Below are 53,321 nucleotides of genomic sequence, written 5' to 3' on the forward strand. Positions count from 1 at the left end.
GACAACACGTTGCCTGATATGACAGGCACGCACTTTGTCGCCAGTTTAAGAAAAGCCTTTTCGAAAGAGCAGCTGGCAATTATGGGCGTTGCTGGAGGCAAAGGCATGTTAATGTCTGCGCACTTTATTAAAAGTGGTGCAAATGACTTCTTGCGAGTGCCCTACTGTCATGAAGAGTTCTTGTGTCGCGTGATGCAGAACGTGGAATATATTGAAAGCGTTGAAGAAATTCGTCGTGTGGCCAACACCGACTATTTAACAGGTTTGCCTAACAGGCGCCACTTCTTCTACATGGTTACTGTACAACACCAAAACCTGTCTGAGGATCACGCTCTCGCCCTTATTGACCTAGACTTTTTCAAATCGATAAACGATACCCATGGCCATGACGCAGGTGACATTGTGCTAAAAGCCATGGCGGCCCTTATTGAGTTTTATTTTCCGGACGAAATTATCTCCCGCTTTGGTGGCGAAGAGTTTTGTATATACATGCCGTCAACACCACTAAAACAAGCCTGTGAGCGTCTAGACGACTTCAGAAAAGTGGTGGAAGCGGAAATTATTCAGCTGCCTAAAAGCGACATTAAAGTGACCTGCAGTATTGGGGTAAGTGGCGCCCACACTCAGCGCGTAGATAAGCTACTAAGCCTTGCCGACAAGCAGATTTATGCCGCCAAAAATAGTGGGCGTAACCAAGTGAAGTGCGAACCACCAGATGTTCCTCAGCAAGAGCAAGCTTCACTGCTTTAGCTTTTCACTCAATCAACCGCCGCTTAGCTGTCCGACGTTTAATTAAAGACTTGTGCGCAAAAGCCCCTACTCCACCGCTAGCTTTCGCGCTTTACGCTGACTGCGGTAATTAACTAGCGAATCTGCACTAAACAAGATAAGCGCAAACCACACAAAGCCGAAGGTCACCAAGCGCGACTCTTCAAGCGGTTCGCCGTACAGGTAAACCGCCAGAATGAACATAAGCGTTGGGCCAATGTACTGAAAAAAGCCCAGCGTTGAATACATAATGCGCCTTGCTGCAGCGGTAAAACAAAGTAGTGGCGCGGTAGTTACAATGCCAGCCGCTAAAATAAGGGTATTTAGCGTGGCGTCGTTATTAAATAAGTTACTGTACTCAGAGCCAAAGAAGACCCAGTAAATAATAGCGAATGGCGAGAGCATTAAGGTTTCAATGAATAGGCCGGGTAGCGAGTCTACTGCCACTTGCTTGCGCAATAAGCCATACACACTAAAACTTCCCGCAAGCACCAGGGCAATCCACGGCACGTGGCCATAAGAGAAAATAAGAATAGCCACGCCAATAACGGCAAGCCCAACGGCTACACGCTGTAAGTTACGCAACCTTTCACCTAAGAAAAGTCGCCCTAAAAATACGTTGATAAGAGGGTTGATGTAATAGCCAAGGCTTGCATCAAGAATATGGTCGTTATTAATTGCCCAAATAAACAAGAGCCAATTCGCCCCGAGTAACAACCCTGCAACGAATAAAATCTGCATAACGCGCTTATTGCGAAAGGCGGCGCCCACTTTGGGCCACTGCTTTAGCGCGGCTATAAGCCCAACCAAAAGCACCACAGACCAAATTACCCTGTGCATCAGGATTTCAGCTGCCGGCAATACCATCAACTGTTTGAAATAAACAGGTGCGACACCCCACATGCTATATGCGGCAATTGCACAAATAACGCCGACTTGAGCGGCACTGGCTTGCTTAGACAAGACTGACTCCAACGAAATTCGGGGGAAGAAGGCGCGTATTGTTTATCAGGTTAGGTGAATTCACAACCCTTAACGCTTTCCAATGCGGCAAAGGACGTGTAACAAGCGGCATAATTAATGAAACGCAATTAACAAAAAATGAAAAAGCCCCACTAAATGTGCTCATTCAATGGGGCCTTAGATGCGTTCCTCATGAAAAAACAGGACAAGGTTTATCGCGGGAATGGTGCTACAGCAGAAACAGTGTGCCCAAACCTAAGAATGCTACAAAGCCTACAATGTCGGTTACGGTAGTCAAAATGACCGACCCCGACAGTGCTGGGTCTATTTTCAGCTTGTCCAATATTACAGGCACAAATACGCCTGCAAGTGCGGCGGCTACAATGTTGAACAGTATGGCCAAACAGATAACCAACCCTAACATGGCATCGGTAAACCAGAAATAAGCAACAACGCCAATTACCAAGGCCCAAATCACGCCATTTACGCCGCCTACTTTAAGCTCTTTCACCATCAGCGCCCGTAAGTTGGCAGGCGTGACCTGCCCCAACGCCAAGCCGCGTACAATCAGGGTTAGCGTTTGACTACCTGCAATGCCTCCCATACTTGCCACTACCGGCATCAGTACCGCAAGGGCAACCACTTGTTGAAGGGTGCCTTCGAACAATCCAATAAACCACGAAGCTAAAAATGCGGTAAGCAAGTTAATGCCAAGCCAAAGGGCACGATTTTTCGCACTTTTCGCCACAGGCGAGAATAAATCTTCGTCCTCATCCATACCGGCCGAAGCCATCACTTGGCGTTCGTAAAACTCGTTAACCAACTCACTTGCAGAGGTCACATCTAATCGGCCGAGAAGCTTGTTGTTTTCGTCAACTACCGGCAGCGACGCAAGCCCAGAACGTTGAACAAGTAGCGACGCATTCATAGTGTCGTCAGCCCCTTGAATGGTCGTCACACTTTCTTCTGACAAGTCGAATAGCGACACGTGATCTTGCGCATTGAAGAGGTGGCTAATTTTAACCAGCGCGGAAAATTGACCTGAGCGGTTCACCAAAAAAATGCTGTCACAATGCTGAGGTATGTCACGTCTTAATAAGCGTAGCCCTTCGCGCACTTTCGCGTTCGAAGGTAACACTAACTGCTCGTGGTTAACCCAGTGCCCTATTTGGTTATCGGGGAATTGTGTCGCTTCTCTGAAGTACTTACGCTCTTTAGAATCTAGTGATTCATAGGCCATGTCGACTAGGCGTTTTGGCAATGAATCGAGTAGTTCCAGTAAATCTTCTGCGTCAATATCAGCAAAAATAGATGCCCATTCGTCGTGCGGCGTATTGTCGATAAGAATTTCACGGGGGTCGCTACGCATCTCAACCAATACGTCGAGCTTACGGTCGCGAGGAATGCCTTCCCATACCGCCAAACGTTTTTCTACGGGCAACGATTCTAACAGTGATGCAATGTATACCTCGTCCTGCCCCGCAAGGGTGGCTAACAAGGTCGCCGGATCGTCACCCATACTATCGGTAACAATCTCTTCAATTAAATCTGGTAATGGCTCTGCCATGCTACACCTCCCGTTAATACCGCTCACTTCCTTTACACAACGTAACAACAGGCATTGTGGGATGATGCAAACCTATTAAGACACTGCTATCCCAGCATGTATGTACCCGTGCCAAAGGCTATATGATCGCCTTTTTCATTGTGCAATTCCATTCTACAAACCACTAATTTACTGCCCTTGCGTATAATCGTGGCTGTCGCAACAAAGCGCTCGCCTCTTCCCGGCCTTAAGTAGTCAACGCGCATATCGACTGTGCCCATGGTGGGCAATCTAACTTGAAGGTCCGCAAGGTGTTCACGTGCGGTTTGTTTGATGGTTTCTACAATTGAAACTAAACCACCGATGGTGTCTAGCATAGTCGCTGTTACACCGCCGTGTAGGATTTTTTGCATTGGATTGCCGGTCAGCGCTGGTTGCCAATCAAGGTGCAGGGAGATCTGTGTATCCAGCCCCTTTCCTTCGGTAACAAATTCCAAGCCCAGCAACTGGTTAAACGGCATAGTATCACGAAAAAGCGTAATTACATGTTTAATCATTAGTTCATGGTTTAGTGTTTCGCTGCCCTTAGCTTCGTCTTTATTAGTCGTTTTGTTATCCACTCGCTTTCCTTGATGAATTGATATTTGTAATGTGCTTATAAGCAACATTACTACCGAACGTAAGTTTGACGGAAATTCATCCAACCAATGATGTTGAATCAAAATAAATTATAAGAGCTGCTGCCCCTCTGATCAGGACTATCGCTGAATTTTAGTCTAGTTTTTTAAATTGCCCCGTGAAGACGTCGCCAAAAACGCGTAAAATCCAGCGCCATGACAACTGCAATAGCTCCATCAGAATTAGCGCCAGAAACGCAACGTGTAAAAACACCAGAAACCGTCTTAAAAGATGTATTTGGTTACGATGCTTTTCGCGACGGTCAAGGCGAAGTCATTCACCAAGTATGTGAAGGTAAAGACGCACTTGTTTTGCTTCCAACAGGTGGTGGCAAGTCGCTGTGCTATCAAATTCCTGCGTTAGTGCGCCAAGGCACCGCTATTGTTGTGTCACCGCTTATATCGCTTATGCAGGACCAAGTAGAACAGCTTAAAGCGCTGGGCGTAAAAGCTGCCTATCTCAATTCAACGCTAGAAACAGACGAACAAGCACGCATAAATGACGCACTTCAAGCAGGAAAGCTCGACTTGCTCTACGTGTCGCCTGAGCGTTTAATGCAGTACTATTTTCAGCAGTCGCTTGCGCACGCCGACATTGCCTTATTTGCCATTGATGAAGCGCACTGCGTTTCCCATTGGGGGCACGATTTCAGGCAAGATTATCGCGCTCTGGGGCAAATAAAATCCCGCTTCCCCTCTATTCCTGTTATTGGACTCACAGCGACTGCAGATTCGGCCACCCAAGCAGACATACTGACGCAGCTAAACCTTAACGACCCGCTGGTTTATAAAGGCAGCTTCGACAGACCCAATATTCGCTACCGCGTAATGAGCAAGTACAAAGCCTTTGATCAAGTTGTTGCTTACGTAAAACAGCAAGAAGGTAGCGGCATTATTTACTGTAACAGTCGCGCTAAAGTCGACGACCTGCACGCTAAATTATTCAGACAAGGCTTTCGCTGTGCGGCCTATCACGCGGGTATGGATAACGACGAGCGAGAGCTGGTACAGCGCCAGTTTCTTAACGACAAAATTGATATTGTGGTGGCCACCGTTGCCTTTGGCATGGGTATCAACAAATCGAACGTGCGTTATGTGGTTCACCACGATGTTCCGCGCAGTGTTGAAAGCTATTATCAGGAAACCGGCCGAGCGGGGCGAGACGGCTTGGAGTCAGAAGCTTTATTGTTGTTTGATGAAAAAGACGCAGCCCGCGTAAAACAGTGGATAGAGCAAGGGGAAATAGCCGAGCGCAACCAAATAGAGTTACAAAAATTTGCGGCTATGGAAGCTTTTTCAGAAGCGCAAACCTGTCGTAGACAAGTACTCCTGAATTACTTTTCGCAGTTCAGTGACAGCGCCTGTGGCAACTGCGACATTTGCCTAGACCCACCTAAGATGATCGACGGTTTGGTGATTGCACAAAAAGTACTGTCGTGTGTACTTCGGCTCTCACAGCAAGCCTCTAGCCAGTATGTCATTGATGTCTTGCGAGGCAAGCAGCTTAGGCGCCTTCAGGACGCAGGTCACCACCAGCTTTCCACGTACGGCATAGGTAAAGATAAATCGGATAGCTACTGGCACAACATTATCAACCAGCTTGTTCATAAAGGCCTTATACGCGTTGATATTACCGCCCATGCCGCATTGCGCTTAACCGAGGCCGCTCGGCCTGTGCTAAAAGGTGAAGTAGCGGTTCAGCTTGCCGTTCCGCGACTTGAATTTAAGCCCGACAAGAAAAAAGCAAAACAAGCGCCTGCTAACTACGACCGAACGTTGTTCACCCGTCTTAAGCACTTACGCAAAGTGTTGGCCGAAGAAAATGAAGTGCCGCCGTATGTGGTATTTAGTGACGCTACCTTAGTGGATATGGCATGTAAACTCCCCACTACGCGCAACACCTTGCTTGATGTAAGCGGCGTAGGCCAAACCAAACTCGAACGCTATGGTGAGGCTTTTATCCAGCTTATTGATGATTACATAAATCGAGAGCACTGAGGGCTTGCAGGCCAACTAGATTCTGTTTTCCAGCTGGCCGCAGGGTTTGCACAAAGTAAAAGTGCACGCAGTAGAGATAAACACACTAGGCGTAAGCGTATTCCCCCCCTTTCTCAAGCGCAGCTTTGTAGGCTTCTCTGGCATGAACCCGTTTTACGTAACCTTGTATGGCAGTAAAGTCTTTCGCACGCCCGCTGGCTACCAACGACTCTAACGGAAATATCATTTGAACATCAGCGCCGCTGGGTGCGTCACCCGCAAACCAAGTATTTTTCGATAAGTAAGATTCCACATAGCGTAAGCTCTGCGCTAAATTAGGGCCATAATAGGCATTTAAAATACCGTCTATCAGTTTGTCAGCGATAGGTTTAATAAAGAAGGGCTTCGAAGCTTTTTGGCGTGCTTTTTCCAGTACTAAATTCGCCACCAATGGGGGCATTAGCGAGCCTTCAGCAAAATGTAGCCAGAACCAGTACTGCTGTAGCGCCTCTGGATCTTGGGGTACTGAAAATGCATCAGTAGCGTGGTGGCGAACAAGGTATTCCACAATAGCACCAGACTCCGCAATGGCACCGTGTGGCGTAGTCAGTACCGGAGAGCGCCCCAGCGGATGAACAGCACGCAGCGAATCCGGCGCTAGGTTCGTATTGCTGTCTCGTTGATAGAATTCTATTTTGTACTCTACGCCTAGCTCTTCAAGAAGCCACAAAATTCGCTGCGAGCGAGAGTTATTTAAATGGTGAAGTGTTAGCATACCCCGTCCTTAATACGCTTAGATTAACGCTATTGTTTTTGTGTTGTACTATATACACTTTATAAAGCAAGCAGGTTTACAATAACCGGCGAATTGATAAGTTCTATGCAAAATCTCACCAAAGAAGACATTCAACAGCACGCCGTGGTTAACGAACAAAGCGTAGAAATCCGCATTGCATTACCTTTAACTCCTCTTAAAACTCAGCAGTGGGCAGAGCAGTTTTGTGAAATTTTTCACTTTTCACTATCCGACGCAGATTGGGGAGCCGATCGCTTTCAGGCGCTTGTTACCACCCAATCCAGCAATACAAATTTTCAATGCATACTATGCATTGAGTGGCTTTGCGAGGCGATATGGCTGGAACCGGTAGGCACACAACAATCACCGAATGCGATCTACCAGTATCTTCAAAACACGTAAGTATTACCGTGCCTTTTTCTTTCTGTTTGGCTTTTAGGACAGACTAGTATTATTCTATAGAAAACACATAATTAGCGCTTCAAGGATCATGCTAGTGCCAATCTCCCAGCTAACAAAGTACGTTGCAGCTTTGCTCATTAGTTGGGTGGTTCTAAGCATAAACGCCTTTGCCAGCCCGCGGCTTGTTATCGATGAGTCTTTCGAAAGGGAAATCATCAACCATTATGCACGGGTATCAATTGCACCTAATAGCGCAACCTATTTTGATGTATTGACGGGAAGCTCCACAAAAACACCAACAGCAACGGCTTCTTCAACAGAACGTGTGTGGTATTCAACAGAGCTTGTCCACTCTGGCTATAGTGCCATTCCCTTAGTGCTTAATATCGACCGTCTAAACGTTGATGATTTGCAGATTTATCTTCTAGACAGCAGCCAGCGAATTATAAAATCGTACCGTTATCAAGCTGGTAAAGGTGACTATTCGTTAAGACAACCGCTTCCAAATATCAGGCTTGCTTTCACCCTTCAACCATACCAAGACGCTCGGTTACTAATCGCAGTGAAAGACGAGGGGCTAAAGTACTTTCCAATGTCACTATGGGAGAGAGACCTGCTTGCTCAACACGACACTAATATGCTGACTTTGCTTGGTGCTGTGTCGGGTGTGATGGCACTCATTGCTTTCTATTTTCTTTTTTCCTACTTATATCAGCGTATCCCTACCCGCTTCTGGCTAACCATGTCGTCATTGGTGCTTATTGCGTTATTGTTCATTACAGAGGGTGGCCTCGCGTTTTGGCCTAGCCTGACTAACGCCAGCGAGCATTTTTACGCCGTATGCTTCGGCGTATTACTACTGTGTATTGGAAAAGTGACTCATCACCTGTTCTCTCGTGTGCCTTTTGTTTTAAGACTGCTAAATTATGCTCTACCTATTGCTGCTACCATTTACTGTTTTACCGTAAATGCTTATATGGTCACAATCACGCTGCTTATACTCACAGCGGCGATGGGTTTGTATCACGTTACCCTTGCTCTTATCTTTAAAGACAAAGGCAGTAGTGTTGTCAGCACCACTTATATTCTGGCCTGGCTATCTTTCTTTGCGTTTTACGCCTTGGTGACCCAAAACCTTTTCAGCGACCTTATTTATACTGTCGATGTCGCGATGGGAATGCTGTTTTTCTTAACCTTGGGTTTCCTGTGTTTTGGATTTGCGGTCATCACAAAAGAGCAGGTACTCAATCAACATAAGCTCTCCTCTCAAGCTGAAACAATTTCTAGCTTAAATCACTTTTATGACTTGTTCCGAAACTCCGCTGAAGGACACTACACATCAACCTGGGACGGTAAGCTAATTTCAGTTAACCCTGCGATGTGCACGGTGTTTGGGTATGAGAATGAGGAAGAAATGCTTAGCGAGGGAGCAAGCACAAAAGCCTTTTACGCATCACCAGAAGACAGACATGTATTGTTAGGTGAGATATCACAACAAGGCCATGTCACCAGAAAAGAGATACGGGGAAAACGTCGGGACGGCACTGAGTTCTGGTTTTCATTGTCTTGCCAGATCCGCGAGAACGATGAAGGAACTTACCTGTACGGCTCAATTATTGATATCACGGAAAAAAAGCAATCCGATTTAAGCCTTCAGTATTTGGCTACTCACGACTCACTAACCGGCGTATACAACAGACGGCAATTTGAATCTGTCTTCAAGGAAAAAGTACATAACCACAGCGCGTTACCTGTGTGCCTACTCTTTTTAGATTTAGACCGATTTAAAGTCGTTAACGACACCTGCGGTCACAAAGCGGGAGATGTACTCATAAAAGACGTCGCCCGCCTGATTGAAAATACGCTGCTACCCAACGCGCAGCTAGCAAGACTCGGGGGCGATGAGTTTGGCGTTATCTATTCAGATTTAGATGTTGATGCGGTATATCTCAATGCAGTGAAAATTCTCAATGCAGTACAGGCCTATCGGTTCATGTGGGATAACCGAATATTCAACCTAGGCGTAAGTATTGGCATGGTTGTGTGCGACGATAGTAACGTTAGCTCAGGGCAGTATTTAAGTATGGCTGACGCCGCCTGTTATTTTGCCAAAGAGCAAGGCAGAAATCAGGTGCATAAATATAATAAAGATGACGAGAGCATGCAGCGCTATCAGCGTGAGTTGGACTGGGTCTCTTCTATAAACAACGCCTTGGAAGAAGGGCGCTTTGAACTTTATTACCAGTCTTTAAGACCTTTGAGCAAAGCCAGCGATGGTCACTATTATGAAGTGCTATTGCGCCTAAGGGAAAAAGACGGAAAAATTGTTGAGCCCGCTAATTTTTTACCCACGGCCGAGCGCTTTGAAATGAATGTAAATGTCGACAAATGGGTAGTCACAAATACGTTCAAATGGCTGTCTGAAAACCCTGAACATCTCGCTGAGTTAAGGCGATGCAGTATAAACCTCAACTGCCATTCATTAGCAGACAGAGATTTTACGTTATTCATTTTAAACGCTTTCGAAACCTTTAATATTCCTTACAACAAGATCTGTTTCGAGGTGATCGAGTCGGTAGCGATTATAAAAATGGAGGACACCCTTGCCTTTATGCGTACCTTTAATCGCCTTGGGTGTTCGTTTGCCCTAGACGACTTCGGCAGCGGCTTCTCTTCGTACAGTTATCTCAAAAGCTTGCCGGTTAATCAGGTAAAGATTGACGGTATGTTTATCAAGGATATGCTGAACGACAGTGTAGACACGGCTATGGTTGCGTCAATCAATGATGTAGCGAAAGCCATGGGTATGCAAACCGTCGGGGAATTCGTTGAAAATGAAGGCACCATGGCACAACTTGGCAAAATGGGCGTTGATTTTGCCCAAGGCTATAGCGTTGCAAAGCCTGCCCCGCTGCGAGAGTTTACGCCACTTTAATAACTGCACTTAATATACGTCTTACTAAAAAAGTGATAGCACTAGCGTCAACTCGCGTATAATAAAATGGTAGACTTGCAAAAAAGGAAGTCATCCCCACTTATTGCCTACTGTCCAAAGTGTAGAAGTAACATGAGTAGCAAACAGCCTAAATACGAATATGTCAGTACCGCAAAATTACCCACTCGCATGGGTGATTTTAAAATACACGGGTTTGTTGAAGCCAGCGGCCAAGAACACGTTGCCCTTTCTTATGGAGAGTGGAAAGAAGACGACGTAGTGCCAATTCGTATCCATTCAGAATGCTTAACAGGCGATTCTTTATTTAGCACCCGCTGTGACTGTGGCTTTCAATTAGAAAAAGCCATGCAAAATATCGTCGATAATGGTCACGGTGTGCTGTTATACCTTCGCCAAGAAGGTCGAGGTATTGGTCTTTTAAATAAAATTCGCGCCTACAACCTTCAAGATAGCGGCATGGACACAGTAGAAGCTAACGAACATCTTGGATTTGACGCCGATTTAAGAAGTTACGATATCTGCAAGCTGATGCTAGATACGCTGAATGTGAAGCATGTTGAGCTTATGACAAACAACCCGAAAAAGTTGGCAGCACTAAAAGCGCTTGGTATAGACGTGGTTGCACGCAAGCCTATTGACCACGGTATCACCAAAGACAACAAGCATTACTTAAAGACGAAAACAGAAAAGCTTGGGCACGCTTTCGACCCCCACGTTTTCAAATAGACAAGTTATTTAAAAACGCCCACACCAATGTGGGCGTTTTCTATTCAGCTTGGGTTAATCATAGGCTGGTTATAACGTATACAGACTTACCATTTAGCGCGCGAAAAGCCGTTGCTCATGCGCTAAGGAGAATGTATGAAAAACATAACCTTATCTGTGATTGTCGCACTGTCTAGTGTTTCAGCGCTACCTGTCATCGCCCAGTCGAACGCCAACCTTGCACATGTTTCTACGTCAACGCAGCAATATTCTGACGCTGAATTAGACAGTGTACTTGCGCCCATTGCGCTTTATCCTGATACCCTGCTTACTCACATACTAATTGCGGCTACCTACCCGCTTGATGTAGTTGCAGCCGACCGCTGGCGCCAAAGCAACAAGCATTTAACCCCGGGGCAGGTGGAAAATGTGCTGGCGAGTGTTAACTGGGATCCCAGCGTAAAAGCACTCGCTCCTTTTACCGACTTACTCAACACCATGGCGAATGATCTTCAGTGGTTACAGCAACTTGGTGATAACGTATTAATTGATCAAAGCCGTGTGCTAGAGCGCGTGCAGGTGCTTCGACAACACGCCCTCAACACCGGTAATCTGGTGACCAATGACTACATTGAAGTTGAACGGGAACGTGAGCCTACTCGCGAAATAATTTACATTGAGCCCCGTCAGCGGGAAGTGGTGTATGTGCCTTATTACGACCCTCATGTTGTGTACGGTCACTGGTGGCACACAACTTCACCAGTTCGCTGGCGTCATCACGTAAGCTATCATCATCATAGCAATGTCTATTGGTCTCCAAGCATCCATCTTTCTACGTTCTTTTTCTTTGGTAGCGTTCACTGGCATAACCGCCATGTGGTTATTCACCGCGAGCCTGTACGCCGGTATTATCACGGTAGCCCAAGAAAACGCGTGATAAGCCGAGACTATCGTCGCTGGGAACACAACACGGTGCATCGTCGTGCGCGTTACTCTACTCGAGTAGTTCACAATGCGCCTTCGCGATATGAACATGCGGGTGTGTCGCGGGCAAAGCACTTGTCTAATAAACACGTTAGCAAGGTAAATACATCGAAACGCCACAATGACAAAAATACCGTAAGACCCATTGCGCGCACGGAAAATACCAAGACCGTAAAACGCACTATTGAACCAAAACAGGTAACGCCACCTAGAGAAGCTCGTTTTCAGAACAAACAAGGCTCGGTAAGCCGCAAACAATCCATTTAGCACGCGCTAATACGCAATCAAGTGGCTAGCAGAAGCGAGAAGCCGACTAGGGACCGGACGCTAAGCCAGTTAAAGCGGGACAAACCCGCTCGGATATCAACGCCGTCAGAGTCGAAGCGATATGCTAATAGAGAAAACACGCTAAAGCGCCCAGCTAAACAAAACATAAATCGAGAGCGATTTGAAAGAACGAGTCCGCAAAACAAGCCGGTGGCTCGAGAGAGCAGTAAGCCAAGACGAATTGAGCGGGCGAGTACTTCTTCAGTAAGCCGTGCTCAAGTTAAGAATTATGAATCAAGCAGAAACAGGACGATAAAGCAGGGACGAACTGAGAAGACGCTGCGTTAGCACTAAATTAAAAAGTTAGTTTCCTATCAGTAAGCCAGCAAACCTATAATTTGCTGGCTTCACTTTTCATTTATTCAACGCTTAGGCCCTATTCAAATGAAAGCTTATCAATGCGTCGACAAAGCGCAGGGGAGACTGTTCATCTAAATTGAAGTAAAGAGAGGGCTCAATAAGTTCAAGTTCCATTATCGCCCAGCCACTGCCCTGCCTGACTAAATCAACCCGTGCATAAAGTGCTTCGCAAGGCATTGCTGACAATGCTTTCTGGGCAATATCTAGTTGTTCTTCATCTACGGCAACGGGATGTAAGCTCCCCCCGTGTTCTTCTTGTACGCGAAAATCGCCTTTCTGCGGCACCTTTTTAATGGCATGGCTGTACTTCCCGCCAAAATAGAAAAGCGAGTACTCCCCTTCTTCAACCACGCTATTTAAGAAAGGTTGAATCATGAAATCACGTTGATTAAACGTATCAGAAAGCGCCTGTTGCTGTTCATGCCAATTTGAGACCGAGAGCTTAAACGTATCATCAGCATTAGCGCTAAGCGTAGGTTTAACCACCACAGTGTCGCAATTGAAATGGGAAAAGGCCTCATCAATAACACTGTTATTAAATGTATTACTCCACCGTGTACTTACAATAGGCACGCCCTTGCCCTGTAGGTCTTTTAAGTAGTGCTTTTCAATATTCCACTGCATAAGAGGCAATGGATTGAGCAAGGTTGCACTCGACGCATCAATTTGAGTCAAACAAGCCAGAAAGGCCTCTGGATGCTGCTGATAATCCCATGTACTGCGCACAATCACGTAGTCAAACCTATCCCAGTTTTCTGACTGACTATGCCAAGATATGGTTTCTACAGACCAACCGTTATCATTGAAAAACGGGATCAAAAGCTCGTCGTACACAAAGAAGTCTTCAAGGTGGTCAGTAGAAAGAAAGGCGATGGCAGGCATGATTGTGTCCTTTAGCTTATTTAGGCATTCGAAGATTAAACTTTTTTAATAACAGTAACTTCTATACAAAAGTTAAATGGCGTAAAAACCGTGACTTACGTAAACTGTGGCGAAGTTAGCACACCCCTTATTTTTAACCTACACTTAATCCCAAATACTTGTCGGAGATTGGCATGCAGTATCCTTGGCTCCTAGAAGGTCACAAGATTTTTCGCGTTGTAATTGTTATCCAACTGCTAATTGCGATTGGCATCGGTTTTTATACTGGCGAGATTCTTCCTGCATTTGTTCTTGGTATTCCAATTGCTGCCGTACCACTTATCCTTAGTTTGCAAAATCCCTATTCAGCGATAAGTCGCCATGCGATGGCTATCGGTGTTCAACTGCTAACAGCCCTCCATATCCACCAGTCATTCGGGTTAATTGAAGTCCACTTTGAAATCTTTGTTCTTCTGGCATTCCTTTCCTACTTTAGAGACTGGAAAGTGGTTGCAACCGGCACTGCAGTCGTTGCTGTCCATCATATTTCGTTCTTCTTTTTGCAAGCGGGCGGCGCGCCGTTATTTATTTTTGAAGAAGGTCACGTAACCTTTCCTATCTTGCTGATGCACGCCGTGTTCGCGCTTTCTGAGGGCGGTGTTTTAATGTACATGGCTAAACAAAGTCATCAAGAAGGTGCAGGTGCGGCTGAACTGCGCTTAGCTATTGAGACCATGCAAAAGGGTGACGGTAGACTCGATTTATCTATTGAGCTTAACCGAGACCACAAGATCGTGAGACCTTTCGCAGAGCTCATCGACCAAGTAAAAGCATTAATTGAGCTTGCTTCAAATTTAACAGACGAAGTTGTTAGAGGCTGTGACAAGATGGAGCTGGCGGCAAACAACATGTTTGAAATCAGCAGAAACACTGACCAAGAGATTGCCATGGTATCGGCATCGTCAGAAGAAATCGCACAAACGATGCAGCTGTCTACCGAACAAACAACCCTTGCCAGCGACAAAGCCTCTGCGGCACAAAGTTCTTCGCAGACTACGCGCGACTCTATTTCCAACACAAGCCGCACCATAGATTCGCTGCGCAACACATTAAATGCGGCAGCGCAGACAAACTCGGCGCTTAACGAGCAGTGCGCGCATATTTCTGACGCAATGCGCTCCATCACCGCCGTTGCCGAGCAAACTAACTTGCTTGCGTTGAACGCAGCAATCGAGTCAGCCCGCGCAGGGGAACACGGCAGAGGTTTTGCCGTTGTTGCCGATGAAGTACGCACTTTGGCTATTCGCTCAAAAGAAAGTGCAGACCAAATCACAAGTATTACTGAGCAGCTAGTTGCCCAAACCGCCAGTTCAGTCGAACAAATGCAAACCTGCATTCAGCTGGTTGATGAAGCCGTTGTATCGAGCGATAACGCCACTTCAGCCATGACCCAGATCATGCAGCAAATTCGCGAAGCGAGCGAAAGCATGACCGAAATAGCGACATCAGCGGTGGAGCAAGAAACCGCATCGTCTTCTATAGCGCAAAGTACGGCGCGATTAAGCGAATTCACTTCTGAGGAACTGGCTACCGCTGAATCGCTAGCAGGCGAAGTTGAGGTGTTGTCACAAATCTCTCAACGCATGCGCAGTGCTATCGAGCGATTTAAGCTTTAACCAAAGCGCTAGAAGCACGCTGTTGGCATTTGGGTTATGCATAAAAAAACAAGCTGGATACTTTTGTTGTTATGGGCGGTGAGTTTACTCACCGCCTTGTTGGTTTACGGTCAGCGCCAGCTTTCTTCCTTCGACCCAAATGGTGATTTACTTCACCGCACAACAGCGCCTAATTTTGACGCTTCACTTGTCGAACTACTAAACGAACAAAACATTGCCCCTGGTTCTGTTATTCATGTGGGAACGCAGTCTCGTTGCTACTGTGAAACGTTAACTACACCTCACCAAACTCAGCTATTAACAAAGCTAGGAAATGACTTTCATCAAGTCAGAGTGAATATAGAAGACGTACCAGAACTCGCCGCTATGCTTGATGCAGTGCCCGCGCTGATAGTTTTAGACATGCAAAATCAGCTTCGCTATTTAGGTCCATACGCAACGGGCTACGGATGCTTTACCGGAAAGAACCTTGTCGAACAGGTTGTAAGCTATACCACACAACTCCCCTACAACGGTGCGGTAATTAACACTGATGCAACTGGATGCTTCTGTTAAACCCTTGGCATAGATTATGTAACTTATCTTTGTATATCGTGATATCACTATAAACATGGCAGAAGGCGCGCATATTTTGCGCACTAGGTGCCGTTTCGTGAAAGGTTTACAAGGAGTCCACAATGTCAAAGCGCGCCGTTCTTTATCGCATGGTTACCCCTGAACACATTTGTCCCTTCGGACTTAAGTCGAAAGATTTGCTAGAAAGAAAGGGCTACGATGTTGAAGACCATCACTTGTCCAACCGAAGTGAAACTGACGCTTTTAAAGAGAAGCATAATGTGAAAACCACGCCGCAAACGTTTATCGATGATAAGCGAATTGGTGGCTATGATGACTTACGAGATTATTTCAATTTGAAGCAAGAAAGTGAGTTCGGTTCGCGCTACACACCTATCATTGTGATTTTTTCTTTAGCCGCCCTTGTGGTATTTGCGCTCATGCTAAAAGGTGGACTCCCGACAGGTATTGAACCTTTCATAATGAATTTCATTGGCATCACCATGGTGATCCTCGCATTACAAAAACTACAGGACATTGTAGCGTTCTCAAATCAATTCATTACTTATGACTTACTGGCAATGAAGCACGTAAGGTACGCGTATGTGTACCCTTTCGCAGAAGCGTTTGCTGGGCTTGGTATGCTAGCGGGGCTTCCCGCACTATTAGTTTCACCTGTTTCTATTTTTATCGGTGCAATAGGTGCAGTTTCAGTTATTAAAGCGGTATATATCGATAAACGTGAACTTAAGTGCGCCTGTGTGGGCGGTAATTCAGACCTTCCTCTTGGGTTTATCTCGCTTACCGAAAACCTTGCCATGTTAGGTGCTGGCCTTTACATGCTTACACGATGGATAGCTTAATTAAATGAAGGCTGATGAACCGGTGTTGAGCTGGTATCTATTGCCGTGTTTACCCGTTGAATTAACAACACGATAATTCACTTGCTATGAGACCCTATTGAGTTTCTTCAATAGGGCGGCTCATACCTTTAAGGTGCGACACCACACTGCGGCCTAGTGCACTTAAATCGTAGCCACCTTCTAACATGCTGACTATGCGACCATGGCAACACTCGTCAGCCACTGCGCGAAGTTGTTGGCTTATCCAGAAATAATCGTCTTCCACCAGTCGCAAATGCGCCATAGGATCTTCTGCGTGGGCATCAAAACCCGCTGAGATAAAAATCAGCTCAGGTTGAAAGTTGCGCAATGCGTTAAACCAGTGCTGCACTTTTTCTCTAAATACTTCACCTGTAGAGCCTGCTTCTAGCGGTACAGAAAGAATATTACTCGCCGACACCGGTGAGCCACTATGTGGATAAAAAGGATGCTGGAAACTGCTGCAAAGCATGATGCGTTGATCGCCAGCGACAATTTGCTCAGTACCATTTCCGTGGTGAACATCAAAATCGATTATGGCAACGCGCTTTAGTTCATAGTTTTGAAGGGCATAGCGCGCAGCTATAACAATGTTATTAAAAATACAGAAGCCCATGGCGCTGTCGTATGTAGCGTGGTGACCTGGCGGCCTTGTCGCGCAGAACGCCTGCCTGTCACTGCCTTCCATAACCCAATCCACCGCATTACATCCCGCACCAGCCGACTCAAGTGCTGCATTTAAGCTGTGTCGCATCAAGCCGGTATCTTCGTCTAACCATGCCACGTTATCCTTGCGTTCGGAATAGAGCGTTTTTTCGTGGTCGCTAAATATGGACTGAGCCGCATGCTCAAACACACTTTTCACATAGTAAGGGTCGTGGGCTAGCTTAAGATAAGCTTCAGCAATAGGCGTAGCATCAGCGTGCTCACACACCATATCGAGTCCAGAAGACAGTAATTGGTCGTCTATGGCGAACAGGCGATCCGGTGACTCGGGATGATCTTTCCCTAAGTCGTGTTTAGTGCCGTGTTTGCCGCGAAAAATTTTAATTGTCATGCGAGTGATGCCACATCTAGTACTAACTCTATGTCACTGGGGTCGCCAGTGAACTTCCGTTTAAATTGCGCTTGCTCGAAAATGGCAATCATCGGGCTGTTGTCGCCACGCACGTAGGCCATCATCTTTGCAATGCCTCGTTTTTTCGCAACGTTGATCAATTCGTTTAGCAGCCTGCTTGCCATCCCCTTCCCTTGCTGGGTTTCACGGGTAACAAACGCTGCTTCACAGGTATTGTCATTTGGATTGAAGTAAAAACGCCCTACTGCGTGAATGGTAATACGGGAGCCTTCTTGCCTTACAATACATAACGCCGCATCTGAGCTTTGATCCACCGACACTAAATTACACGACTTTTCGCGCGACATTTGCTTCGGGTCGTAGTTGTAACGCAGCCTTAGTGTTTCTTTCGTATGGGAGTAAAAGAATTCCTGCAAACGCCTTTCATCGGCGGGGTTCAGCGGGCGCATGTAATAGGTTTCCCCCTGAATATTCAGTTTTTTAAGCTGAATAGCACCCAGTTCTGGAATATCGGTTGGGTACTTTTCCTGATAATGAGGTACCCAATAATGCTGTCTTACTTCTTCTAAGAGCGCTGCACGGAATTTGGGGTGTGCCACACGAATAAGTTCCAATGCACGCTCTCGAATGCTTTTGCCTTTAAGCGATGCTATGCCGTATTCGGTCACCACGTACTGAACATTCCCTCGCGAAGTAACAACACCCGCCCCTTCACTTATACGGGGTGTGATACGGGAAATGGTTTCATTCTTGGCAGTAGAAGGCAGCGCTATAATCGCTTTCCCACCTTTACTGATAGACGCGCCCGTTACGAAATCAACTTGCCCGCCTATGCCACTGTAAAAGTCGTAGCCCAATGAATCGGCGACGACCTGACCGGTTAAATCCACTTCAAGCGCACTGTTAATGGCAACCATATTATCGTTCTTGGCAATATTGGTGGGTTTGTTTACGTAGCTACTTGGATAAAACTCGATGTGAGGGTTGCTGTCGATTAAATCGTAAAGCTGGCGAGTACCAATAGCAAAGCTAGTAACAATTTTACCGGGGTGGAAAGTCTTCTTCTTGTTGGTGATAGCGCCCGACTCCAACAGTTCAATAATACTGTCGGTGAGCATTTCGCTGTGAATGCCTAGGTCTTTATGGTTACACAGATATTTAAGGGTTGCACTCGGTATTTTCCCAATACCAAATTGCAACGTAGCACCGTCGTCCACCAGCATAGATACATACTGACCAATTCGCTCTGCCACCGAATCGATAGGCGGCGGCGTTACTTCAACAAGCGGCTCTTCGGCTTCAATGCAGGCCGTTATTTCGCTGATATGAATATAAGAGTGCCCGGCGGTTCTTGGCACCTGAGGATTAATTTGAGCAATGACCTTTTTGCTTTGTCTGATTGCTGACATAGCAATATCCACTGCAGGACCTAGTGAGCAATAGCCGAATTCATCGGGTGGGCTTACGTTAACCAGCGCAGCATCCAGTGCCAGCGTACCGTCGCTGAATAAGCTTGATATTTCAGACAGGAAAACGGGGGTATAGTCAGCACGGCCCTCATCGACCGCCTTACGCATGGCTTCGCCACCAATGAAGAATGTATTCGCTTTAAAGAGGTTTTTATACTCTTCTTTCACCCATCGGGTGTCGCCTAAAGCCAGCATATGAACCAGCTCGATGTCGCTAAACCCTTCGCTGTTATCAATGAGATGCTGCACTAGTGCATGCGGCACCGAGGCATTTCCGCCAACAAAGACACGGCAACCAGACTTTATCAGCGACGACCATTGTGGCGCTTGAGGTAAACTAAATGTCATTTCCATCTGCCCTGTTTTAAGCAATAACTCATCATGCCATAAAAACAGGCGCTTTCCCGCATTTGCGTAAGCGTGAACTATAAGCGATTGGTCGTAGGCTTACCGATTCATCATTAGTATCGAAATTTTTCCAACCAATTTCTGAAAAACGGAGAAATAACAGATTTGCTATTCGCTAGGCGATGGCCGTCATTAAGTAACAAGAGCTGAGCTTTTTGATGGCGCGCGTACTTTAAGCTATTTTCGATAGGCACGATATCGTCATTCCAGCCGTGCACTAGGCTCACGTAGCCGTCGTAGGGGAACCGTTGAATTTCGTAGTTTGGCAAATACAGTGCAGGAGCCATAAGGAATACGCCTCGTGCCGAGATTTGGCTTGCTGCGGCAAGTGATACATAGCCGCCCATGCTTGAGCCAACCAGAACAACATCATTGCACTTTTCAGCAATAAACTCTTTAAGTCGCGCTAGGCGAGCTTCCGGGCAGTCGAGATCTTGATAATCAATACTCTCGACGCCAAAACCCATATCGCTCGCTACATTTGAAAGCGTTGTTATTTTACTGCCCCATGGACCGCTTTCTTTGCCGTGAGAAAAAACAACGGTGGTCATTACCGATATCCCTATTCAAAAATGAAAAGTTTTTCCCACTCTAGCGCACTTGCTTGTTACTTGTCTTCCCTGTGAAAGAGTTTTTCTACCAGCACATAGAACATGGGCACGAAGAAAATCGCCAAGAAGGTAGCGGCGAACATACCACCCATAACCGCAATACCTATTGCATTTTGGCTGGCTGCGCCTGCTCCGCTAGCTAGTGCTAACGGCGTTACTCCCAAAATAAACGCCATTGACGTCATTAGAATTGGGCGGAAACGCTGAGAGGCTGCATTTGAAACCGCAGTCATTAAATCTTCGCCGTTTTCGTACTGCTCTTTTGCAAATTCGACAATAAGAATAGCGTTTTTCGCCGCCAAACCTACGGTAGTCAAAAACGCTACTTGCAGGTACACATCGTTCGGCAAGTTGAAAATAAACGCAGCGGTTACAGAGCCGAGAATCCCCAAAGGTACCACTAACATAACGGCGAATGGCACAGACCAGCTTTCGTACAGGGCTGCTAAGCACAAGAAAACAATCAAGATTGATAGTGCGTAAAGCATAGGCGCTTGCGAGCCTGCTTCCTGCTCTTCATAAGATAGGCCTGACCATTCAATTGCGAAGCCTGGCGGTAACTGCTCAACCAATTTCTGCATTTCAGCCATTGCTTCACCCGAAGAGATACCTTCAGCAGCACTACCTTGAATATTGACAGACGACACGCCGTTAAAACGCTCTAACTTAGGTGAGCCATAAACCCATTCAGTGGTCGAGAACGTGTTAAACGCCACCATCTCGCCGTCGCTGTTGCGAACAAACCACTTATCCAAGTCTTCAGGGGTCATGCGATGAGGCAAATCTGCCTGCATGTAAACACGCTTAATTCGACCTTTATCAATGAAGTCATTTACGTAGCTGGACCCCCACGCTATTTGAAGCGCGTTATTGATCTCACTTAAATTCAATCCAAGTGCCGACGCTTTCTCGCTATCAATATTGATTTTAAATTGAGGTACATCGCTTAAACCATTGGGGCGAACACCCGCCAGCTTTGGATTCTGCGCTGCCATGCCCAACAGCTGATTACGCGCATTCATCAGCGCTTCGTGACCATTTCCACCACGGTCGACAAGCTGCATATCAAAGCCCGTTGCATTACCTAGTTCCATGATAGGCGGAGGCACTATAGGAAAGGCTGAGGCATCTTGAATTTGGCTAAACGCGCCAAAAGCTCGATTCATCACTGCAAACGCAGAATTGTTTTCGTCTCTTACGCTCCAGTCGTTGAAGTTTAAGAAAGCCATACCCGCGTTTTGCGCCTGACCCGCAAAGCTAAAGCCCACAACCGCGAACATGCCGTTAACCGCGTCTTGTTCTTGCTCAAGAATATAGTCTTCCACTTGCTTGATAGACTCGAGCGTACGGCCAGCTGTTGCACCAGGCGGTGTGCTTACCAACACCATCATACGCCCTTGGTCTTCATCTGGAAGAAACGCGCCAGGAAGCTGGCTGAAAATAAATGCCATACCACCTACAAGCAAACCATAAACAACGAAATAGCGCTTAAAGCGTTGCGCCATGTGAGTTGTTGTCTTTTGATAGCGATCGCGGCCTTTGTTAAACGTGCGGTTAAACCAGCCAAAGAAGCCTTTGTTCTTGTCATGGTTTTCCGGATGCTTTTTCAATAACGTGGCGCACAAAGACGGTGAAAGGACGATAGCGACCAATACCGAAAATGCCATAGCTGACACGATAGTAACCGAGAACTGACGATAAATAGCGCCTGCTGAGCCGCTGAAGAACGCCATTGGGATAAATACCGTTGAAAGCACGGCCGCAATACCAACAAGTGCACCTGTGATTTGAGTCATCGACTTTTTGGTGGCTTCGGCAGGTGAAAGGCCTTCCTCTTCCATAATACGTTCAACGTTTTCCACCACCACGATGGCATCATCTACGAGCAGGCCGATAGCAAGTACCATAGCAAACATGGTTAGCACGTTAATACTAAAGCCAAATGCCAGTAGCACAGCAAAGGTGCCGAGCAATACCACAGGTACCGCAATGGTAGGAATCAACGTTGCACGCCAATTTTGAAGGAACAGTAGCATCACCAAGAATACCAGTACTACCGCTTCAATAAGCGTATGTACTACCGACTCGATAGAAAGCTCGATAAAAGGAGAACTATCAACCGGGTAAACCACTTTAACTGTATCTGGCAAATTCGAGCGCAGTTCTTCAACTCGGGCTTTTACTGCCTTAATGGTATCTAGTGCGTTCGCGCCAGAGGCAAGGCTTATCGCCATACCTGATGCAGGCTTGCGATCGTACCGAACAATAACGTCGTAGCTTTGCGCACCCAGTTCAACACGCGCAACGTCACGCACGCGAACCTGTGAACCATCGGTATTTACGCGAAGTACGATGTTTTCAAAATCTTCAACGGTTTGAAGGCGACTCTGCGCTTGAATTGTCGCGTTAATTTGCTGATTTTCTATTGCAGGCATACCACCTAGTTGACCAGCAGACACATCTGTATTTTGTACCTGAACGGCGCCTTGAACGTCAGTAGGTGTAAGATTGTAGCTGTACAGTTTATCTGGATCTAACCATATACGCATTGAACGCTGCGCACCGAATACCCGTACATTTCCCACTCCATTAACACGGGAAATCGGGTCGCGAAATTGAGAAACTAACAGGTCGCTCAGGTCATATTGCGTCATTGAGTCGTCTTCAGAATAGAAGCCAACTGCCAATGCAAATGCGCTATTTGCTTTAGTTACGGTTACCCCTTGTTGCTGTACCTGAGTAGGCAACAGCGGCAGTGCACCCTGTACCTTATTCTGAGTTTGTACTTGCGCAATATCAGGGTCAGCACCTGGCTCAAAAGTGAGCGTAATAGACATGCTGCTGTTCGAACTGCTTGCCGAGAAATAACGTAGGTTATCAATTCCCGTCAGGCTTTGTTCTATTACCTGAGTAACCGAGTTCTCTACGGTTTCTGCAGATGCTCCAGGATACGTTGCGGAGATAGTCACCGAGGGCGGTGCCACCTTGGGATATTGTTCAATGGGGAGTGAGGTAATTGCCAACACACCCGCCATCATTGTGATAATTGCCAGCACCCATGCAAACACGGGCCTGTCTATAAAGAAACGAGCCATATTACTTAAATCCCTTGTTTGCTATCGTGAGCCACGTGATGATGGTTGCCACTCTGACGGATTAACTTTCGCGCCAGGCTTCACCTTCTGATATCCAGTTACAATTACCTTTTCGCCTTCGCTCACACCGCTTAGGGCAACATATTGGTCTCGATAGATTTTGCCTATTTCCAAAGTACGGCCTTCAACTTCGTTGTTTTGGTTAACAACATAAACTGAAAGCGAACCGTCTGGTTGGCGTGTCGTTGCGCGTTGAGGAACAAGCAGCGCATTTTCGCGTCCAGTAATGACGTGGCCTTTCACAAACAAGCCAGGCAGCAATACACCATCTGGATTTGGCATTTCAGCACGAAGTGTTACCGACCCAGTGGTCTCATCAACCGTTACCTCAGAAAATTTAACGCTGCCTGTTTGGTCGTAACGCTTGCCTGTTACTTCATCTACCGTTAATTCAACATCCATTGAACCTTGGTTTCTCATTGACTGACGAAGCGTAATAATTGACGCACCTGACTCCTGCATATCAATGAAAACTGGGTCAAGCTGTGTAATGGTTGCAAGTTGCTGAGATTGGTTCGTAGTAACAAGGGTACCTTCAGTAACAAAAGAGCGGCTAATACGCCCGCTGATTGGGGCGTACACTTTGGTGTAACCCATGTTAACCTTTGCTACGTCAACAGCAGCCTCAGCTACGCTGATTGCCGCTTGCGCTTGATCTTTCTGAGCAATTACGTCGTCATATTCTTGTTTGCTTACCGCGTTTTGCGCAACAAGGTCGTCATAGCGTCGCGCCTTTGCTTCCAACGTTTTAAGGTTCGCTTGAACACTTTTCAAATCGGCTTTTGCGCTATTTAACTGTGCTAGATAACGGGCTTCGTCAATTTGATAAAGCTGCTGTCCTTTTTCTACATGTGCGCCTTCTTCAAACAAGCGCTCCGTAATAACACCATCTACCTGAGGACGCACCTGAGATTGACGAGACGGGCTTACTCGGCCCGGTAACACCATTTCATGTACTACAGGTTCTTGTTTCAGTGTAACTACCGATACTGAGGGTGCAGGCATACCTTGCTGAGCACCTTGCTGTGCTTGCTCGCCTTCATTCGAACACCCAATAACGCCGACAAGGGTTATTAATGCTGCAGTAACATAAAAAATGCGACTCATAAATTTTCTATTTCCCAATAACTTTTTGTACAGAACACGGCCTTTGCTCTGCATATCCAATTTTAAAATTAAAGCTTATTGCTTCCGGTGCACCGAATTATCTAGCGCATTTCAAAGCCTGAAACTGCGATAATTGGTTTTGAAGTGGCATAGTTAAGCGATCATTGATACGGATCTACGCTCTTATAGGTCATATTGTGCGCATTTATAGATGATAATAAAAGTCAATGAAGTTGAAATTACTGAAGTTGTCGGTCAAATACCTGAGCGTGTATACGTTATACGAATAAAGCGAAATCACAGCGCACTTAACGTTCTATTTTAACGAATAATAACCCAGCAATAACTGGTAGGCGTGAATGACGTCTTGGGCTTCCTGTTGCGTTCCTCCCTTATCAGGGTGAACCAACTGCAGGGCTTTTTTATATACTCGTTTTAGTACCGACAAAGAAACATGTTCATCTTGGGGCAGGCCCAGAAGCGCGTGGGCATCAGCAATATCTTCCTGCTCAAAGGTGTGCGCGTTTCCTGAGGCCATGCGATGCCAAAACGCATTGAGCAGTGCATCTACACTTTTTCTGTCGGCCTTCTCAAAATTGCCCCAGTCCAAGTAGTATTCAGCTAAGGCATCAGCTTCGGTTATTGCTCCAACCTTACCCTGACTTTCTTTATCTTTATAATTGTCGCCGTGGGTACTATTTTTGTCGCTGTGGGCACTATTATGGTCGCTGTGGGCACTTTCTTGGTTTAGCTTAATATTAAGAGTATGAATGTCTAGCACGCCTTCGCCCTGCTCTATCCAACGACGTTTAAGTTGATAAAGGGCGTGAAACACAATGAAATGGGTTTTAAAGAGCATTAAAGGCTCTCGTAACGAAGCGTCATCAAAAAAGTGATATGGCGCTTTTTTCAAAATCTCAATGAGCTCATACTCGCTCACACCACGTTGAAAAAGCGGCTTTTGTGTCGATAACGTATCAACAAGTAGTTCGGCTTGAAGCACGTAAGCTTCGCTGGCATCAGGCTGATTTTGCAAAACTAATTACCTTGCTTTAAATAGGGTTCATCCAGGGCCTGCTGGTCTTTGATGTACGTTAAAGACCAACAGCCCTAGTGTACAAACATGTTAAATATTGGCCTAGTACCGATTTTATTGCTAGAAAGTAATCCAAAACGCAACGTTCACTGTTAAAGTAGCTTAGTAAAAATAAAATAATAACTTTGGAGTTCACTTGAAAGCACTCATTGCCCTTACCAGTATTGTCGGTTTTCTTATGGTGGTATTACCCGGCCCCCTTTATCAGTATGCCGGTGTGAGTTTAGGCACCGCATTTACTTCACTGCGATTTGGCGTGTATGTGGGCGGCGCAGCGTTGATACTCATTATTTTGCAGGTTTTGATTAACCGTAAAAACGTTAGCTGGGGAAGCACCTTCATCTGTGCCATTCTTGCCCTGGTTGCTGTAGGAATGCCGGTGAGCATGATGAGCAAAGCCAGCGCAGTTCCTCCGATCCATGACATTACTACCGATGTCACTAATCCGCCGGAGTTCGTTGCAATTGCTCCGCTACGCGAAGGTGCGCCTAACTCCATCGCTTACGAAGGCGGTGAAGTCACTAAGCAGCAACTAGAAGCTTACCCTGAAATTAAAACTCAATTGCTGCCGCAACCTGCAAATGAGGTCTTCATCGCTGCAGAAAAAGCCATAGAGGCGCTTGGATGGGAACGCGTTAATGAAGGCGCATTGCCGAACACCTTAGAAGCCACCGACACCACAGCGTGGTTTGGTTTTAAAGACGACGTAGTTATTCGTCTAACCGCTAAAAGCGATGACACACTGGTTGATATCCGCAGCAAATCACGAGTAGGGAAAAGTGATTTAGGCAAGAATGCTGAACGTATCGAAACCTTTATGGCAGAGCTTAGAAACCAACTTGGATATCACTAAAATCTGACCACCCGCTTAAAAAACAAAGCCCGTTCGCACTAAGCTAACGGGCTTTTTTGTAATTGGACCTAACTTTAGTGGGCCAACTTTAAGACAACGACTCCTGCAACAATAAGCGCTACGCCGAAATATCGTGCCAATGACGAGGGGTCGCCATAAAACATAACACCCACTAAAAATGTGCCCGCGGCGCCAATTCCTGTCCACACAGCGTACGCCGTTCCAATTGGAATTTGTTTTTGCGCCATCCATAAACAAAAACCACTGGCAGCCATAAACCCAACCGCAAGTAAAATACCCATTACGCGGGTTTCCGCCTCTTGTGACATTTTTAGTCCAACAGGCCAACCAATTTCCAGAAGGCCCGCCACAATCAAATAAATCCAGCTCACCAGTCTATCCCTCTCTTCGCGCTCATCGTCAACTATCACAGATGCGTAGCGTACCGTCTTAAATCATAAAGCGTACTCGACGCGTCGTAATATTTTGCTATTTAGCGCTTTTGCCTTACAAACTCGCCAACTGAATACTTACCATACCTAATACCGCAGCATTAAGACGGTTAAACCAACGCCAGAAATTAGGGCGCTGCATATGGTGTGCAAAACGTGCGGTTAAGGTACTCAAACCTACGAACCAAACCACCGATGCACCAATAGCTCCCCCCACAAACCACCATTTATTTTCTTGCCACTGACTCGCTAAGTTTCCCATCAATAATAAAGTGTCTAGGTAAAAGTGGGGGTTTAACCAAGTTACTGCCAACGCAATGAGCAATGCTTTTTTGAACGACAGTTGCTTTTTCGCCATTTCTAAAACAAGCGCGTCGTTGGCCAAAGATGATTTTATTTTGTTAAAAGCAATCCACAGTAAGAACGCAACACCAGCCCACTTGGTGATAGACACCAGCATTGGGTATTCTTGCAATAGCAAGCCAAAGCCCATCGCTCCTAAGCTTATTGAGATAGCATCGCTTAGGATAAACAGCAGGACAAATAAGGTTGTCCACTGTCGCTTCATCGATTGCTCAATCAAAAAACTGTTTTGTGCGCCTACTGCAATAATTAGGGTACCGCCCATCACGAAACCACTTGTTGCTGCCGCCAACATGATAAATGCCTCTTAGTGTAAATAAGTTCAAACGCCGTAGCTGTAACGCGGTTTAAGGTTACATGCTGAATAATTGGCTTGATTTTATACACCTTGAAAGACTAAATTAAATTAATGATATTTGTTTTGAATAAGCAAAATTAATACTTATAACCTTCTTTTCACAGGTAGTCATTAATGTTGGATTACGACGCGCTTCGATGCTTTCATGAAGTGTTACGCTACGGCGGATTTGAAAAAGGTGCACAGGCCCTAAACCTCACCCAGTCGGCGGTATCGCAAAAAATAAAACGGCTAGAGCAGAGTGTCGGCGGCCCAGTGATGGTTCGCACCAAGCCGCTTCGCGCTACGCCACTGGGAAAAGAGCTACTGGCGCATATTCAAAAAGTAAGCGTATTAGAAGAAGCGCTGAATATACAAAGTGGATTAGAAGCGTCGGCTGCACCTATAAGCGTTGCCGTGAATAACGATGTGCTGGCTACCTGGTTCTCGCAAGTAATGGCCGCGTTTAGTGATAAGCGTGCCAACCCGATTCATATTGTTAATGCGGATCAAACTCAAACCCGAGACATATTACAGCAAGGCCGTGTAATGGCTTGCATTAGCCAAACAGGTACACCCGTTACCGGTGGGCAATCTATAAGACTGGGAACCATGCGCTATCAACTTTATGCATCGCCTCGCTTCATTGAGCGATACCTGCATAAAGAAATATCCCCCCAGAGCGTGATGAGTACACCGGGTTTGCTGTACGACGAATACGATGTGACTTTGCTGACTGATTATCAACGAGAGTGTTTAAACATAGCCCCCTCTTTTACAACTTGTCATTGGTATCCATCGTCTCATGGCTTTGTCAAAATGGCGCTAGATGGCGTAGTGTGGGCTTTGCTACCCACGCTTCAAGTTGAACAAGAGGTTAACGAAGGCGATCTCGTTCCGTTATTTCCTCAAAAAGAGCTTGGTGTACCGTTATTTTGGCATTGGACAACCCTTGAATCGGCAGCGCTTGCCGACTTGACCAAAGCCGTAAAGAATATAGCGAAAGCGCAGCTTAAATGACCCTAATACGCTGCGTGTGTGATACGTTGCTGGAAGGTTAATTAAGAAGACGCCAATTGAGCCGTCTTATGCTTCTCCTTAACGCTGTACATCAGTTTATCTGCTTTATTTAACAGAGTGGTGAGATCTTTGCAGCGTTCATTTGTGATGTATGTGCCTACGCTTGCCGTAACAGAAATAACAACGTTATCGGTTCTAATATCCCTTTCCAGCAGACTGGCTTCTATACGCGCAGCCAAGCGCTCAGATTGTCCTTCACTGTAACAGTGGCTTAGCACCACAAATTCATCGCCACCAAGGCGCCCTACTGCATCTTGGTCTCGGCATCGGCTCAGCAGAATTTTAGCAATAACCTGCAGCACTTTATCGCCGCAATGGTGCCCGTAATGATCATTAATCTCCTTGAAGTTATCAACGTCGATAAATAGCAAGGTCAAATATCCTCCTTCCTTGTTGAAGTTAGTAAGCAGGCTTTGTGCTATTCCTTCCCATCCACTGCGGTTTAGCACTTTACACAAGGAATCTGTAGACGCACGTTTGAATGCACTTAGCCTATCGTCATCGAGCTTTTTTACTTTTCTCGACGTGGCAATAGCAAAAATAAACGCTTCAATAGTTATTCCCACAATAAGTCCGTAGCGGTACATAAACGCTGACACGTCTGAAAAAACCAATCGAAACATCATGGAAAACACCATGACAGCAATACCCATTAATACTAAGTTTGAGCAATGTACTTTGCGGTAGGCGGCGTAAACACAGCTTGATAGCGTACAGGTCATTGTTATCAGCGTGATAAGACTTAGCGTACTATTTACTCTCATCGCATCAGAAGTGGACAGAATGATCTGCACAAATGAAAGTGCCAGTGCCGAACACGCCATTCCCAGAATAAACTGGCGCTGCCATACTTTTAGCAGTGCTTTGAAATCGAGTAGTTGATCAAGAAACTTTACCGCAGCAAATACCGTGATCCCTGCGAATAACAGATGCAGTTTAAAGTTCGAGAAAAAGGCGACATGGGGAAACGCAATGTTCAGTAACCCTTCTTGAAGCAAAAAGAAAATTGCCGCACTGAGCACATAGAAACTGTAGGAGTAAAAGCCGTAGTTGCGCATACTCGTTCCCAGCATTCCTACGTACAAGGTTAACGCTAAGCAAAAGCCGATGAACAAGCTTAATGTGAAGGTATGTATTGACGCCAACGTCTGAAAATCATTTAACGTAGCGATATTTAGCCTGACAGGTCGCTGTACCTGAGAGTTAATATCTAAAAATAGACGCTTATGGGTATTATCTATTGCATAGGACTCAAATGCGCCGGTTAACTTGGGGACTTTTTGCATCTCGCTGTCATACAGCTGATTATAAGAAAGGTAGTTTCTTGGGAAATAGAGAACGTGAGTCGCGTTGACATCGCAGCTTAACGAAAGTCGCTGTGCACCTTCTTTAAGTACGATAGACAAAGCACTATCGGTATCAGTATCAGAAGTACCATTTTCAGCATTAATGACGCACGCTGCATTGGCAAACGTGCCGAACGTCAGCAAAATCAACCCAAACAACAAGCGAACAAAATTACGCGACACTCCACATGCCATAGATTTGCTTCCTACTGGTACCGCAGCTAAATCCGTGTAGCAAAAATATCCCTGTACGGCTATTACACAAAGATGAGTTATGAGTATTTATATTCTGGTATAAAAACTCACACCCATTAAGCTTAGTTTAAAAATGTGAGAACGCTGAAAAATATCCTGCGAAATGACAAGAAATATATATTTTTCCTATGCGGAGTTAGCTGCTAGCGCCGTCGAAGGAAAAATCAATACCACTAACACCATTTAATTTGGGCTTTGCGAACAAGAACCCCTGAAATCTTTGTACACCCGCATGTTGCAACCACAGCCACTCATCAATCGTTTCGACGCCTTCTACCACCAAGGGAATTCCCATAGAGTTGGCAAACTCGAGTACAGCCTCGGTTATTGCTTGTCGATGCCCGCTTTCGTGAATGCCTGTCGTTATTTTTCTATCTAATTTAATTTTGTCTGGTGTGAAGTCTGCGAGTAACGATAACCCTGCGTACCCTGCGCCGAAGTCATCTATAGCGACTCTCATGCCTCGTGAACGGATCTGCTCTATTGCTTGGTAAAATGTGTCACTTTCGCTGATTATTTCTGTTTCGGTAACTTCGATAACAAGCTGCTGTGGTTTCAATTTATTGCGTTTAACCAATTCGTGAAGGTAGTCTGCGACGTTGACGGTCGAGGTAATCGCTCCGGGGCATAAATTGATGGATAAAGACTGGTCTGAAGATAGCAACGCAGCGCCTTGCTTAATTGCTATAGCTTTGCTTTTCAGGTCAAAATCGTACTTTTCCGGCCCAACCAGCTCCTCCAAAATAGTCTCAGGGTATCTCCCATCGTTACTTCTGATTAGGGCTTCAATTGAAGAGACACGAGCTCTGTAGGTATCCACAATAGGCTGAAAGGCAAACTGAATGTCAGAGTTTTCGAAGGGTTTAACTGCTTTCTCTGACGTCGTAACGTTAGCTCTTACGTCTTTGCGCGCGTTATCACTTAAACAAGTTCGCCATTTCCCAGAAGCAAAGCTGTTGAGAAGCGCAAATATCCGGCTTTCCCGGCTAATATTAATGTCCGAAGGTAACCAATAGCAGCGGCTTCCTTCTGCGACAGAAAGCGTTCTTAAATGCCAATCTCCAAAATCGCGTTTGTGAATGACCATTTCGGTCACTTTCATAATGTTGCTGTGACGACTGTCTGTTTTTATATGTTCGAAAAGCGCGTTTACCTTCTCACAATCTCCTTCAAGCACTTGAAAGAAGTATTCCCCATCAAACAAAAGAATACCTGTAATGTGGTTTTTCGCATTAAATGGCAGTGAATCGTTTGTTATTTTAAGAAGTTCATTTTCATCAATTTTTACCGTCGACTGACTTCTGTAAACTAACTGCTTGAGCACGGGTTGCCTCTTGTTAAACTTTGTTTTCATCCCTGCTTCGAACTAGCTGCAACCTCTTTTTACAGCTTTCTTTTCATAGTGTGGGGCAAAGTATAGTCTTAGAAACGAGAATCTCGCAAAGTCGGTTTAGGTAACTTTGCTTAACTTGAATTAACGTCTTTCAATTGCGGGAATCTCAATATATGCATCGGGATCAGATTCTTTTAGGGCATTAAGTTTACGTTTTCTTGTCGCTCGCTCATCAATAGTTTCACCAAAAACCTGTACATGTAAGTCGGCAATCAGCGCCTTGCCCTGTTCATTGGTAATTATCCCTAGAAGCTCGCCAGCGTGCATAAACCCTTGTACCCGATATTTCTCAGCATCGACCTTTTTACCGTTTTTGCTGGCTGTATAAAGCGCGATAAGCTGTTCGGTACAAGCATCTAAAAAACGTACCTTCTGTTTCTCATCAATCATTATTTTATTCTTTCCTTCGGTGGCTTGTATTCAAACACCTTAGCGAGATTTTGATGTTATGGGTAGATGTAAGCTTAACTATGCGCCTAACGCCGACTAAGTTAGGCCTATCGATTACTTCAACTAAAGTTCATTGGTGAAATAGCCATTTGATGCCTACGCTCTCATTAGTGCTAGAAAGAAACTTTCTAGGTAGTCACCGTTAAATTTATGTGAGCATCACTATGCGAGTTCAAATAGCGTTAGGCTTGGTTGCGGCCTTAGTATTTGCCCCCGTTGTTGTTGCAAAGGGAAATGCTCATCATTGGGAAACGTCACCCCATCATTTATCTGCATTGGTAGGTACCACTTACACAAAAGAGTGCGGAAACGCTTTTACACTAGGTATCGATTACGAATACCGTGTGAGCGACTTTTTAGGCGTAGGCTTTGTGGCTGAATACGCGTTTGAAGACTTAGACGCTTACACCTACCTGCTTGTTGCTGACCTGCACATTACCAATAATTTTATTGCACAAATAGGCCCCGGCGTTGAGTTCCACGGCAGCCATAAAATGGAGGTGGCCCGGTTAGGCTTTTTGTATGAGTTTGAAGTATCGGGGGTTACCATATCGCCGCAGCTTCATTACGACTATCATCGAAATCATAAAAGTGCAGTGGTTGCTGGTCTGGCAATTGGTATGTCGTTTTGATTACAGCGCAATTCTGCGCCGTTTTTAGCTTTTTATATGACGAAGGCTTTTAATCTAACGTTAATCTTCTAGAAAGTTCTTTTTAAGTAAGTCTGTTTAGTCTTATCTGTGTTCAATTATCAGACTGAGAGACTACGATGAAAAACTTAGCTTTAGCACTAACCGCCCTTCCCTTTATTGCTTCAGCATCCAATGCAGTTGCATTTGAAAAAGGCGACATTCTCGTCCGAGGTGGCTTTGCCACGGTTGCACCTGATGAATCGTCTTCAAACATTAACGTGGGTGACGACTTGGGCTTTGGCCTGACCATTGATAACAACACGCAATTGGGCCTCACCGCGGCCTATTTCATCACGGATAGAGTTAACGTAGAAGTATTAGCCGCAACACCGTTCACACATGACGTTAATTTCGCTATCGATAACCCATTAGGAACAGGTAACCAGCTAGGCGAAGTAACCCACCTTCCGCCCACAGTGACGGTTAACTATTACTTTAACGATCCATCAAGTGTTTTTCAGCCCTATGTGGGTGCGGGTCTAAACTATACGTTTATTTATGACGAGCAATTTACGGGAGCTAATGAAGAGGCAGGGCTTAGTGACTTATCTCTTGATAACTCGTTTGGCTTAGCCGCACAAGCGGGAATAGACTATCAGTTAAGCGAAAGATGGTTTTTGAATGCCGCCGTTCGTTGGATAGAAATAGACACAGAAGCAAGCTTCAACCTAGGTGATACCCGGGGCTCAGTGAGCGCTATTGAAATAGACCCCTTTGTCTATGCTATTTCGCTAGGTTACCGGTTTTAGGTAACCGTTTAGTTCTTTGATTTCCGCAAAGTGTACGACAATATGGAGCGTGGTGAGGTTCTAAACCACCTGCCCTGCTGCCCAACCACTGCTCCACGCCCACTGGAAGTTAAAGCCACCGAGCCAACCAGTTACGTCAACCACTTCGCCAATGAAGTACAGGCCTTCGACATTTTTCGCCATCATTGTTTTTGATGATAGGTCATTGGTATCTACACCGCCTATAGTAACCTCGGCGGTGCGATATCCTTCTGTGCCGTTTGGCTTTATTTGCCAATTCTCTAGGGTGTCAGCAATGGCGTCGCACTCGCCGTGAGTCAGCTGTTTCACCGGCACGTTGCGCCAACTATGATACTCAATAAGGCTCTGTACCATACGCTTTGGAAATACTTTATTTAAACAGGTGGCAAGCAATGCGTCTGGCGTCTCTGTGCGTGCAGTCTGTAGAAGCGCCGTAGCATCGTCGTTAGGTAGCATGTTGATACTTAAGCTGTCACCCGCTTCCCAATAGCTGGAAATTTGTAGCATGGCAGGGCCGCTCAACCCTCGGTGGGTAAACAACATCGCTTCTTTAAACGTAGTGTCGTTGCAGCTGGCATATACATCAACTGCGATACCGCTAAGTTCTGCCAATGTGTCTTTATCTTTATCGTGCAAGGTAAAGGGAACAAGTGCTGCGCGAGTAGGTAAAACGTTAAGACCAAATTGCTGCGCTATTTTATAGCCAAATGGCGTGGCTCCTAGCTTTGGCATGCTTAAACCGCCGGTAGCAATTACAAGGGATTCACATTCATACTCACCATTCGAGGTTGTAAGTGAGTACCCACTTTCAGCCTTTTCTACACTTAGAATGTCGCAACGAGTGGTAATCGTCACATCCGCTTTGTTGCACTCATTTAGCAGTAAATCGACGATCTCTTTGGCGCTATCATCACAAAACAGTTGGCCCAAGGTTTTTTCATGGTAGGCAATGCCATACTCGGCAACCAAGCCAATAAAGTCCCATTGGGTATAGCGACTGAGTGCCGACTTACAAAAGTGAGGGTTTTGCGAAAGAAAGTTTTCAGGGCCTGCATACATGTTAGTGAAGTTACAGCGGCCACCGCCGGACATCAGGATTTTTCGGCCCACTTTTTTGGCGTGATCAAGCACTTCTACGCTGCGTCCACGCGCGCCGGCCTGCGCCGCACAAAAAAGCCCTGCAGCTCCTGCACCAATAACAATTACATCGCGCTTGATCACAATTAACCTCTAGGAAAAACGGCCAATGGATGTGTGGTTATTAGCTGTACGAAGGCGCGAGTACCGGGCTTTATAGCATTTTCGTGGCTTACTCGTACTTTAAGCTCGTCGCCGCAATCTAAGACAACCGCGTAAAGCCGACTTTCGCCTTCGTAGCGTACCCATTCAACCGTACAGTTAGTTTCACTTAGTGTAGCATCTAAGCTTAAATCGTCAGGGCGTACCAACAAGTCTACGTTGCCGCTTGCACCTTGAAGCGGTGTGCCCGGCACATTACCAATATCGGTAACCACTGTTTTGTCTGTATTTGCTGCGCTGCTATCGAACGTCGCACTTAAGAAGCTCGCCTCGCCCATAAAACGCGCCACAAAACGGCTGGCAGGAGAAGAGTAACAGGCTTCAGGTGTGTCTAATTGCTCAAGCACACCTTTATTAAGTATACCCACTCTATCGCCAACGCTTAGCGCCTCTTCCTGATCGTGCGTTACCCAAATAGCAGGTACACCTGCTTTTTTTAAGGCATCGCGAATTTCCCAGCGCAAGCTGTCTTTTAGCGCAGCATCAAGGTTTGAAAGGGGTTCGTCTAGCAATACAAAGGAAGGCTCGTGAGCTAGCGTTCTTGCTAGCGCAACGCGCTGCTTCTGACCGCCAGAAAGACGTGCAGGTTTTGCATCGCGGAAGTTATCTAAGCCTAATAATTGAAGCCAATGATCGGCCAGCTTAGTGTCTTTTAAACGAAAGCAAACGTTCTGCTGAACGGTAAGATGAGGAAACAACGCAAAGTCTTGAAACACCATACCCACGTTACGCTTTTCGGGCGGAACATGTTTGTTTGCTGTACTTTCCCATTCACCTAGGCTCATAGCACCTTCTGAAATAGGAATAAGCCCAGCCAACGCTTGCAAAATGGTGGTTTTACCGCAGCCGGTTGGCCCCACCAGCATCAGGATTTCGTCTTGTCCAAGCTCAAGATTTAACTTGTCGACAACGCGGGTAGACCCATAATTCACAGACAAATTATTTACACTAAGCATTACGAACGATCTTCCTCGGTAACGGTAAACTGGGCTTTTCTTTCGCCCGACAGCATGAGAATTAACCCCACACCTGATAATAAAACAAGTAAAAGCCCTGGCACGGCTGCGCGGCCAAAGTAACCCGCTTCGTAAACTCGCCACATATAGGTAGCTAAGGTTTCAAATCCTGTAGGTCCTAACATAAGCGTTGCAGGTAGTTCGCGCATGGCTTCTAAGAACACAAGCGCTGCACCCGCAATCATACCACGAAGGGTTAACGGCAGCGTAATTCGCATAAATGCCTCACGCGGGCTAGCGCCCAGCACGCGAGCGGCTTTTACCAGACCTGAATCAATATTCTCAGCCGTACTTCTTACACTTCCCACAGCAAGTGGGATAAAGCGCAGCACATAAGCCATCACAAGCAAACTTAACGTTTGATAGAGCGCGGGCAACTGCAGGCCAACATAAACAAGGGCCGTCCCCATTACGATACCCGGAACCCCAAAGCCAAAATAAGTAATGCGCTCCATAAAGCGTCCAGCTTTTCCGGCAATAGCGGCGTGAGCCACCGGAATGGCGAGTAATACAGCAACAATTGCTGCAATAAATGACGCATGAGCTGAGTTCCACGCATAGCTAAATTCAAAACCGCCGGCGCCTTCTCGCACTAACCACAGCGTAAAAATAGCAAGGGGAAGCACAATAGCCATAAATACCACCGGCATAGTAGCCAGCAACATTAGGTTTCGCTGCCAGCGAGCAGGAAACAACGATAAATGCTTACCTGGGCGCTCTTGAGCGCCACTAATACGACTTTCTATAAATAGAATAAGCCCAACAATAACCATTAGCTGAAGGCTCAGCATGGCGGCTTGACTAAGACCGAAGGCGTTATACTCAACAAAAATAACTCGGGTAAAAGTGTCAAAGCCCATTATTGCAGGCGTACCAAAATCGGATAACGCATAAAGTGCAGCAAGGAGTGCCCCTGCGGCAACGCTATTCACAACACGCGGTAAAACCACTCGCCATAAGCTTGCGCCTAAGGTTAACCCTAACGTACGCGCCGCGTTAACTAAGCTTGCATCTAAACTCAGTAAGCTTGAACGGGTTGTCATCATGACAAATGGATAAGTATAAAGGCTCATGACCAGCGCAGAGCCCCAAAGGCCGCTGATAGGTGGCGTGCTAATTCCCAGTACGTTTTCAATTTCGCCACCTGTGCCAAATGAAAAGTACATCGCAAATGCGCCAATGTAGCTTGGTAGTGCTAATGGCGCGGCAAGTAAAATGAGCCAAAATCGCTTAAATGGCATCTGCACATAAGCGGTTAAAAAGGCAAGCGGCACTCCGATAAGTACAGAGCCAATAATGGTAAGCACCACCAATGACACCGTGTTCGCTAGTACCCTTAGATTATGGGTATCAAAAAGTTGCGCACTATCTTGAGCTAGAGAAAACAAAACGCCGACGGGCAATAAAGCCATCAGCGCGATAAGAAGTGCCAGTGGATACGACTTTGGCCAATTTGTCACAGTACGCCAACTTCCCTCATAAGATTAAGTGTAGGGCGTAAGTCAGCCAGTTTACGAAGGTCCATTTCAGGCGGTGACAGCGTGCTTAGATCAGCTAAGCCTTGCGGCTGTTCAACCCCTTGAACCAGAGGGATTTCGTAGGCTTCGCGAGCAAGATAAGACTGAACTTCGTGTGAAAGCAGGTAACGAATAAAGTTAACCGGCAAGTCACCGTCGCTCAATGCCACAATACCAGACGCATTTACTAGGCAACCTGCGTCGCTTTTACTGTACGCAAGCGCTACGTTTGCATTCGGCTTACCTGATTTAAGGCGAAGGGTGTAGTAGTGATTCGCAAAGCCAATATCGACTTCACCACGTTCAACGCCCATCACTACACCAAGTTCACCTGCGTACTTTTTCGAGTGCTTATTAATGCCTTTAAGCCATGATTTAGTGGCTTTATCGCCCTCTAAAATGCGCATTGCCGTGACAAAAGACTGAAACGATGAGTAGGCTGGCGCCCAGCCAATTTTTAAATCGCTGTCGGCTAACGCCATCACGCTTTCAGGGATTTGCTCCGGTTTAACACGCTCAGTGTTATAAGGCAGTGTACGCACACGACCTGTTACCGGTGACCAGCTCGGGTACTGAAAATCTTCACGCAGCTGCGCAGTAAGGTCGTCTGGCAACGGCTTAGCCGCGCCAGCATCAGTAACCATGCCAATAGAGCCCGTGTCTACGGCCCAGAAAAGGTCGGCGCGTTTAACGCCTGCCTTAGTCTCAGCTACGATGGTGTTGGCTAATGCCGCAGAGCCGCCGCGTCTTATTTTAAGATTAAGCTTTGGGTTGCGCTTTTCGATGGCCTTAAGAACATTCTCGTACAAACCACCTTCACCACGACCTAAGTAAAGTGTGAGATCACCTTCTAATTTAGGCAGTGACTCAACTGACACACTGCCTGTTTGTGTCATAGCGTGAGCAAAACTAAACGGCAAACCAGATAATGCACCGGCCGCTGCTAAGCCTTGTAAGAATGTTCTACGTTGCATACACCTTCCTTAAAATACGTCTTTACGACTTTGTTCTACTTCAACCAAAAGTGCGCGAGCGCGGTCAAGTTTGGCCTGCATAGACTCTACGACCTTACGAACTGAATCAACGCCAGTGTCTTTTGAGATAGCTTGTGGAAGCGTTACGTTAAAGTCTTTCTCCAAGTCTTCAACCAAAGCTGCGTTTTTCGCAATCAAGTCACCTTCCACACCTTCAAATCGTTGAAGGTAAGTATCGTGAACGAGTGTAGTTGCTACTTCGTGAAGCTGTTCCGCGTACTTAGCAACAACACGATCAAGACGTGTTTTAATATCGTCGATAACTTCAGGGCCTGTGGTAGGTTCTTTTTCGGTGGTTTGAACCTTGTTCACTAAACCTTTCTTTTGATACTGGGACGCAAGTTTAACTGCGCCTAACGCCTGCCACAAGGCATGATTTAGCTTCTCTTGCTCTACGCGCACGTCTGCAACAGGCTTACCTTCATCAATGGCGACTTTCACACCATAAATACCTTGCCAAATAGAGGCGTAAATAGGCACATACTGGGTTTCAATAGCAGAGTGAAAATCCACCTCTTCCCAATACTCAATCAGTGCATCGGTCTTAAGCGATTTATCTTTTGCTTCATACGCATCAACAACACTGCCAAACTTGCTTTCTAACCAATGTACCTCTTCCGTATATTCGCCGATGTGCGCGTGAAGATTGTTCACGTGATCGCCAATGGCACCGTTAGCAAGCGCCTGAGAAGATAGCATCGAGAAAGTGACCGCAGAAGCCAGTACCAAAGCACTCATTTTTTTCAGTGTTGTTGTCATAATTATTCCTAAAACGTTTGTCTTTTCACGCAAATGATACTTATTATCATTAAGCAAGTAAAGGTAACTGAACGAGCCCACATGCTAAGTAACGTAGTGTGTTAGCCCTTATTTTTTCTGCACTTTCGACACAGAATACTACATGTTAGTTCATTAACCTTCACTGAACGTACTGATATTCAACGCTATTTACAGAGCGCCAGATCATACATAGGTTACATTTTAATGAAAATGGCAACCAAGTATACGCTTAAGTCAATTAACCTATTCACAAACATCTAAACGAAAAAAGCCCGCAACCTTAGTTGCGGGCTCTTGATATTATTAACGCCGTAGTTTCGGTGTTATAGGCTATCTAGCATGGTTTGCGCATCGCTAACGTCGAAACGACCTGGGTCTTCAACGTTTAGCTTTTTCACTTCGCCATCTTCCACAAGCATGGAATAGCGTAACGAACGCAAGCCACCGAAATTGCCCGTGCTCATGTCTAAGCCAATTTGCTTGGTAAAGAAACCATTGCCGTCTGCCAGCATTATGATCTCTTCAGCGTTGCTCGCTTTGCCCCATGCATCCATAACAAATGCATCGTTCACGCTTAAGCAAATAATACTATCAATACCTTTGGCTTTAAGCTTATCAGCAAGCGCTACATAGCCCGGTAAGTGGGCTTGAGAACAGGTCGGTGTAAATGCACCGGGTACCGCAAACAATACAACGCGTTTATCCGAAAACAGTTCGTTCGTTCCTGGGTTGGTTATTTCGCCGTTTTCTAAAAGGCTAAAATCTACTTCAGGCAAAGTGCCCCCAACTTGTATCATGCTACTCTCCTAGATTTTTTTGACACAAATACACATCAAATCTGTGTTTTTTGCTTTCAATAGCCATTGATGCTTTTATTCCTGCCAGCACGTCTGCACTGTTTGGGCGTTTCACCACTACCCGGTGCGTGGCTAGCTCTAGTGCTGGCGGTAACAGCGCATCTGCGTCTGGGTCATGACCAAGCAGTTGCTGAAACAGCCGCATTTCCTTTTTCACCAAGGCTGACTTCTTTTTGTGTGGGAACATGGGGTCTAAGTAAATAGCGTTCACATTCTCACCAGTGAAGTATTGCATTACCTCAGCACTATTTCCATGTTGAAGCGACATTTTAGCTGCAAGTTCCGGAAAACTAAGCGCTAATCTGCGAATACCATCTTCAAGCAAGGCGGCAACCACGGGCGATCGCTCTATCATAGTGACCTTGCAGCCAACGCTTACCAATACAAAGGCATCACGACCTAGCCCAGGCGTTGCATCCACTACGTGCCATGCTTCATTGCCTTTAAGACCAATGGCCTTAACAATGGGCTCTTTGCGCCCACCGCCGTGCTGCTTGCGATACAAACTTGCCGGCGAAGCAAAATCAACTTCTACCGGATTCACTTTTTTCTCACCTGCGTCGGCAAGTCCAAGCACGCCGTTTTGTACCTGCAAATACAGGCCTTCGCTAGGCTTTTCACTACTGCTAACAACAGGAAAACCCCACTTTTCGCTGATTGCACTAATTAATGCAGCGTCATCGCTATTGGTGTCATCACAAATGATTAAAGGCACATGATTAAGCATGACCGTACTGTTCCTTATGCCCTATCCATCTATTAATGATGGCTTGAGCGTGAGAGGGGTATTTGTCCCAAAGGGTATAGGCAATTTCCTGAACCTTAGGGATAAGAGCGGCGTCGCGTACTAGGTCTGCTATTTTAAGCTCGGCCATTCCCGTTTGCTTAGTACCCATAAATTCACCCGGGCCACGAATTTCCAAATCGCGCTGGGCAATATAAAACCCGTCGTTAGATTCGCGCAATACGCCAAGGCGCTGAGTAGCGGTTTTCGATAGTGGGCTCTGGTACATAAGTACACACTGACTTTCTACCGCACCACGCCCTACTCGGCCTCTAAGCTGGTGAAGCTGCGCTAAACCCAATCGTTCAGGGTTTTCAATGATCATGATGCTGGCATTAGGTACGTCTACGCCTACTTCAATAACGGTAGTCGCTACCAATAAATCCAGCTTTCCGTCTTTAAAGTCGGCCATAACCTGCGCTTTTTCAGCAGGCTTTAAACGCCCGTGTACCAAACCAACGTGTAGGTCTGGCAGCGCAGTACGAAGGGTAACCGCAGCGTCTTCTGCTGCCTGACACTCCAACACTTCCGACTCATCAATTAGCGTACACACCCAGTAGGCTTGGCGGCCGTTTTCTTTACAAGCCTGACGTACGCGCTCTATCACATCGGCGCGGCGTGTATCGGGTAATACCACGGTTTGCACCGGTGTTCTGCCCGGTGGCAACTCATCAATAACCGAGGTGTCTAAATCGGCATAGGCTGTCATGGCCAACGTTCTTGGAATAGGCGTCGCCGTCATAATTAGCTGATGAGGGTAGCGACCTTGCTGTTCGCCTTTATCTCGCAGGGCCAAACGTTGATGCACACCAAAGCGGTGTTGTTCATCTACAATAACTAGCGCTAGCTGCTGGTAATTTACGCTTTCCTGGAAGATGGCGTGAGTACCCACCAACATTTGAATATCGCCAGCTTCTAAGCGGGCTAATACTTCATTGCGGGCTTTGCCTTTCAGCTTTCCGGCAAGCCAACCTACTTCAATACCTAAAGGTTCTAGCCAGCCACGAAAGTTATTGGCATGCTGTTCTGCCAACAGCTCAGTAGGTGCCATTAACGCTACCTGATGCCCTGCACCAATGGCTGATAGCGCGGCCAGTGCCGCAACTAAGGTTTTGCCCGACCCTACATCGCCTTGTACAAGGCGCATCATAGGCCGCGCGTGTTGCATATCTTTTTGAATATCTTCCACTACCCGAGCCTGTGCACCCGTTGGTGAGAATGGTAGTTGAGCGAGCATTTTATCGATAAGCGGCTGGTTCACCTTAATAGGAATACCGGGCTGGGCGTCAGATAGCTTGCGTACTTTCAACACACTTAGGTGGTGTGACAATAACTCTTCTAATATTAACCGATACTGAGCCGGGTGCAGCCCCTCTTCCATTTCGTGTACGTCTACATCTGGTGGTGGCCGATGCACCAAATGAAGCGCCTCATTAAGGCTAATTTGGTCATCGTAAATGCCGTCGGGCAGTAAGTCGGCCAGCGCGCCTTTATCTAGTAGTTTTAAAGCCTGATCAGTTAAATTGCGAAGGGTTAACTGCTTAACACCGTCTGTGGTGGGGTAAACAGGCGTTAGTGATTCTTCTGATGGTGGCGCGTCTTCATCCACTAATTTAAATTCGGGATGCATCATTTCAATGCCCCACTTTCCAGTACGCACTTCTCCGAAACACCGCACCGTGTTTCTTGGCGTCATAATAGACCGCTGCACTGCACCAAAGTGGAAAAAGCGTAAGGTTATGGTACCCGTACCGTCGCTAAGCTTAACCACTAGCATGCGCTTCTTTCCGTACTGAATGTCGGCGCTCATTACCTCGCCCTGCACGCTTACATGGGTAAACGGGCGGCACTCTGCCACGCTATAAATACGGGTTCTGTCTTCGTAGCGGTGAGGAAGATGAAACAGAATATCTTGAAGGGTAAACAAACCTATTTTGTTAAGCTTTTCTGCCACCTTTGCGCCTACGCCTTTAAGCGCAGTAATGGGTGTAGTGGCCAGTGCTTGCATCAAGCGATATCCTTCTTTTGGAACATTAACTATTTAACCTTTGAATTGGCACAAGCTGGTGTTATTCAACGTGTTATAGGAAAAGAAGTGTAAAGGATTGTTGAGGGGTTGGCGAGTACGCTTTAGGCCAGTTTTTTACGCTGGCCCCTATACAAGTAAGAGCAAAACTAAAAGTGCAACCAATAGGTTAGGCCCTAGTCGGCCTCTAGCGCGTTTGCTTCTGCTTTTGTGATCTGCATTTCTTTCCACCAGCTATCGTCGGCATCCACTTCACCAATGGCGTTAATAGCAGGCAAAGGCAAACCTTTGCGTTGGCAAAGTTTATACAAACGCGGGTAACCATTTTGAAAGGCCAATGCTTGGCACTCTTCTTCTGGTAATTGCTGAGTGTTATACATACCTGCAATAGTACGTTGGCGCTGGGCTTCATAAAGCACTAGCGCTGCGGCCACCGATACGTTCAACGACTGCACCATGCCCATCATAGGAATAACAATGTCTTGATCGGCAATGGCTTTCGCCTCATCAGAAGCACCATACTTTTCCTGACCAAACAAAATAGCCGTAGGCTTGGTGTAGTCAATATCACGAAAATCGACAGCGGTATCAGATAAGTGGGTTACCAGCACCTGCATACCTTGGCCTTTTAATTCAGCCATCGCGTCGTTGATATTATCGTGATTGGTTTGACGCACCCATTGTTGGCTGCCCATAGCGGTGCCGCGACGGAACTGGTATTTCTTTTCCCATACGGTGTGAACGCGATGAATACCCACTGCATCACAGGTTCTCACTACTGCAGATACGTTATGCGGCTTGTGTACATTTTCAAGGCAAACCGTAAGATCAGTTTGCCTTCTTTCCAGCACTTGTCTTATGCGCTGGTAACGCTCAGGTGACATGGCTTACTCCGGCAGTTCCATTACACCATCAATTTCAATTTGTGCACCTTTAGGCAATGCAGACACCTGAACGGCTGCGCGTGCTGGGTAAGGCTTGGTGAAGTAACGGCTCATAATTTCATTAACCGTTGCAAAGTGACCTAGGTCGATAAGGAAGATGTTCACCTTCACTAGGTCATTTGTAGTACCGCCCGCAGCGTCACACACCGCTTTAATGTTCTCAAAAACTTGTACAGCTTGAGCTTCAAAGTCGTCAGAAACCATTTCCATAGTTTCAGCAACAAGAGGAATTTGCCCTGAAAGGTAAACGGTAGTGCCAGCTTTAACCGCTTGGCTATAAGTACCAATAGCAGCAGGTGCCTTATCGGTCTGAATAATAGACTTAGACATAGTAGTTCCTAAATAGTGTAGTAATTAGTGTCGTGATTGACTATGACGAGACACTCTTTGAACTTCCGGCATAGTACGTATTTTCTTCATTACGCGAGCCAGGTGCACACGGTTGTGCGTGGTAAGTTCAAGGTCAATAAAGTAGATATTACTCTCTTTCTCTTCAGTTTGCAGACCAATGATATTGGAATCGCACCCTGAAATGGTGTTCGTTAAAGTTGCCAGTGTGCCTTGATGGTTAAACAACTCTATACGCAATGACGCTTTAAATTCGCCTTGCGGGTTGTCGTCCCATTGCATGGGCAGCACGCGTTGAGGCTCTTCGCGTGTTAGCTTGCGAATATTGTTACACCCAATTTGGTGAATGGTCATGCCGCGGCCGGGGCTTAAAACCGCTACAATTTCATCGTCTGGAATAGGATGGCAACAACGAGAATAGTGAACAAGCAGGCCTTCTGTGCCGCGAATAGCCACATTACCTTTCTTGTCTGATAAGTCTGTTGTGCTTTCACCCAATAAACGGCGCGCTACAATTGCGCTTAGCTCGTTACCAAGGCCGATATCTACTAGCAAGTCGTCAAAATTAGCGTGCTTGGTTTCGGCTACCACACGTTCGATATCTTCGTTTGGAATATCGTCTAGTTTAACGCTGCCTAACGCATGACGAAGTAGACGGTTACCCATGTTCACCGCTTCTTGAGAATGCTGTTTACGCAGATACTGACGAATACGCGTTCGCGCGCGAGCGCTCACCACAAAGTTTAGCCAATTTGCATTAGGCTTCGCTTTCGGCGAGGTAATAATTTCCACGGTTTGACCGTTTTCAAGCGGCTTACTTAAGCTAAAGTTTCTGCGCTCTACGCGCACACCTACGCAGGTATTACCCACATCAGAATGCACGGCATAAGCGAAGTCAACGGCGGTTGCGCCCATTGGCAACTCGATAATACGTCCGTCTGGTGTAAATACGTAAATTTCATCAGGGAACAGGTCGGTTTTTACCGATTCGATGAATTCAAAGGATGAGCTGGCCGATTGCTGAAGCTCAAGCAGGCTTTGCATCCACTTGCGCGCTCGAAGCTGTGCTGTGGTGCCATTATCGCCAGGTTCTTTGTAAAGCCAGTGCGCCGCCACCCCTTTGTCTGCCATTTGGTCCATTTCCTGGGTTCGAATTTGAATTTCCACAGGAATGCCGTGCGGGCCAATTAATGACGTATGCAACGACTGATAGCCGTTGGTTCGAGGGATAGCGATATAATCTTTAAAACGGTTTTCAATAGGCTTGTACAGCCCATGCATAGCACCGAGGGCGCGATAACAGTTATCTACCGATTGAACAACGATGCGAAACGCATAAATATCCATTACCTCATTGAACATCAGTTCTTTGTTTTTCATTTTGCGGTAAATGGAATACAAGTGTTTTTCGCGACCCAGTACATTCGACTCAATTTGATAGGCGTCTAAACGAGTGTTCAGCTCTTCGCGAATGTTTTCGATAATCTCTTTACGATTACCGCGGGCCTGGCGCACAGCAGACTTTAGTGCGCGATGGCGCATAGGATACATGGCCTGAAAACCTAAATCTTCAAGCTCATTTTTAATGTCGTGAATACCCAAGCGGTGGGCAATTGGCGCGTAGATTTCTAGCGTTTCTAGCGCAATGCGGCGGCGCTTGTCTGGTCGTAATGACCCGAGCGTGCGCATGTTGTGCGTGCGATCAGCAAGCTTGATAAGAATAACCCTGATGTCTTGCACCATGGCCATCATCATTTTGCGGAAGTTTTCTGCCTGCGCTTCCTGTTTAGTGCTAAACGCGAGTTTATCTAGCTTACTTACCCCTTCTACCAGTTCAGCAACGGTATCGCCAAAAGCTTCGGCTAAGTCTTCTTTGCTGTAATGGGTATCTTCAATAACGTCGTGAAGGAGTGCTGCCATGATCGTTTCGTGATCAAGGTGCATGTCAGCCAAAATACCGGCGACGGCAACTGGGTGAGTAATGTACGGATCGCCGCTTGAACGCATTTGTCCGTCATGCGCTTCTTGCGCAAGCACAAAAGATTCTTGTACCAACTGAACGCGGTCGGCTGGTAAGTACTCTAAAACTTTCTGCTTTAAACCTTCAAACAAATACACAGTGAAGCGTGACCCTTATCTAACGTTACAACCCTAAGAATACGTTTAATTGTGCAAGAAGCCAATACGCCAAAAGTAAAGCGCCAGTGCTTTTTTCAAAGCACTGGCGCTAAAATACCGATAAAACCGTTAAAAAGAGGTTTTATTGATCAGATAGGATGTTTGCTACTGATGCAAATTCAGCATGTTCTTGCTGCTCTTGAGCTTGAAGTTCTGCTTGTTCAAGCGTAGCAGCCGTTACCAAACCTTCTTCAATTTCACGAAGTGCTGTAACAGTTGGCTTATCGTTTTGAACGTCAACCATAGGATCTTTGCCTTCAGTGGCAATTTGACGTGCACGGCGTGCAGCAACAAGCACTAGGTCAAAGCGGTTACCAATTTTATCTACGGCATCTTCTACAGTTACGCGAGCCATGTATTTCTCCGAAAATTAGGTTGAGCAAGTTATTCAAAAAACGGCCGCGTAGTATACACAGATACGTGGCGCGATCCTAGCGTTTTGTTTGAATTTGAAGCAGTCAGATCATGCAATTTATGCAGCGATCGTTCGATGCTAAAACAAAACACGTATTGTTAAGTTAAGCTTACGCGCTACCGAGCAGTTCGTCCAATAGCACTTGATGGCGCATTTGTTGTTTTGCCGTGCGAAGTCGCTGTGCTGTAACGATGGCTTCCAAATCGTTTAACGCAGTCGCAAAGTCGTCGTTAATAATTACGCTATCGAACTCATTGAAATGAGACATTTCAGCTACGGCTTGCGCCATACGCCCTGCAATGACTTCTTCACTGTCTTGACCGCGATTATTTAAACGCTGCTCTAGCACGTCGAGTGAAGGCGGAAGAATGAAAATACCGCATGTGTCTGGCATAAGCTTTTTGACTTGGCGCGCGCCCTGCCAATCGATATCTAAAAATACGTCAATGCCACGGTGCAAAGTTTGTTCAATTGTCACGCGGGATGTGCCGTAATAATTGCCAAATACTTCTGCGTATTCAAAAAACACACCCTGCTCAATCAGCGCTTCAAACTGCTCTCGGCTCACAAAATGGTAGTGCACGCCGTCGACTTCACCCGGACGAGGTTGACGTGTTGTATGAGATACAGACACCTGCATTGGCGTAGCTGTATTGCTTTCATACTTTTCCATTAGCGCCTTTATAAGGCTTGATTTTCCTGCTCCAGAAGGAGCTGCAAGAATGAATAAGTTGCCGAGTAGTGAAGCCATAGGGTATTAAAATTCTTTCAAAATGTGGTGATTTCAAGTGGCAATGATAGCATATTAAGCGGTTGTGCCGTACCTTTCATTGCATAGTGAAAACTTGGTTCACTCTATCAAGCTTATGCCGATGGGTTACCACAGCAAAAATTAATGGGGTCAGAGTACTTTTTCTGGCCCTAAATGTACTCTGACCCCAAAACTAGGAAATAAAGCATGACTCAGCAACTTCTGCCGTGCGTAGAGATAAACCCATCCACTACGCCTGATGCCTGCGTTATCTGGCTTCACGGTCTTGGCGATTCAGGCCATGGTTTTGCGCCTATTGTGCCCGAGCTAAAACTGCCCGAATCAATGGCAGTTAAATTTATCTTTCCTCACGCTCCAGAACGCCCTGTGACTATCAATGGCGGCATGAGAATGCGCGCTTGGTACGATATTAAATCGTTAGATTTTGAAAGCCGTGCGGACTTAGAAGGTGTAAAAGAGTCGGCTGCTCAGGTAGAAGCGCTTATCGAAGCACAAATTGAAAGTGGCATTCCTAGTGAACGTATTGTACTTGCAGGATTTTCTCAGGGCGGTGTTATTGCTCTGCACTTAGCACCTAGATATGCCAATAAATTTGCAGGTGTTATCGCTCTATCTACCTACATGTGCGAGCCATCACTTCTTGGAAGCGAAGCAAAAGACACAAACCGCGAAACGCCAATTATGATGGCACATGGTGAGCAAGACGAAGTAGTGCCGGTATTTATGGGCAATGCTGCGTTTAAAACGCTGAGCGAAAGTGGCTTTAATGCCACGTGGCAGACTTACACTATGCAGCACAATGTTTGTATGCAAGAGCTTAACGACATTAGTGCGTGGCTTCAAAAAGTTCTAGGGTAATGCCTTAAGAGCCTGTTGGCCCTTGCTGCAAATTACGTTCATATAATAAAGCTCAACAGGCCCTAGTATTTGAACAAAAGAGAAAGCTGGTGAAGCAACAAAAGCCAGCTTTATTCTTAGCGTAAGTGGGTACACGTCTATCGATTGCAAAGTTGCGCCTTCCGTCTCTTCTTTATTTCGCGTTTATTCCAATAACTATTCGACGACTCTGTTGCGCCCCGCATTTTTAGCTTTGTAAAGATTGTCATCGGCCTGCTTCAAACAAGCGTGCAAGTTTGTATCAGTAAGCGCTGTGGCTACACCAAAGCTTGCGGTTATGGAGTGATTAACATCACCCTCTACAAACGGATTAGCTTCAATCACCTTCCTCATTTTTTCCGCTAATTTTACCGCTTGGCTCAACGTTGCATGAGGGAATAGAACCAAAAACTCTTCACCACCGGTTCTTGCCACCACGTCAGTAGTTCTTACTGCTTCTTTCATTAGGCGAGTGATGTGTATAAGCACTTCGTCACCAATATCGTGGCCATAGGTATCGTTGATTGTTTTGAAATGGTCAATATCTACCACCACCGCACTTAAAGGGAAATGAGCACCGGGATCTTGCATTGCGCGTTCAAAAAAAACAGCTTCAAGGAATCGCCGGTTAGGAAGTTTTGTAAGCGGATCGGTATTAGCCTGCCGCATGCGCTCTAGATTTTCACGCAGCATTTCTTTTCTACTTTGATGCCAGAAATTTTCACCTATAAAGGCGACGCAAATGAAACAGAACGTGGCGATTAGGAAACGGGAAACATGTTCTGCTGGGTACTCAGCCACTATTTTTTCTTGATTGTAGAGCATAAAAATAGCGATACCCATGGTTACTGCTACGTAAACCATGGCGGGCTTGAAACGCACAACAACTATCTGAATAAAAAGCAGGGGAAAAATAAAATAAAGCCCAGTGTTATTGAGCCCGCCGGTATAAACCAAGCCGTTTATGGTGAATGCTACCACTAAGCCTGCTAAATAATAGAAGACATCGACGCGAGGGAACATATGGGATAACGCCACATTGGCGTACACAAAAGCAGCTGACCCCGCCAGCGTTCCAACGAGCAATGGATTGTTTGTACCCATGTTGATCCACGCCATAAACGCCATAATGGTGCCACCAACATAAGATATGAAATATAGCGTTAAGCGCCTTCGTTTGGCTTCCGCTTCATCTTGCTGAGCACTTCTAAGTAATTGACGCAACGACGAACTGTCCATAAAAAGACTTATCTCCGCATTTAAAACTAATTAACCATTATTCCTTTCAGCATAGACTGAATGTTCAATAATAACCAAGGAGAAAACTGCGCCTAATTTCAAACATTAATACAGAAAATGCGTATACTACGGGGTATATCGTATGACGTTATGTGATACATCGTTTTAGTTTCTTTTTATATAGTTTGGAATAGCCATGAGTCACCTCAACACTACCCGCACCGTTCGAATTGCTACTAGAAAAAGTGCTTTAGCGCTTTGGCAAGCAGAGTATGTGAAGGCAAAATTGTTGGAGCATTATCGGTCAATGACCGTTGAGCTTGTGCCTATGAGCACGCAGGGCGACAAAATTTTAGATACACCTCTGGCGAAAATTGGTGGTAAAGGACTTTTCATAAAAGAGCTTGAAATTGCCATGCTTGAAGGCCGTGCCGATATAGCCGTGCACTCTATGAAAGACGTACCGGTCGAATTTCCTGAAGGTTTTGGCCTTCACGCTATTTGTGAGCGAGAAAACCCGTTCGACGCCTTTGTTTCAAGTAATCACGACAGTTTAGATGCCCTGCCCCAGGGCGCAGTAGTAGGTACGTCTAGCCTTCGCAGACAGTGCCAAATTCGCAAGTATCGCCCTGACCTTATCATCAAGGACCTGCGCGGAAACGTGAATACTCGTCTAGCCAAGCTAGACGCAGGTGAGTACGACGCCATTATCTTAGCTTCTGCTGGCCTTATTCGCCTTGAAATGGAATCTCGTATTCGCATGCCGTTACCCGCTGATATTTCACTACCCGCCGTTGGACAAGGTGCCGTAGGTATTGAGTGCCGTAACGACGATGAAGAGCTAATTAAGTTGCTACAGGCGCTGAACCATACAGACACTAATACACGCGTTACTGCGGAACGCGCCATGAACGAGAGATTGGAAGGCGGCTGCCAAGTACCTATTGGTAGCTTTGCCACGCTTGATGGCGATGTGCTGACACTAACCGGTATGGTTGGTAAGCCAGATGGTTCAGAACTGCTCTTTGCTTCTGCTACAGCGTCGCGAGAAAAAGCCGCAGATATTGGTGTTGAAGTAGCGGAATCCCTTCTTGAGCAAGGTGCCGGTGAAATCTTAAAGGCGCTTTATAACTAAGTTATAGTTTGTCGAATGCGTGCAGGTTTACGCAGTAAAATAAAAGGATGAAAATTCGATAGTATGTTGCTGTTTACACGCCCACTGCCAAAGTTAAAAGCAAGCGCTTCTGCCTTTGAAAAAGCCGGAATTGACGCGGTAGGCGTTGCCACGTCTAACATCATTGATATTTCGTCTGAAAGAAAAGCTGCTGCAGAATTTTTAGCGTCAAATGCAGTAAACGCAATTGTTGTTACCAGCGTATATGCTGTAGACACCGTTATTGAAGGCTTACGCGAAACGGCTAACGAATCACCATTGATCATAGCTGTGGGCGATGCCACTGCACGAAAATTACAAGCGGGACTTCAGGCGTTTTCATCGGCGCAGGTTGCTATTCCCGAAGCCCATACATCCGAAGGTATACTGGCAATGCACCAACTTAATGAGGCAAACTGTCAGCATGTCGTTATCATTAAGGGTGAAGGTGGGCGCGACGCCATAGCCACAGGATTAGACGAAAAAGGTATTTTAGTGAATAGCTTTTGCGTTTATAAAAGAGAGCAACTTACAAGCCCAATTTACACAAAACGGTGGAAAATGGGCGAAGTTAGCGGCATTATCGCTACAAGCGAAGCAATGGCACTGCAACTAATTGCGCAATTTGGCCAAGCACTTAAATCTATTAAATGGTTAACAGTGAGCGATCGAATTGCCAAAACCCTCACTAGCCAAGGCATTAAAGAGGTAGCGGTTTGTCAGCGAGCCACCGATCAGGCACTCATCGCCTGGGTAAAGGATAACTGGGAGTATTGAATGGCCAACAACAATGAAAGTAGCCCACAAAAAGAGGAACTCGTGAAAGTGGAAGCTGAAAAAGACGTTATCGAATCTTCTGCCACGCACAGTGAATCAACACCATCGGGTGCTGCTAAAAAGAAATCGTCGGGAAATGGTCTACTGTGGTTTGTTGTAATCATCCTTTTCCTTATTGTGCTTGGTATGGCTGGCGCAGGTTACTGGTATTACATGCAGCAACAGTCGGCAAGCAAGGACTCTAAATCTGCACTTCAAACGACGACCTCTCAGCTAAACACTATTGAGCGTGAGCGCGCTGGTCTTGTTGCCTCTATCGACAAAGTAGCTCGCACCAACCAAACGTTAGAAAGCACGGTAGCCGAGTTAAAAGCGCAAAACGAAAAGCTGACGCTGCAAGCTGAATCGACCCTTGAACAACTAAATAATATGGAAGGTCGCCGCCCGGCAGACTGGCTCATTGCTGAAGCTGATTACTTAGTTCGCATGGCAGGCAGAAAGCTTTGGTTAGAAAACGACGTACGCACAGCAATTTTGCTGCTAGTTAACGCAGATAAACGCTTAAAGTCGTTGGCCGACCCATCGGTACTTCCGGTTCGCGCAAACCTTGCTGAAGATATTCAAACCTTACAACAGCTTAACCCTGTATCACAAAGTTCCGTAGCCCTTGCGCTTACAGGCATGATAGCGCAAATAGATAAGCTACCACTTGATACCTTTGAAAAACCACAAGACGCTAATGCAGAAGACACGACCTTATCGGAGTCAGCTGACGACTGGCAGGAGAACCTTGCGAAGGTGTGGCGTTCACTGGTGAACGATTTTCTTACCATAAAAACCATTGAAGGCCCTGTTGAACCAGTGCTTTCACTAGAAGCCCAGTTCCTAGCAAAAGAGCAGCTTCGTCTGCAGCTTATGCACGCGCAAACCGCCGCACTTCAGGGCGATGCAGGGCTTTACAGCCAGTCGCTTCAATACGCTCAAACGTTAATTATTGAAAAGTTCGACACAGAAAAAAGCCAGGTAACGGGTTTTGTAGATGCACTACAAAACCTCATTGCTACCGATGTATCGCGCCCAATACCTACAGAGCTAGCGTCACAAAAACCGCTAGAGCGTTTACTGGATAGCCGCGTTAAGCAAGTGTTCGGACAAGGAGCAAGTGCACTATGAAATGGTTAGCTATTGCCCTTGCGGTATTAGCCGCATTTGTTGTTGCACTCATTGTTGGCCCGATGTTGTTAGGCGATAAGGGCTACGTACTAATATCACTGGGTAACACCGCTGTTGAAATGACGGTGATTAGCTTTTGTATTTTAGTGATAGGTGCCGTCATTGCCTGGTACGTACTATCTCGATTGGTATTGTGGGCGTTAAGCTTGATCACAGGTTCACATAAATGGTTCGGCACCTTAGGTGAGCGCAAACGTAAGCGTGCGTTTTACGACGGCTTACACGCAATGGCTGCAGGTGATTTTGATACAGCTCAAAAGGCGCTAAGCAAAACCACCAACGGCGATTTCGAAGGCGTTAACTATTTGGCGTCAGCGCAAATTGCTTTTGCCAATAACGATTTAGCCAAAGCCCGTTATTTCCTTGTTCAGGCAACTGATTTTCCAAAAGCAAAAGTATCCGCAATGGTCATGCACGCACGTATTGATATGGCTGAAGAAAAATACGATGCGGCATTAGAGAAACTTAACGAGCTTGACGAGCAAGAGCGCGAGAACAAGCAGGTTGTGCAGTTGAAAGCGCAAATTTTTGCCAAGTTAGGTAAGTGGCAAGTACTTCAGGAGAATTTGTCAGGTTGGCGTAAAGCTTTGCCCAAAGCGGATTACACCGCATGGAGCCAGCGTATTGCCAAAGGTAAGTTTGCGGAAATTGCCAGTAAGCAAGGCGCTGTAGAGCTTAAATCATATTGGGAAACCCTACCCCGCAAGCTTCGTCACGACGATGC

The 53,321-nt window shown here is 46.1% G+C and carries 48 protein-coding genes; 18 read left to right on the plus strand and 30 right to left on the minus strand.

Translation table 11 applies throughout. The annotated features are described in order from the left end of the window. The coding region (locus QVA83_RS01500) for a GGDEF domain-containing response regulator (RefSeq protein WP_287498050.1) at positions 1-750 on the plus strand (750 nt) is incomplete at its 5' end. Between the two features lie 66 nt (positions 751-816). Here QVA83_RS01500 and rarD read toward each other — a convergent pair. The 3 genes from rarD to QVA83_RS01515 form a co-directional block, all read right to left on the minus strand. Further along, positions 817-1,731 carry an EamA family transporter RarD gene (gene rarD / locus QVA83_RS01505; RefSeq protein ID WP_014947843.1) on the minus strand — a complete coding sequence of 305 codons (915 nt, stop codon included), beginning with the start codon at positions 1,729-1,731 and terminating at the stop codon, positions 817-819. Between the two features lie 229 nt (positions 1,732-1,960). After that, positions 1,961-3,298, minus strand: coding sequence for a magnesium transporter (locus tag QVA83_RS01510; protein WP_014975345.1), 1,338 nt, complete (start codon positions 3,296-3,298; stop codon positions 1,961-1,963). 86 nt (positions 3,299-3,384) lie between these two features. Continuing rightward, positions 3,385-3,897 (minus strand): thioesterase family protein, encoded by a 513-nt coding sequence (locus QVA83_RS01515; protein WP_287498051.1) that lies wholly within the window; start codon positions 3,895-3,897, stop codon positions 3,385-3,387. A gap of 213 nt (positions 3,898-4,110) precedes the next feature. On the opposite strand from QVA83_RS01515, the gene recQ reads away from it, so the two are divergent. After that, positions 4,111-5,952, plus strand: a complete 1,842-nt coding sequence (recQ, locus tag QVA83_RS01520) for a DNA helicase RecQ (protein WP_287498052.1) — start codon at positions 4,111-4,113, stop codon at positions 5,950-5,952. Between the two features lie 85 nt (positions 5,953-6,037). On the opposite strand, the gene QVA83_RS01525 is transcribed toward recQ, so the two are convergent. Continuing rightward, positions 6,038-6,706, minus strand: a complete 669-nt coding sequence (locus tag QVA83_RS01525; protein ID WP_287498053.1) for a glutathione S-transferase — start codon at positions 6,704-6,706, stop codon at positions 6,038-6,040. A gap of 105 nt (positions 6,707-6,811) precedes the next feature. Here QVA83_RS01525 and QVA83_RS01530 point away from each other — a divergent pair, with 105 nt between their 5' ends. From QVA83_RS01530 to QVA83_RS01545, 4 genes are all read left to right on the plus strand, one after another. Next, positions 6,812-7,129, plus strand: coding sequence for a hypothetical protein (locus QVA83_RS01530; protein ID WP_287498054.1), 318 nt, complete (start codon positions 6,812-6,814; stop codon positions 7,127-7,129). A gap of 88 nt (positions 7,130-7,217) precedes the next feature. Further along, a complete protein-coding gene (locus QVA83_RS01535) occupies positions 7,218-10,064 on the plus strand; it encodes an EAL domain-containing protein (RefSeq protein ID WP_287498055.1) in 2,847 nt (948 codons plus the stop codon). 132 nt (positions 10,065-10,196) lie between these two features. Then, on the plus strand, positions 10,197-10,811 hold the full coding sequence (gene ribA / locus QVA83_RS01540; RefSeq protein ID WP_014947836.1) for a GTP cyclohydrolase II: 615 nt from the start codon (positions 10,197-10,199) through the stop codon (positions 10,809-10,811). Between the two features lie 135 nt (positions 10,812-10,946). Next, positions 10,947-12,041 (plus strand): DUF3300 domain-containing protein, encoded by a 1,095-nt coding sequence (locus tag QVA83_RS01545; protein WP_287498056.1) that lies wholly within the window; start codon positions 10,947-10,949, stop codon positions 12,039-12,041. A gap of 429 nt (positions 12,042-12,470) precedes the next feature. Here QVA83_RS01545 and QVA83_RS01550 read toward each other — a convergent pair whose 3' ends face one another. Then, positions 12,471-13,343: an ATP-grasp domain-containing protein gene (locus tag QVA83_RS01550; RefSeq protein ID WP_061439009.1), complete on the minus strand. Its 873-nt coding sequence runs from the start codon at positions 13,341-13,343 to the stop codon at positions 12,471-12,473. A 173-nt stretch (positions 13,344-13,516) separates the two neighbouring features. Here QVA83_RS01550 and QVA83_RS01555 point away from each other — a divergent pair, with 173 nt between their 5' ends. From QVA83_RS01555 to QVA83_RS01565, 3 genes are all read left to right on the plus strand, one after another. Then, positions 13,517-14,998: a methyl-accepting chemotaxis protein gene (locus QVA83_RS01555; protein ID WP_287498057.1), complete on the plus strand. Its 1,482-nt coding sequence runs from the start codon at positions 13,517-13,519 to the stop codon at positions 14,996-14,998. Between the two features lie 36 nt (positions 14,999-15,034). Next, complete coding sequence (locus tag QVA83_RS01560; RefSeq protein ID WP_014947832.1) at positions 15,035-15,553, plus strand: DUF6436 domain-containing protein; 519 nt, start codon at positions 15,035-15,037, stop codon at positions 15,551-15,553. A gap of 122 nt (positions 15,554-15,675) precedes the next feature. Further along, complete coding sequence (locus QVA83_RS01565; protein WP_287498058.1) at positions 15,676-16,416, plus strand: MauE/DoxX family redox-associated membrane protein; 741 nt, start codon at positions 15,676-15,678, stop codon at positions 16,414-16,416. A 94-nt stretch (positions 16,417-16,510) separates the two neighbouring features. On the opposite strand, the gene QVA83_RS01570 is transcribed toward QVA83_RS01565, so the two are convergent. The 6 genes from QVA83_RS01570 to QVA83_RS01595 all read right to left on the minus strand — a co-directional run bounded on the left by QVA83_RS01570 (position 16,511) and on the right by QVA83_RS01595 (position 25,298). Continuing rightward, positions 16,511-17,491 (minus strand): histone deacetylase family protein, encoded by a 981-nt coding sequence (locus tag QVA83_RS01570; RefSeq protein ID WP_014947830.1) that lies wholly within the window; start codon positions 17,489-17,491, stop codon positions 16,511-16,513. Continuing rightward, positions 17,488-19,329, minus strand: coding sequence for a bifunctional acetyl-CoA hydrolase/transferase family protein/GNAT family N-acetyltransferase (locus QVA83_RS01575; protein WP_014947829.1), 1,842 nt, complete (start codon positions 19,327-19,329; stop codon positions 17,488-17,490). The genes QVA83_RS01570 and QVA83_RS01575 overlap by 4 nt, the downstream gene beginning before the upstream one ends. Positions 19,330-19,442: 113 nt before the next feature. Continuing rightward, positions 19,443-19,940: an alpha/beta hydrolase gene (locus QVA83_RS01580; RefSeq protein WP_014947828.1), complete on the minus strand. Its 498-nt coding sequence runs from the start codon at positions 19,938-19,940 to the stop codon at positions 19,443-19,445. Between the two features lie 56 nt (positions 19,941-19,996). Beyond that, the gene (locus tag QVA83_RS01585; protein WP_014947827.1) at positions 19,997-23,095 is read right to left on the minus strand and encodes an efflux RND transporter permease subunit; all 3,099 of its coding nucleotides are present in this window, start codon (positions 23,093-23,095) and stop codon (positions 19,997-19,999) included. Positions 23,096-23,116: 21 nt separating this feature from the next. Then, positions 23,117-24,262 (minus strand): efflux RND transporter periplasmic adaptor subunit, encoded by a 1,146-nt coding sequence (locus QVA83_RS01590; protein WP_014947826.1) that lies wholly within the window; start codon positions 24,260-24,262, stop codon positions 23,117-23,119. Positions 24,263-24,578: 316 nt separating this feature from the next. Beyond that, on the minus strand, positions 24,579-25,298 hold the full coding sequence (locus QVA83_RS01595) for a DNA-J related domain-containing protein (RefSeq protein WP_287498059.1): 720 nt from the start codon (positions 25,296-25,298) through the stop codon (positions 24,579-24,581). 196 nt (positions 25,299-25,494) lie between these two features. On the opposite strand from QVA83_RS01595, the gene QVA83_RS01600 reads away from it, so the two are divergent. After that, positions 25,495-26,211 (plus strand): DUF1499 domain-containing protein, encoded by a 717-nt coding sequence (locus QVA83_RS01600; RefSeq protein ID WP_014975331.1) that lies wholly within the window; start codon positions 25,495-25,497, stop codon positions 26,209-26,211. Positions 26,212-26,285: 74 nt separating this feature from the next. Here the strand turns inward: QVA83_RS01600 and QVA83_RS01605 are convergent, their stop codons facing one another. Continuing rightward, complete coding sequence (locus QVA83_RS01605) at positions 26,286-26,603, minus strand: DMT family transporter (RefSeq protein ID WP_014947823.1); 318 nt, start codon at positions 26,601-26,603, stop codon at positions 26,286-26,288. A 115-nt stretch (positions 26,604-26,718) separates the two neighbouring features. Next, a complete protein-coding gene (locus QVA83_RS01610) occupies positions 26,719-27,321 on the minus strand; it encodes a LysE/ArgO family amino acid transporter (RefSeq protein WP_014975330.1) in 603 nt (200 codons plus the stop codon). 177 nt (positions 27,322-27,498) lie between these two features. On the opposite strand from QVA83_RS01610, the gene QVA83_RS01615 reads away from it, so the two are divergent. Next, positions 27,499-28,383, plus strand: coding sequence for an ArgP/LysG family DNA-binding transcriptional regulator (locus tag QVA83_RS01615; protein ID WP_039226907.1), 885 nt, complete (start codon positions 27,499-27,501; stop codon positions 28,381-28,383). 41 nt (positions 28,384-28,424) lie between these two features. On the opposite strand, the gene QVA83_RS01620 is transcribed toward QVA83_RS01615, so the two are convergent. From QVA83_RS01620 to QVA83_RS01630, 3 genes are all read right to left on the minus strand, one after another. Next, entirely contained in the window at positions 28,425-29,972 is a 1,548-nt protein-coding gene (locus tag QVA83_RS01620) for a GGDEF domain-containing protein (protein WP_232300899.1), read from the minus strand. Positions 29,973-30,180: 208 nt separating this feature from the next. Then, positions 30,181-31,368 (minus strand): diguanylate phosphodiesterase, encoded by a 1,188-nt coding sequence (locus tag QVA83_RS01625; RefSeq protein ID WP_041693652.1) that lies wholly within the window; start codon positions 31,366-31,368, stop codon positions 30,181-30,183. Between the two features lie 150 nt (positions 31,369-31,518). Further along, on the minus strand, positions 31,519-31,827 hold the full coding sequence (locus QVA83_RS01630) for a hypothetical protein (RefSeq protein ID WP_014975326.1): 309 nt from the start codon (positions 31,825-31,827) through the stop codon (positions 31,519-31,521). 224 nt (positions 31,828-32,051) lie between these two features. Between QVA83_RS01630 and QVA83_RS01635 the strand changes: the two genes are divergently transcribed. Continuing rightward, a complete protein-coding gene (locus QVA83_RS01635; RefSeq protein ID WP_014947817.1) occupies positions 32,052-32,519 on the plus strand; it encodes a hypothetical protein in 468 nt (155 codons plus the stop codon). A gap of 137 nt (positions 32,520-32,656) precedes the next feature. Continuing rightward, positions 32,657-33,328 (plus strand): OmpW/AlkL family protein, encoded by a 672-nt coding sequence (locus QVA83_RS01640; RefSeq protein ID WP_239302032.1) that lies wholly within the window; start codon positions 32,657-32,659, stop codon positions 33,326-33,328. Between the two features lie 60 nt (positions 33,329-33,388). On the opposite strand, the gene QVA83_RS01645 is transcribed toward QVA83_RS01640, so the two are convergent. From QVA83_RS01645 to gmk, 13 genes are all read right to left on the minus strand, one after another. Further along, entirely contained in the window at positions 33,389-34,570 is a 1,182-nt protein-coding gene (locus tag QVA83_RS01645; protein WP_039226911.1) for a BaiN/RdsA family NAD(P)/FAD-dependent oxidoreductase, read from the minus strand. Positions 34,571-34,572: 2 nt separating this feature from the next. Beyond that, positions 34,573-35,604: an ABC transporter ATP-binding protein gene (locus QVA83_RS01650; RefSeq protein WP_039226913.1), complete on the minus strand. Its 1,032-nt coding sequence runs from the start codon at positions 35,602-35,604 to the stop codon at positions 34,573-34,575. Next, positions 35,604-37,124 (minus strand): ABC transporter permease, encoded by a 1,521-nt coding sequence (locus QVA83_RS01655; protein ID WP_287498060.1) that lies wholly within the window; start codon positions 37,122-37,124, stop codon positions 35,604-35,606. Before QVA83_RS01655 ends, QVA83_RS01650 begins: the two co-directional genes overlap by 1 nt. Continuing rightward, positions 37,121-38,155, minus strand: a complete 1,035-nt coding sequence (locus QVA83_RS01660) for an extracellular solute-binding protein (protein ID WP_014975320.1) — start codon at positions 38,153-38,155, stop codon at positions 37,121-37,123. Before QVA83_RS01660 ends, QVA83_RS01655 begins: the two co-directional genes overlap by 4 nt. 9 nt (positions 38,156-38,164) lie before the next feature. After that, positions 38,165-38,974 carry a hypothetical protein gene (locus QVA83_RS01665; protein ID WP_014947811.1) on the minus strand — a complete coding sequence of 270 codons (810 nt, stop codon included), beginning with the start codon at positions 38,972-38,974 and terminating at the stop codon, positions 38,165-38,167. 344 nt (positions 38,975-39,318) lie between these two features. Continuing rightward, the gene (locus tag QVA83_RS01670) at positions 39,319-39,792 is read right to left on the minus strand and encodes a peroxiredoxin (RefSeq protein ID WP_014947810.1); all 474 of its coding nucleotides are present in this window, start codon (positions 39,790-39,792) and stop codon (positions 39,319-39,321) included. Between the two features lies 1 nt (position 39,793). Next, positions 39,794-40,579, minus strand: a complete 786-nt coding sequence (locus QVA83_RS01675) for a class I SAM-dependent methyltransferase (protein ID WP_156077710.1) — start codon at positions 40,577-40,579, stop codon at positions 39,794-39,796. Continuing rightward, positions 40,572-42,644: an ATP-dependent DNA helicase RecG gene (gene recG / locus QVA83_RS01680; RefSeq protein WP_287498065.1), complete on the minus strand. Its 2,073-nt coding sequence runs from the start codon at positions 42,642-42,644 to the stop codon at positions 40,572-40,574. Before recG ends, QVA83_RS01675 begins: the two co-directional genes overlap by 8 nt. A 194-nt stretch (positions 42,645-42,838) precedes the next feature. Further along, positions 42,839-43,546 (minus strand): tRNA (guanosine(18)-2'-O)-methyltransferase TrmH, encoded by a 708-nt coding sequence (gene trmH, locus QVA83_RS01685; protein ID WP_014947808.1) that lies wholly within the window; start codon positions 43,544-43,546, stop codon positions 42,839-42,841. Positions 43,547-43,549: 3 nt separating this feature from the next. Further along, complete coding sequence (gene ridA / locus QVA83_RS01690) at positions 43,550-43,936, minus strand: deaminase RidA (RefSeq protein ID WP_014975316.1); 387 nt, start codon at positions 43,934-43,936, stop codon at positions 43,550-43,552. Positions 43,937-43,960: 24 nt separating this feature from the next. After that, the gene (gene spoT, locus QVA83_RS01695) at positions 43,961-46,072 is read right to left on the minus strand and encodes a bifunctional GTP diphosphokinase/guanosine-3',5'-bis pyrophosphate 3'-pyrophosphohydrolase (protein ID WP_039226917.1); all 2,112 of its coding nucleotides are present in this window, start codon (positions 46,070-46,072) and stop codon (positions 43,961-43,963) included. 142 nt (positions 46,073-46,214) lie between these two features. Continuing rightward, on the minus strand, positions 46,215-46,487 hold the full coding sequence (rpoZ, locus tag QVA83_RS01700; protein ID WP_014947805.1) for a DNA-directed RNA polymerase subunit omega: 273 nt from the start codon (positions 46,485-46,487) through the stop codon (positions 46,215-46,217). Positions 46,488-46,656: 169 nt separating this feature from the next. Further along, on the minus strand, positions 46,657-47,298 hold the full coding sequence (gmk, locus tag QVA83_RS01705) for a guanylate kinase (RefSeq protein WP_039236747.1): 642 nt from the start codon (positions 47,296-47,298) through the stop codon (positions 46,657-46,659). A gap of 207 nt (positions 47,299-47,505) precedes the next feature. Here gmk and QVA83_RS01710 point away from each other — a divergent pair, with 207 nt between their 5' ends. Further along, positions 47,506-48,177 (plus strand): alpha/beta hydrolase, encoded by a 672-nt coding sequence (locus tag QVA83_RS01710; protein ID WP_039236744.1) that lies wholly within the window; start codon positions 47,506-47,508, stop codon positions 48,175-48,177. Between the two features lie 195 nt (positions 48,178-48,372). Here the strand turns inward: QVA83_RS01710 and QVA83_RS01715 are convergent, their stop codons facing one another. Further along, a complete protein-coding gene (locus QVA83_RS01715) occupies positions 48,373-49,434 on the minus strand; it encodes a GGDEF domain-containing protein (protein WP_014947802.1) in 1,062 nt (353 codons plus the stop codon). Positions 49,435-49,630: 196 nt separating this feature from the next. Between QVA83_RS01715 and hemC the strand changes: the two genes are divergently transcribed. The 4 genes from hemC to QVA83_RS01735 all read left to right on the plus strand — a co-directional run. Beyond that, positions 49,631-50,569 (plus strand): hydroxymethylbilane synthase, encoded by a 939-nt coding sequence (gene hemC / locus QVA83_RS01720; RefSeq protein ID WP_287498061.1) that lies wholly within the window; start codon positions 49,631-49,633, stop codon positions 50,567-50,569. Positions 50,570-50,632: 63 nt separating this feature from the next. Next, positions 50,633-51,364: a uroporphyrinogen-III synthase gene (locus tag QVA83_RS01725; protein ID WP_287498062.1), complete on the plus strand. Its 732-nt coding sequence runs from the start codon at positions 50,633-50,635 to the stop codon at positions 51,362-51,364. Beyond that, positions 51,365-52,537, plus strand: a complete 1,173-nt coding sequence (locus tag QVA83_RS01730; RefSeq protein WP_287498063.1) for a uroporphyrinogen-III C-methyltransferase — start codon at positions 51,365-51,367, stop codon at positions 52,535-52,537. Continuing rightward, a partial coding sequence (locus QVA83_RS01735; protein ID WP_287498064.1) for a heme biosynthesis HemY N-terminal domain-containing protein occupies positions 52,534-53,321 on the plus strand: 788 nt, incomplete at its 3' end. The genes QVA83_RS01730 and QVA83_RS01735, both read left to right, overlap by 4 nt.

This window comes from Alteromonas sp. AO-Serp, from assembly GCF_017849675.1.
GTDB classification, from domain to species: domain Bacteria; phylum Pseudomonadota; class Gammaproteobacteria; order Enterobacterales; family Alteromonadaceae; genus Alteromonas; species Alteromonas macleodii.

What these genes read in the sequence shown, in the direction of transcription:
- ridA (WP_014975316.1), bottom strand. Translation starts at nt 43,936, where the DNA reads ATGTCTAAGTCTATTATTCAGACCGATAAGGCACCTGCTGCTATTGGT.
- trmH (WP_014947808.1), bottom strand. Translation starts at nt 43,546, where the DNA reads ATGTCACCTGAGCGTTACCAGCGCATAAGACAAGTGCTGGAAAGAAGG.
- ribA (WP_014947836.1), top strand. Translation starts at nt 10,197, where the DNA reads ATGAGTAGCAAACAGCCTAAATACGAATATGTCAGTACCGCAAAATTA.
- QVA83_RS01730 (WP_287498063.1), top strand. Translation starts at nt 51,365, where the DNA reads ATGGCCAACAACAATGAAAGTAGCCCACAAAAAGAGGAACTCGTGAAA.
- QVA83_RS01530 (WP_287498054.1), top strand. Translation starts at nt 6,812, where the DNA reads ATGCAAAATCTCACCAAAGAAGACATTCAACAGCACGCCGTGGTTAAC.
- gmk (WP_039236747.1), bottom strand. Translation starts at nt 47,298, where the DNA reads ATGGCTTCACTACTCGGCAACTTATTCATTCTTGCAGCTCCTTCTGGA.
- QVA83_RS01665 (WP_014947811.1), bottom strand. Translation starts at nt 38,974, where the DNA reads ATGACAACAACACTGAAAAAAATGAGTGCTTTGGTACTGGCTTCTGCG.
- QVA83_RS01585 (WP_014947827.1), bottom strand. Translation starts at nt 23,095, where the DNA reads ATGGCTCGTTTCTTTATAGACAGGCCCGTGTTTGCATGGGTGCTGGCA.
- QVA83_RS01675 (WP_156077710.1), bottom strand. Translation starts at nt 40,579, where the DNA reads ATGCTTAATCATGTGCCTTTAATCATTTGTGATGACACCAATAGCGAT.
- QVA83_RS01710 (WP_039236744.1), top strand. Translation starts at nt 47,506, where the DNA reads ATGACTCAGCAACTTCTGCCGTGCGTAGAGATAAACCCATCCACTACG.
- QVA83_RS01525 (WP_287498053.1), bottom strand. Translation starts at nt 6,706, where the DNA reads ATGCTAACACTTCACCATTTAAATAACTCTCGCTCGCAGCGAATTTTG.
- QVA83_RS01510 (WP_014975345.1), bottom strand. Translation starts at nt 3,298, where the DNA reads ATGGCAGAGCCATTACCAGATTTAATTGAAGAGATTGTTACCGATAGT.
- QVA83_RS01725 (WP_287498062.1), top strand. Translation starts at nt 50,633, where the DNA reads ATGTTGCTGTTTACACGCCCACTGCCAAAGTTAAAAGCAAGCGCTTCT.
- QVA83_RS01615 (WP_039226907.1), top strand. Translation starts at nt 27,499, where the DNA reads ATGTTGGATTACGACGCGCTTCGATGCTTTCATGAAGTGTTACGCTAC.
- QVA83_RS01660 (WP_014975320.1), bottom strand. Translation starts at nt 38,155, where the DNA reads ATGCAACGTAGAACATTCTTACAAGGCTTAGCAGCGGCCGGTGCATTA.
- QVA83_RS01545 (WP_287498056.1), top strand. Translation starts at nt 10,947, where the DNA reads ATGAAAAACATAACCTTATCTGTGATTGTCGCACTGTCTAGTGTTTCA.
- QVA83_RS01715 (WP_014947802.1), bottom strand. Translation starts at nt 49,434, where the DNA reads ATGGACAGTTCGTCGTTGCGTCAATTACTTAGAAGTGCTCAGCAAGAT.
- QVA83_RS01630 (WP_014975326.1), bottom strand. Translation starts at nt 31,827, where the DNA reads ATGATTGATGAGAAACAGAAGGTACGTTTTTTAGATGCTTGTACCGAA.
- QVA83_RS01575 (WP_014947829.1), bottom strand. Translation starts at nt 19,329, where the DNA reads ATGACATTTAGTTTACCTCAAGCGCCACAATGGTCGTCGCTGATAAAG.
- QVA83_RS01560 (WP_014947832.1), top strand. Translation starts at nt 15,035, where the DNA reads ATGCATAAAAAAACAAGCTGGATACTTTTGTTGTTATGGGCGGTGAGT.
- QVA83_RS01610 (WP_014975330.1), bottom strand. Translation starts at nt 27,321, where the DNA reads ATGTTGGCGGCAGCAACAAGTGGTTTCGTGATGGGCGGTACCCTAATT.
- QVA83_RS01650 (WP_039226913.1), bottom strand. Translation starts at nt 35,604, where the DNA reads ATGCTTAGTGTAAATAATTTGTCTGTGAATTATGGGTCTACCCGCGTT.
- recQ (WP_287498052.1), top strand. Translation starts at nt 4,111, where the DNA reads ATGACAACTGCAATAGCTCCATCAGAATTAGCGCCAGAAACGCAACGT.
- QVA83_RS01580 (WP_014947828.1), bottom strand. Translation starts at nt 19,940, where the DNA reads ATGACCACCGTTGTTTTTTCTCACGGCAAAGAAAGCGGTCCATGGGGC.
- QVA83_RS01535 (WP_287498055.1), top strand. Translation starts at nt 7,218, where the DNA reads ATGCTAGTGCCAATCTCCCAGCTAACAAAGTACGTTGCAGCTTTGCTC.
- QVA83_RS01550 (WP_061439009.1), bottom strand. Translation starts at nt 13,343, where the DNA reads ATGCCTGCCATCGCCTTTCTTTCTACTGACCACCTTGAAGACTTCTTT.
- QVA83_RS01565 (WP_287498058.1), top strand. Translation starts at nt 15,676, where the DNA reads ATGTCAAAGCGCGCCGTTCTTTATCGCATGGTTACCCCTGAACACATT.
- QVA83_RS01670 (WP_014947810.1), bottom strand. Translation starts at nt 39,792, where the DNA reads ATGATACAAGTTGGGGGCACTTTGCCTGAAGTAGATTTTAGCCTTTTA.
- QVA83_RS01570 (WP_014947830.1), bottom strand. Translation starts at nt 17,491, where the DNA reads ATGACAATTAAAATTTTTCGCGGCAAACACGGCACTAAACACGACTTA.
- QVA83_RS01635 (WP_014947817.1), top strand. Translation starts at nt 32,052, where the DNA reads ATGCGAGTTCAAATAGCGTTAGGCTTGGTTGCGGCCTTAGTATTTGCC.
- QVA83_RS01640 (WP_239302032.1), top strand. Translation starts at nt 32,657, where the DNA reads ATGAAAAACTTAGCTTTAGCACTAACCGCCCTTCCCTTTATTGCTTCA.
- QVA83_RS01590 (WP_014947826.1), bottom strand. Translation starts at nt 24,262, where the DNA reads ATGAGTCGCATTTTTTATGTTACTGCAGCATTAATAACCCTTGTCGGC.
- hemC (WP_287498061.1), top strand. Translation starts at nt 49,631, where the DNA reads ATGAGTCACCTCAACACTACCCGCACCGTTCGAATTGCTACTAGAAAA.
- QVA83_RS01555 (WP_287498057.1), top strand. Translation starts at nt 13,517, where the DNA reads ATGCAGTATCCTTGGCTCCTAGAAGGTCACAAGATTTTTCGCGTTGTA.
- rpoZ (WP_014947805.1), bottom strand. Translation starts at nt 46,487, where the DNA reads ATGGCTCGCGTAACTGTAGAAGATGCCGTAGATAAAATTGGTAACCGC.
- recG (WP_287498065.1), bottom strand. Translation starts at nt 42,644, where the DNA reads ATGCAAGCACTGGCCACTACACCCATTACTGCGCTTAAAGGCGTAGGC.